At 64.8% G+C, this 56,150-nt stretch carries 57 protein-coding genes (2 of these 57 cut by a window edge); 26 read left to right on the forward strand and 31 right to left on the reverse strand.

Going from position 1 to position 56,150, the window contains the following annotated elements:
* A protein-coding gene (locus tag ACP153_RS01125) for a GNAT family N-acetyltransferase (RefSeq protein WP_424969124.1) crosses the window boundary here: on the forward strand, positions 1-205 show its 3' portion. It extends 86 nt beyond the left edge of the window; the window shows 205 of its 291 coding nt (coding positions 87-291); its start codon lies off the left edge, out of view; its stop codon occupies positions 203-205.
* Positions 206-211: 6 nt separating this feature from the next.
* Here the strand turns inward: ACP153_RS01125 and ACP153_RS01130 are convergent, their stop codons facing one another.
* The gene (locus tag ACP153_RS01130) at positions 212-982 is read right to left on the reverse strand and encodes a lytic transglycosylase domain-containing protein (protein ID WP_424969125.1); all 771 of its coding nucleotides are present in this window, start codon (positions 980-982) and stop codon (positions 212-214) included.
* Positions 983-1,412: 430 nt separating this feature from the next.
* Here ACP153_RS01130 and ACP153_RS01135 point away from each other — a divergent pair, with 430 nt between their 5' ends.
* From ACP153_RS01135 to ACP153_RS01210, 16 genes are all read left to right on the forward strand, one after another.
* The gene (locus ACP153_RS01135) at positions 1,413-1,628 is read left to right on the forward strand and encodes a Flp family type IVb pilin (RefSeq protein WP_424969126.1); all 216 of its coding nucleotides are present in this window, start codon (positions 1,413-1,415) and stop codon (positions 1,626-1,628) included.
* Between the two features lie 247 nt (positions 1,629-1,875).
* Complete coding sequence (locus ACP153_RS01140) at positions 1,876-2,091, forward strand: pilus assembly protein (protein ID WP_424969127.1); 216 nt, start codon at positions 1,876-1,878, stop codon at positions 2,089-2,091.
* A gap of 196 nt (positions 2,092-2,287) precedes the next feature.
* Positions 2,288-3,130: a Flp pilus assembly protein CpaB gene (gene cpaB, locus ACP153_RS01145; RefSeq protein WP_424969128.1), complete on the forward strand. Its 843-nt coding sequence runs from the start codon at positions 2,288-2,290 to the stop codon at positions 3,128-3,130.
* A 179-nt stretch (positions 3,131-3,309) separates the two neighbouring features.
* On the forward strand, positions 3,310-4,734 hold the full coding sequence (locus ACP153_RS01150; RefSeq protein WP_424969129.1) for a type II and III secretion system protein family protein: 1,425 nt from the start codon (positions 3,310-3,312) through the stop codon (positions 4,732-4,734).
* Positions 4,735-4,738: 4 nt separating this feature from the next.
* Positions 4,739-5,383, forward strand: coding sequence for an OmpA family protein (locus ACP153_RS01155; protein ID WP_424969130.1), 645 nt, complete (start codon positions 4,739-4,741; stop codon positions 5,381-5,383).
* Positions 5,384-5,639: 256 nt separating this feature from the next.
* Positions 5,640-6,884, forward strand: coding sequence for an AAA family ATPase (locus tag ACP153_RS01160; RefSeq protein WP_424969993.1), 1,245 nt, complete (start codon positions 5,640-5,642; stop codon positions 6,882-6,884).
* A 20-nt stretch (positions 6,885-6,904) separates the two neighbouring features.
* Entirely contained in the window at positions 6,905-8,356 is a 1,452-nt protein-coding gene (locus ACP153_RS01165; protein WP_424969131.1) for a CpaF family protein, read from the forward strand.
* Positions 8,357-8,358: 2 nt separating this feature from the next.
* A complete protein-coding gene (locus ACP153_RS01170; RefSeq protein ID WP_424969132.1) occupies positions 8,359-9,327 on the forward strand; it encodes a type II secretion system F family protein in 969 nt (322 codons plus the stop codon).
* A gap of 9 nt (positions 9,328-9,336) precedes the next feature.
* Positions 9,337-10,326 (forward strand): type II secretion system F family protein, encoded by a 990-nt coding sequence (locus ACP153_RS01175; protein ID WP_424969133.1) that lies wholly within the window; start codon positions 9,337-9,339, stop codon positions 10,324-10,326.
* 43 nt (positions 10,327-10,369) lie between these two features.
* The gene (locus ACP153_RS01180) at positions 10,370-10,897 is read left to right on the forward strand and encodes a tetratricopeptide repeat protein (RefSeq protein ID WP_424969134.1); all 528 of its coding nucleotides are present in this window, start codon (positions 10,370-10,372) and stop codon (positions 10,895-10,897) included.
* A gap of 46 nt (positions 10,898-10,943) precedes the next feature.
* Complete coding sequence (locus tag ACP153_RS01185) at positions 10,944-11,795, forward strand: tetratricopeptide repeat protein (protein WP_424969135.1); 852 nt, start codon at positions 10,944-10,946, stop codon at positions 11,793-11,795.
* Between the two features lie 7 nt (positions 11,796-11,802).
* Positions 11,803-12,312: an A24 family peptidase gene (locus ACP153_RS01190; protein ID WP_424969136.1), complete on the forward strand. Its 510-nt coding sequence runs from the start codon at positions 11,803-11,805 to the stop codon at positions 12,310-12,312.
* Between the two features lie 36 nt (positions 12,313-12,348).
* Positions 12,349-13,656, forward strand: coding sequence for an ATPase (locus ACP153_RS01195; protein WP_424969137.1), 1,308 nt, complete (start codon positions 12,349-12,351; stop codon positions 13,654-13,656).
* 45 nt (positions 13,657-13,701) lie between these two features.
* Positions 13,702-16,110: a ligase-associated DNA damage response DEXH box helicase gene (locus ACP153_RS01200; RefSeq protein WP_424969138.1), complete on the forward strand. Its 2,409-nt coding sequence runs from the start codon at positions 13,702-13,704 to the stop codon at positions 16,108-16,110.
* A gap of 43 nt (positions 16,111-16,153) precedes the next feature.
* Positions 16,154-16,828, forward strand: a complete 675-nt coding sequence (pdeM, locus tag ACP153_RS01205) for a ligase-associated DNA damage response endonuclease PdeM (RefSeq protein WP_424969139.1) — start codon at positions 16,154-16,156, stop codon at positions 16,826-16,828.
* Between the two features lie 60 nt (positions 16,829-16,888).
* Complete coding sequence (locus ACP153_RS01210; RefSeq protein WP_424969140.1) at positions 16,889-17,308, forward strand: PaaI family thioesterase; 420 nt, start codon at positions 16,889-16,891, stop codon at positions 17,306-17,308.
* A 3-nt stretch (positions 17,309-17,311) separates the two neighbouring features.
* Here the strand turns inward: ACP153_RS01210 and ACP153_RS01215 are convergent, their stop codons facing one another.
* From ACP153_RS01215 to ruvC, 14 genes are all read right to left on the reverse strand, one after another.
* Positions 17,312-17,977: a hypothetical protein gene (locus ACP153_RS01215; RefSeq protein WP_424969141.1), complete on the reverse strand. Its 666-nt coding sequence runs from the start codon at positions 17,975-17,977 to the stop codon at positions 17,312-17,314.
* Positions 17,978-18,121: 144 nt separating this feature from the next.
* Complete coding sequence (gene ftsH / locus ACP153_RS01220) at positions 18,122-20,038, reverse strand: ATP-dependent zinc metalloprotease FtsH (protein WP_424969142.1); 1,917 nt, start codon at positions 20,036-20,038, stop codon at positions 18,122-18,124.
* 81 nt (positions 20,039-20,119) lie between these two features.
* Positions 20,120-21,376 (reverse strand): tRNA lysidine(34) synthetase TilS, encoded by a 1,257-nt coding sequence (gene tilS, locus ACP153_RS01225; RefSeq protein WP_424969143.1) that lies wholly within the window; start codon positions 21,374-21,376, stop codon positions 20,120-20,122.
* Positions 21,373-22,200: a tol-pal system protein YbgF gene (gene ybgF, locus ACP153_RS01230; RefSeq protein WP_424969144.1), complete on the reverse strand. Its 828-nt coding sequence runs from the start codon at positions 22,198-22,200 to the stop codon at positions 21,373-21,375. Before ybgF ends, tilS begins: the two co-directional genes overlap by 4 nt.
* 14 nt (positions 22,201-22,214) lie before the next feature.
* Entirely contained in the window at positions 22,215-22,742 is a 528-nt protein-coding gene (pal, locus tag ACP153_RS01235; RefSeq protein WP_424969145.1) for a peptidoglycan-associated lipoprotein Pal, read from the reverse strand.
* A 73-nt stretch (positions 22,743-22,815) separates the two neighbouring features.
* Positions 22,816-24,156, reverse strand: a complete 1,341-nt coding sequence (gene tolB / locus ACP153_RS01240) for a Tol-Pal system beta propeller repeat protein TolB (RefSeq protein WP_424969146.1) — start codon at positions 24,154-24,156, stop codon at positions 22,816-22,818.
* Positions 24,153-25,229 carry a hypothetical protein gene (locus ACP153_RS01245; protein WP_424969147.1) on the reverse strand — a complete coding sequence of 359 codons (1,077 nt, stop codon included), beginning with the start codon at positions 25,227-25,229 and terminating at the stop codon, positions 24,153-24,155. Before ACP153_RS01245 ends, tolB begins: the two co-directional genes overlap by 4 nt.
* Before the next feature lie 6 nt (positions 25,230-25,235).
* Positions 25,236-25,730, reverse strand: a complete 495-nt coding sequence (tolR, locus tag ACP153_RS01250) for a protein TolR (protein ID WP_424969148.1) — start codon at positions 25,728-25,730, stop codon at positions 25,236-25,238.
* 3 nt (positions 25,731-25,733) lie between these two features.
* Positions 25,734-26,408: a protein TolQ gene (gene tolQ, locus ACP153_RS01255; RefSeq protein ID WP_424969149.1), complete on the reverse strand. Its 675-nt coding sequence runs from the start codon at positions 26,406-26,408 to the stop codon at positions 25,734-25,736.
* Between the two features lie 95 nt (positions 26,409-26,503).
* A complete protein-coding gene (gene ybgC, locus ACP153_RS01260; protein WP_424969150.1) occupies positions 26,504-26,914 on the reverse strand; it encodes a tol-pal system-associated acyl-CoA thioesterase in 411 nt (136 codons plus the stop codon).
* A complete protein-coding gene (locus ACP153_RS01265) occupies positions 26,911-27,537 on the reverse strand; it encodes a hypothetical protein (protein WP_424969152.1) in 627 nt (208 codons plus the stop codon). The genes ybgC and ACP153_RS01265 overlap by 4 nt, the downstream gene beginning before the upstream one ends.
* 57 nt (positions 27,538-27,594) lie before the next feature.
* Positions 27,595-28,665 carry a Holliday junction branch migration DNA helicase RuvB gene (gene ruvB, locus ACP153_RS01270; protein ID WP_424969153.1) on the reverse strand — a complete coding sequence of 357 codons (1,071 nt, stop codon included), beginning with the start codon at positions 28,663-28,665 and terminating at the stop codon, positions 27,595-27,597.
* 3 nt (positions 28,666-28,668) lie between these two features.
* A complete protein-coding gene (ruvA, locus tag ACP153_RS01275) occupies positions 28,669-29,334 on the reverse strand; it encodes a Holliday junction branch migration protein RuvA (RefSeq protein ID WP_424969154.1) in 666 nt (221 codons plus the stop codon).
* Positions 29,331-29,837, reverse strand: coding sequence for a crossover junction endodeoxyribonuclease RuvC (ruvC, locus tag ACP153_RS01280; RefSeq protein WP_424969994.1), 507 nt, complete (start codon positions 29,835-29,837; stop codon positions 29,331-29,333). Before ruvC ends, ruvA begins: the two co-directional genes overlap by 4 nt.
* A 332-nt stretch (positions 29,838-30,169) precedes the next feature.
* On the opposite strand from ruvC, the gene ACP153_RS01285 reads away from it, so the two are divergent.
* Complete coding sequence (locus tag ACP153_RS01285) at positions 30,170-30,370, forward strand: DUF1127 domain-containing protein (protein WP_424969155.1); 201 nt, start codon at positions 30,170-30,172, stop codon at positions 30,368-30,370.
* Between the two features lie 189 nt (positions 30,371-30,559).
* Here the strand turns inward: ACP153_RS01285 and ACP153_RS01290 are convergent, their stop codons facing one another.
* The 3 genes from ACP153_RS01290 to msrA form a co-directional block, all read right to left on the reverse strand.
* Positions 30,560-30,883: a hypothetical protein gene (locus ACP153_RS01290; RefSeq protein ID WP_424969156.1), complete on the reverse strand. Its 324-nt coding sequence runs from the start codon at positions 30,881-30,883 to the stop codon at positions 30,560-30,562.
* 108 nt (positions 30,884-30,991) lie between these two features.
* Positions 30,992-31,864 (reverse strand): 50S ribosomal protein L11 methyltransferase, encoded by an 873-nt coding sequence (locus ACP153_RS01295; protein ID WP_424969157.1) that lies wholly within the window; start codon positions 31,862-31,864, stop codon positions 30,992-30,994.
* A 166-nt stretch (positions 31,865-32,030) separates the two neighbouring features.
* The gene (gene msrA, locus ACP153_RS01300) at positions 32,031-32,693 is read right to left on the reverse strand and encodes a peptide-methionine (S)-S-oxide reductase MsrA (protein WP_424969158.1); all 663 of its coding nucleotides are present in this window, start codon (positions 32,691-32,693) and stop codon (positions 32,031-32,033) included.
* A gap of 177 nt (positions 32,694-32,870) precedes the next feature.
* Between msrA and ACP153_RS01305 the strand changes: the two genes are divergently transcribed.
* Complete coding sequence (locus tag ACP153_RS01305) at positions 32,871-33,308, forward strand: ABZJ_00895 family protein (protein ID WP_424969159.1); 438 nt, start codon at positions 32,871-32,873, stop codon at positions 33,306-33,308.
* 6 nt (positions 33,309-33,314) lie between these two features.
* Here ACP153_RS01305 and ACP153_RS01310 read toward each other — a convergent pair whose 3' ends face one another.
* Positions 33,315-34,544, reverse strand: a complete 1,230-nt coding sequence (locus ACP153_RS01310; protein ID WP_424969160.1) for an MFS transporter — start codon at positions 34,542-34,544, stop codon at positions 33,315-33,317.
* 127 nt (positions 34,545-34,671) lie between these two features.
* Between ACP153_RS01310 and ACP153_RS01315 the strand changes: the two genes are divergently transcribed.
* Together ACP153_RS01315 and ACP153_RS01320 are read left to right on the forward strand one after the other, a co-directional pair.
* The gene (locus tag ACP153_RS01315) at positions 34,672-35,739 is read left to right on the forward strand and encodes a YeeE/YedE family protein (protein WP_424969161.1); all 1,068 of its coding nucleotides are present in this window, start codon (positions 34,672-34,674) and stop codon (positions 35,737-35,739) included.
* 148 nt (positions 35,740-35,887) lie between these two features.
* Positions 35,888-36,502, forward strand: a complete 615-nt coding sequence (locus tag ACP153_RS01320; protein ID WP_424969162.1) for a hypothetical protein — start codon at positions 35,888-35,890, stop codon at positions 36,500-36,502.
* A gap of 21 nt (positions 36,503-36,523) precedes the next feature.
* Here the strand turns inward: ACP153_RS01320 and ACP153_RS01325 are convergent, their stop codons facing one another.
* The gene (locus tag ACP153_RS01325; protein ID WP_424969163.1) at positions 36,524-38,707 is read right to left on the reverse strand and encodes a primosomal protein N'; all 2,184 of its coding nucleotides are present in this window, start codon (positions 38,705-38,707) and stop codon (positions 36,524-36,526) included.
* Positions 38,708-38,784: 77 nt separating this feature from the next.
* Here ACP153_RS01325 and fsa point away from each other — a divergent pair, with 77 nt between their 5' ends.
* The 3 genes from fsa to ACP153_RS01340 are packed head-to-tail and all read left to right on the forward strand — an operon-like array spanning position 38,785 to position 41,127.
* The gene (gene fsa, locus ACP153_RS01330; RefSeq protein WP_424969164.1) at positions 38,785-39,438 is read left to right on the forward strand and encodes a fructose-6-phosphate aldolase; all 654 of its coding nucleotides are present in this window, start codon (positions 38,785-38,787) and stop codon (positions 39,436-39,438) included.
* A 56-nt stretch (positions 39,439-39,494) separates the two neighbouring features.
* Positions 39,495-40,196, forward strand: coding sequence for a DUF484 family protein (locus tag ACP153_RS01335; protein ID WP_424969165.1), 702 nt, complete (start codon positions 39,495-39,497; stop codon positions 40,194-40,196).
* A 4-nt stretch (positions 40,197-40,200) separates the two neighbouring features.
* Positions 40,201-41,127 (forward strand): tyrosine recombinase XerC, encoded by a 927-nt coding sequence (locus tag ACP153_RS01340; protein ID WP_424969166.1) that lies wholly within the window; start codon positions 40,201-40,203, stop codon positions 41,125-41,127.
* A 36-nt stretch (positions 41,128-41,163) separates the two neighbouring features.
* On the opposite strand, the gene ACP153_RS01345 is transcribed toward ACP153_RS01340, so the two are convergent.
* The 3 genes from ACP153_RS01345 to ileS form a co-directional block, all read right to left on the reverse strand.
* The gene (locus tag ACP153_RS01345; RefSeq protein WP_424969167.1) at positions 41,164-41,424 is read right to left on the reverse strand and encodes a DUF3253 domain-containing protein; all 261 of its coding nucleotides are present in this window, start codon (positions 41,422-41,424) and stop codon (positions 41,164-41,166) included.
* Entirely contained in the window at positions 41,421-42,290 is an 870-nt protein-coding gene (gene yghU / locus ACP153_RS01350; protein ID WP_424969168.1) for a glutathione-dependent disulfide-bond oxidoreductase, read from the reverse strand. The genes ACP153_RS01345 and yghU overlap by 4 nt, the downstream gene beginning before the upstream one ends.
* 220 nt (positions 42,291-42,510) lie before the next feature.
* Positions 42,511-45,498, reverse strand: a complete 2,988-nt coding sequence (gene ileS / locus ACP153_RS01355) for an isoleucine--tRNA ligase (RefSeq protein WP_424969169.1) — start codon at positions 45,496-45,498, stop codon at positions 42,511-42,513.
* 359 nt (positions 45,499-45,857) lie between these two features.
* On the opposite strand from ileS, the gene ACP153_RS01360 reads away from it, so the two are divergent.
* Positions 45,858-46,538, forward strand: coding sequence for a hypothetical protein (locus ACP153_RS01360; RefSeq protein WP_424969170.1), 681 nt, complete (start codon positions 45,858-45,860; stop codon positions 46,536-46,538).
* Between the two features lie 25 nt (positions 46,539-46,563).
* Here the strand turns inward: ACP153_RS01360 and ACP153_RS01365 are convergent, their stop codons facing one another.
* Genes ACP153_RS01365 through ACP153_RS01375 form a run of 3 tightly spaced genes read right to left on the reverse strand, consistent with a single transcriptional unit; the run spans position 46,564 to position 50,665 of the window.
* Positions 46,564-48,183 carry an FAD-dependent oxidoreductase gene (locus ACP153_RS01365; RefSeq protein WP_424969171.1) on the reverse strand — a complete coding sequence of 540 codons (1,620 nt, stop codon included), beginning with the start codon at positions 48,181-48,183 and terminating at the stop codon, positions 46,564-46,566.
* 18 nt (positions 48,184-48,201) lie between these two features.
* On the reverse strand, positions 48,202-49,224 hold the full coding sequence (locus tag ACP153_RS01370; RefSeq protein WP_424969172.1) for a YcjF family protein: 1,023 nt from the start codon (positions 49,222-49,224) through the stop codon (positions 48,202-48,204).
* A gap of 28 nt (positions 49,225-49,252) precedes the next feature.
* Positions 49,253-50,665: a YcjX family protein gene (locus tag ACP153_RS01375; protein ID WP_424969173.1), complete on the reverse strand. Its 1,413-nt coding sequence runs from the start codon at positions 50,663-50,665 to the stop codon at positions 49,253-49,255.
* Positions 50,666-50,783: 118 nt separating this feature from the next.
* Between ACP153_RS01375 and truA the strand changes: the two genes are divergently transcribed.
* On the forward strand, positions 50,784-51,557 hold the full coding sequence (truA, locus tag ACP153_RS01380; RefSeq protein WP_424969174.1) for a tRNA pseudouridine(38-40) synthase TruA: 774 nt from the start codon (positions 50,784-50,786) through the stop codon (positions 51,555-51,557).
* A gap of 143 nt (positions 51,558-51,700) precedes the next feature.
* On the opposite strand, the gene ACP153_RS01385 is transcribed toward truA, so the two are convergent.
* The 5 genes from ACP153_RS01385 to ACP153_RS01405 form a co-directional block, all read right to left on the reverse strand.
* A complete protein-coding gene (locus ACP153_RS01385) occupies positions 51,701-52,465 on the reverse strand; it encodes an ABC transporter permease (protein WP_424969175.1) in 765 nt (254 codons plus the stop codon).
* Positions 52,462-53,250, reverse strand: coding sequence for an ABC transporter ATP-binding protein (locus tag ACP153_RS01390; protein WP_424969176.1), 789 nt, complete (start codon positions 53,248-53,250; stop codon positions 52,462-52,464). The genes ACP153_RS01385 and ACP153_RS01390 overlap by 4 nt, the downstream gene beginning before the upstream one ends.
* 69 nt (positions 53,251-53,319) lie before the next feature.
* Positions 53,320-54,333 (reverse strand): ABC transporter substrate-binding protein, encoded by a 1,014-nt coding sequence (locus ACP153_RS01395; RefSeq protein WP_424969177.1) that lies wholly within the window; start codon positions 54,331-54,333, stop codon positions 53,320-53,322.
* Positions 54,334-54,505: 172 nt separating this feature from the next.
* The gene (locus ACP153_RS01400; protein WP_424969178.1) at positions 54,506-55,846 is read right to left on the reverse strand and encodes a GSCFA domain-containing protein; all 1,341 of its coding nucleotides are present in this window, start codon (positions 55,844-55,846) and stop codon (positions 54,506-54,508) included.
* Positions 55,847-56,012: 166 nt separating this feature from the next.
* A protein-coding gene (locus tag ACP153_RS01405; protein WP_424969179.1) for an amidohydrolase family protein crosses the window boundary here: on the reverse strand, positions 56,013-56,150 show its final stretch. It continues 1,131 nt past the right edge of the window; only the last 138 of its 1,269 coding nucleotides appear in the window; the start codon falls outside the window, past its right edge; it ends in the stop codon at positions 56,013-56,015.

Here is a 56,150-nt window from a genome sequence, read left to right on the forward strand (position 1 = left end):
GTTTTCCGTGGCATCGCCGCACACCATCATCGCCGACCATACGGGCGTGCCCGAGGCGATGCGCGGCACCGGGGCGGGCCATGCGCTTGTGGCCTTCATGGTCGAGGATGTCCGGGCGCAGGGGGTCAAGATCGTGCCGCTCTGCCCCTTCGTGAATGCCGAGCGACGCAAGCACCCGGAATGGGCCGACGCCTTTCAGGTCTGACGCGCGTCAGTTCGCGGCCATGGTCGTGAAAACACATCCATCCGAGGCCAGATCCGGCGGCGTGGCGCAGAGGCTCCGTGCCACCTGCCAGGCCGCGAGCACCTTGGGCACATAGGCGCGCGTCTCGGGATAGGCGGGCACGCCCCCGGCCCCTTTCACCGCATTCTCCCCCGCATTGTACCCGGCCAGCGCCAGGATCGCGTCGCCCTGAAACGTGCCCATGAGCCAGTCGAGATAGCGCACGCCCCCGGCGATGTTCTGGGCCGGATCGAACGGGTCCTCCACGTCAAAGCGGGCGGCGGTGGCGGGGATGAGCTGCATCAAGCCTTGCGCGCCCGCTGAGCTGACGGCTTCGCTGCGCCCCGAGGATTCCGTCACCATGACCGAGAGCACCAGCGCCGGGGACACCCGCGTGCCGATGGTCTCGGCAAGGATCGTGCGCCCATGCCGGGCGGCCAGCGCCTGAAGCGCGCCGAGGCTTGGCGCGGCGGGGCCAGCATTGTCGGGACGGGCCACAAACTCCGCCGCATCGAGAAACCGCGCGGGGCCCGCCCCGGCGAGATCCGTGCCCGTCGCCTCCCAGAAGGCCCGTTGAAAGGGCAACTCTTCGGGCAAGGCCCCGGACGGTGTTACTGCAGGCGGAGGCTGTGTTGCCGGATCCGGCCGTGGCGCGATCTGGATGGTGATCCGCCGCGTGGTCCCGGGCGGCGGCGGCGCGATCTTCTTGAAGGTAAAGCCGCCGGGCGGGGTCGGCTCCTCAGCGCTCAGCTCCGCCATCCGGACAGCCTCCGGCGTCGCGAAGGCAGGGCCGACGCCAAGCGCAGCCAGACAAACGCATGCAATACGCGCCTTGGTTTCGAAAAATCCTGGCATTTTCACCGCTCGTGTTTTTCCGAAGTGTTAACCTGCCCGCGCGATCCTTGGCGCTGGAAAATGGCACTCCAGCGGCATGTGAGGCGAGGCTTGTGGCGACAAACACACAGGAAACAAGGGTTTTAGGGTCGGATCGGGCACGATCCACGCAGCAACCCTGCCCTGTCCTTCCCGCAAAACGGTCCCGACATGGCCGAAGCGCGGACCAAATTTGGTCCCATTTTGAGAACAGAGTGTTTCCATACCGAGACGGAGCCCCGGTCGGCCCCATGGGCCATCCCGCCCCAAAAGGTTCGGTACTGAAGACACATGGATCCTTTGGAGGACTGAAAAGATGAAACTCTTCAAGCTCGCACATCGCTTTCGCACCGAAGAAGACGGTGCTGTCACCGTGGACTGGGTCGTTCTGACCGCGGCCATCGTGGGCCTGGGCATCGCCGTTTACGGTGTTGTCTCCGGTGGGATTTCCAATCTCTCGGGCGATATCGACACTCAGCTCGAGACGGATCAGATCAACACATCCTTCCCGGCTGCAGCCCCGGTCGACTAAGCGCGACCTGACAAGACTGGCGACCGCGCGATACGCGCGGTCTTTTGCCCTTTGCATGCCGGCGGTCCCGGCCCCGTGTTCCCTCAAACTCTGCGTAAATCATTTGCAATTGCTCAGAAACGTACCGGCAATCACCCGAAACAGACCACATTGCCGCCCTGTTTGAAACGGACACTGAGACCATCGAAACGAACACCACACAGGCGTCGTGACGGTTTGACATCAAAAGAACCTAAGGAACAAAACAATGAAACTGTTCAAGCTTGCCAAGACTTTCCGCACCGAAGAAGACGGTGCTGTTACGGTTGACTGGGTCGTGCTGACGGCGGCTATCGTGGGCCTCGGAATTGCCGTCTACGGCGTTGTTTCCGGTGGTATTGCCAACCTGTCCGGCGATATCGACACCCAGCTCGAAACCGACCAGATCAACACGTCCTTCCCGGCAGCGGCTCCGGTCGACTAAGAGCCCTCCGGGCGCCTGTAGAGGGCCGCGTCACGGGACGCGGCCTTTCCCACTCGCTCCGGCCCCGCCCTGCCCGCGCGGGCCGCTCTCTGGCCACAAAACGGCCGCAATTGAGCCATGCCGCGGTCCCAGGTCCAGCCTGAGGCACAAGAACATCTGGTTGGCCTATCCGGCCTGAGCAATGCGGAGGCGTATCATGCGATTGATTTTCGGACTCGTCCTGATCCTCGGGGTCGGTCTTGCCGGTTTTGCCGTGATGATGGCAAAGGACCGGTTCGATCAGTATCAGACCGTGGTCGCCAAACAGCAGCAGAAACTCGCCAAGGCTGTCGATGTTGTCGAGGTCTTCGTGATGGACAAGCCCATCCGCTATGGCGAGAAGATCACCAAGGAAGATGTGCGCAAGGTCAGCTGGCCCAAGGACGCTGTGCCCGAAGGCGCCTATCTGACCGAGACCGATCTCTTCCCCGACGAGAAGGGCCGCTTGCGCACCGCCACGCGCGCGATGGAGGCCAATGAGCCCGTCCTCGCGGTCAAGGTCACCGAACCTGGCGAAGATGCGGGCGTCTCTTCGCGGCTGAGCAAGGGCATGCGGGCCTTCGCCATCAGCGTGAACGTGACCTCTGGCGTCTCGGGCTTCCTGCGCCCCGGCGACCGCATTGATGTCTATTGGAGCGGCACGGCCAAAGGGCAGGAAGTCACCAAGCTCATCCAGTCCAGCATGCAGATCATCGGCATCGACCAGAATGCGGATATGGATCGCACCGCCCCCACCATCGCCCGCACGGTCACGGTCGAGGCTGACCCGAAACAGGTCGCTGGCCTCGCCCAGGCCCAGAGGACGGGCAGCCTGTCCCTCTCCCTCGTGGGAGCCGCGGATGAGGCCTATACCGGCTCGATCGAGATCGACCAGAACGAGCTTCTCGGCATCATCGAAGAGGAAAAGGTGGTTGAGCGCGCCGAGGTCGAAGAGGTCTGCACCATCCGCACCCGCCGCGGCTCGGAAGTGGTCGAGATCCCCATCCCCTGCACCAATTGACCTGTGCCTCAAAGGTTAACAGTTGCATAATAGTCACCACCGGAGCCTTGCGCTCCGGTCTTTGTCTCAGGACTGGCCTCTAACCGCATGATTCTTGCCAAAAAGCGCAAGATCCGTCATGGTGGCGGGATAAGGGGCGTCAGACCCCAGATATAGAGTGGTCATAGAGGCAGGATCACATGACGTTGAGAAACTGGGTCAGCGCGGGGCTTTTGGGCCTCTCTCTCGGCATTTCATTCGGCAGCGCTCCGGCGATGTCACAGGTCCTCCGCGTCCAGGAGGGGCAGGCAACCTCGACCTTGCAGGTGCCTCTGAACCGCGCCGTTGTGGTCGAAAGCGACATTCCCTTCGCGGAATTGTCCATCGCCAATCCTGGCATCGCGGATATCGCCACCCTCTCGGATCGCAGCATTTATGTCCTGGGCAAATCCGCCGGGCGCACGACCATGACGCTTCTTGGGGCCGATGGGCGCCTGATCACCAATGTGGATGTGCAGGTCACCCCGGATATCGCGGAATTCAAGGAACGCCTGCAGCAGATCCTGCCCAATGAAGCGATCGAAGTGCGCACGGCCAATGACGGCATCGTGCTCAGCGGCACGGCCTCCAGCCTGATCGCACTCGACCGCGCGCTGGATCTGGCGCAGCGCTATGCGCCGGACCGGGTCTCGAACCTGATGACCGTGGGCGGCACCCAGCAGGTCATGCTAAAGGTCCGCTTCGCTGAGATGCAGCGCTCGGTCAGCAAGCAGCTCTCCAACGGCATGACCGCCGTCTTCAACGGCAGCGATGGCGCCTTCTCCATCGGTCTGGGCTCTGGCGCAATCGCACCGGGCGAGCCGATCGGCGGCGGCGATTCCACGATCCTGAACCTCAACCCGGAAGCGGCAGGCAGCATCGGTCTGGGCTTCAACCTGGGCAATGTCAGCCTCGGCATTCTGCTCGAAGCGCTTGAAAGCAAAGGCGTCGTGCGCACTTTGGCCGAGCCGAACCTCACCGCGCTCTCCGGTCAGGGCGCGAGCTTTCTGGCCGGTGGCGAGTACCCGATCCCCGTCGCCGATGGCGATGGCGGGATCTCGGTGGATTACAAACCCTTCGGTGTGGAGCTCGACTTCATCCCGACGGTACTCGAAGACAAGGTCATCAATCTGGAGCTCGCCGCAGCGGTTTCGGCCCTGGATTCCTCGGCCTCGATCATCACCGACTCCCTGACGGTTCAAGGCTTCAGCCGCCGCGAAACGAACACGACCGTGCAGCTCCGCGATGGGGACAGTTTCGCAATCGCCGGTCTGCTCGAAGACGACTTCCGCGACTTCGCCGGACAGGTGCCGTGGCTGGGTGACATTCCCGTGCTCGGCGCCCTCTTCCGCAGCGCGGATTACGCCCGCAGCCAGTCCGAGCTGGTGATCATCGTCACTGCCCATCTCGTCAGCCCGACCCGGGGCGAGGCACTGGTGCTCCCCACGGACCGGATCCGCATCCCATCGGAGCGGGAGTTCTTCCTCAACGGCAAGCTTGTCAGCGACCGCACGCCCCGGCGCGGCGCCGCCGGCGAAGTGGCGCAACAGGACTTCTCGGGGTCCTATGGCTATGTGATGGAGTGATCCGATGAGCTCTCGCCCCACCCGCCTAGTCGCTGCAGCCGCCTGCCTCACCCTCGCTGCCTGCGCCAACCCGAACGCCGAGATCGGCAGTCAGATTGACGAGGGCGGCTTCGGCACCCCGACCCTGAACAACACGCTCGTGCAAACCGGTGAGATCTCGGCCACGGTCAGCCTCGCCCAGCGCTTTGCCCGCGAAGTGCCCAGCACGATCAATTTCGCCTTCAACCAATCCACGCTCAGCGCAGAGGCGAGGGCTGCCTTGGATGTTCAGGCACGTTTCATCAAGCAGTTCCCCGAGCTGCGCTTTTCGGTCTTTGGCCATACCGACCTGGTCGGAAGCGCCGCCTATAACCAGCGTCTGGGCCGGGCTCGGGCGAATCGCGCAGTGAACTACCTTGTGTCCCAAGGGGTTGACCGGCGGCAACTTCAGGCCCTCGTCTCACTGGGTGAGACGCAACCGCTGATCGTCACCGAGGGCCGCGAGATGCGCAACCGCCGCACTGTGACCGAGGTCAGCGGCTTTATCGAGACCGATCCGATCAAGCTCAACGGCAAATACGCAGCGGTGATCAACCGCGAGTTTGTCGAAGGGGCAAGCTATGAAATCCGCTTCGAAAAGACGGAGTCCGCTGGAGGCGACGGAGGCTAGCCCTTCACACATGTCATACCATCACAATCTTGCCCCGCACGCTATGTGCGGGGTTTTTTCGTAGAATTGTCTGTTCTTCTCTGGCCCAAATCGCGTCTGGCGCGGCGCCATTACTGCCCTGTTTACCTTCGATAACGATACTCGCTGTGACGAACTGTAGAGGTCGGTCGATGGAACGGACCCGACCGAGGTGGCAGGAATGACAGCGGCAGCGCAGCTGAATGGGAGCAATCCAGAGGGTGGAGCGGGCGATCCGATGCAAGGGGCGCCCATTCTCGCCTGTACGGTATCGCGCGACGTTCAGAATTTCGAAATCCTGATTGATGAGATGGAAGCCGAGTTCAAGGATGGCTGGGGCGATCTGCGGATCTCTGACACCCTGTCCTTTCTCGATCAGCCGGACGCCGCCCTGCTCAAGGTCATCGCGCTTGCGCTGGATATCGAGGATGAGCCGGATATCGAGACGATCCTCTCGATCGTCCACAAGGCGACGGATCTCTCCATCGCGGTGCTGCTGATCGCGGATGAGCTTGACCCTCTGATCCTGCACCAGGTGCTCCAGGCCGGGGCGCGGGAGTTTCTCCCCTACCCCATGCCCGAGGCGGGTCTGTCGGAAGCGGTTGAGCGTCTTTCCAAGGCCGATCGCCCGCCGCTCGCCGCTGCAAATGCCGTGGATACCACGCAAAATGCAGCGACCGAGGCCAGCCTGCCGTCGCGAACCACAACGGGCTGCACAATCTTTGCAATTCAGGGGCTTGCGGGCGGTGTCGGCGCCACGAACCTCGCGGTGAACCTCGCCTGGGAGCTTGCCACCCTGAAGGGGGAGACCCCGCGCGTGGGCCTTCTGGACATGGACCAGCAATTCGGCTCCGTGGCGACCTATCTCGACCTGCCGCGCAAGGATCTGATTTTCGAGCTGATGTCGGATATCGAGACCCTGGATGAGGATGTCTTCCGGCAAGCTCTGCAGACGGTGGATGGCAAGCTGAGCGTCTTCACCTCCCCGACGGAGATCCTGCCGCTCGACCTGCTGCCGCCCGAGGAAATGGAGAAGCTGATCAACACCGCCGCAGGCATGTTTGACTATCTCGTCATCGACATGCCCAGCGCGCTTGTGAACTGGACGGAAACGGCCCTGCGCATGTCGGATGTGTTCTTCCCGGTGATCGAACTGGATCTTCGCTCGGCCCAGAACGCCCTGCGTTTTGTCCGGACCCTTCGCTTCGAAGATCTGCCAGTGGAGAAACTGCGCTTTGTGCTGAACCGAGCCCCGAAAATGACCGATCTGTCGGGCAAGTCGCGGGTCAAGCGCATGGCTGAAAGCCTCGATATATCCTTTGGGGAAAAGCTGCCCGATGGGGGCAAGGCCGTCGCAGAGTCCAATGATCATGGGTCCCCGCTGGCTCTGCGGTCCTCCAAGAACCCACTGCGCAAAGAGATCGCCAAGCTTGCCAAGTCCCTGCACGAGATCAGCGCGGGCTCGGCCGTCGCAGGCGGCTAGGGTCGAGAAAGGGCGCAATCATGTTCGCAAAATATCGCAAAGACGCCCCGACCAAACCCGGCGCCCGCCCTCCGGTCCCCGCTGCGGCGCAGGCGGCCGCCGCCACGGCCGTCAAAACCGCGCCAAAACCCGCCGCACCGAAAGCGGCCCAACAACCTGTCAAAACCGCGCCAACGGAAGTTTCAGAGAAAGAAGCGCGGCGCGAGCAAAAACTCAATGAACTCAAGGTCTCGCTCCACAAGCAACTGCTTGAGGAGCTGAACCTCGCCGCGCTTGAGAGCGCCAGCGAGAAAGAGCTTCGCGCCGAGATCACGCAGATCGCAAACGAGTCCCTCGCCAGTATGAGCGTCGCGCTCAACAAGGATGAGCGGCGCGCGCTCTACGAGGAACTTTATGATGAGGTCCGCGGTCTCGGTCCCCTTGAGCCCTTGCTCAAGGATGATGACGTGAACGACATTCTCGTGAACGGCCCGCAGAGGGTCTTTGTGGAGCGCGCGGGCAAGCTGGAGCTTTCGGATGTGAAGTTCCGGGATGAAAAGCATCTCCTGCGGATCATCGACAAGATCGTCTCGGCAGTTGGCCGCCGCGTGGACGAACAGAACCCCTATGTGGACGCGCGTCTCGCCGATGGCTCTCGTTTCAATGCGATGGTCGGGCCCATCGCCTGTGACGGCAGCCTCGTCTCCATCCGGAAGTTCAAAAAAGACAAGCTCGGCATTGATGACCTCGTCAATTTCGGCGCATTTTCCGAAGAAATGGCCGTATACCTGCAAGCCGCTGTGGCCTGCCGCTTGAACGTGATCGTCTCCGGCGGGACCGGGTCTGGCAAGACCACGACGCTCAATGCGCTCAGCTCCTTCATCGACAATTCCGAACGCATTCTCACCATCGAGGATACGGCGGAACTGCAACTCCAGCAGGTTCATGTGGGCCGCATGGAAAGCCGCCCCGCCAATGTCGAGGGTAAGGGCGCGGTGACCCAGCGGGACTGCCTGCGCAACGCCCTGCGAATGCGCCCGGACCGCATCATCGTCGGGGAAACCCGTGGTGAGGAGGTGATCGATATGCTGCAGGCCATGAATACGGGCCATGACGGGTCGATGACCACGATCCACGCCAACTCCGCCCGCGACGGGGTGAGCCGTCTAGAGAACATGGTCGCCATGGCCGGGATCGAGATGCCCATCCGCGCGCTTCGCGCCCAGATCTCGTCGGCGGTCAACCTGATCGTCCAGGCCTCGCGTTTGCAGGATGGCTCCCGCCGCATGGTGTCGATCACCGAGATCACCGGGATGGAAGGCGACATCATCTCCATGCAGGAAGTGTTCCGCTACCAGCGCACGGGCCTCTTGCCCGATGGCAAGATCAAAGGGCATTTCACCGCGACCGGTGTGCGCTCCCACTACTCCGACCGCTTCAAGCAATGGGGCTATGACATCCCGGCTTCCATCTATGAACCCACGAAGGGCTGACCATGCAGCTGAGCATAGAACCCCTTATTTACATTGGTATTTTCGTCGGCGTCTTGTTTCTGGTCGAGGGAATCTATCTGGTTGCCTTCGGCAAATCGATCAGCCTGAACAGCAAGGTCAATCGCCGCCTCGACATGCTGGACAAGGGCGCCACGCGCGACGCGGTGCTCGAACAACTCCGCAAGGAGATGTCCCAACACAAGACCACATCGATCCTGCCCCTCTACGCCATGCTCGCGGACAAGGCCAAGAAGGGGAATGTCGCCTTCTCACCCGCCGCACTGATCATGATCATGGGCGTGCTGACCGTCGTCTCTTTTGTCGGCCTTTCAATCGGCACCCAGGCCTCCATGCCCGTGCGCTGCGTGGCGGCGGTCGCGATCGGGGTCGGCGCGGTCTACATGTGGGTGAACAAGAAGGCCAAGCAACGTCTCGCCATGATCGAGGAGCAGTTGCCCGACGCGGTGGAGCTCATGGTCCGCTCCCTGCGCGTCGGCCACCCTTTTTCCTCCGCCATCAATATCGTCGCCAAGGAGGTCGCCGACCCGCTTGGGACCGAGTTCGGAATGATCGCGGATGAGGCTGCCTATGGGCGCGATGTGACCGAAGCACTGAAAGAACTGGCGGAGCGCATGGATATGCAGGATCTGCGGTTCCTTGCGGTCGCCGTCTCGATCCAGTCGCAATCCGGCGGCAATCTGGCGGAGATCCTCGATGGTCTCGCCAAGGTGATCCGCGCTCGTTTCAAACTCTTCCGCCGGGTGAAGGCAATCACAGCCGAGGCGAAATGGTCTGGGATGTTCCTCTCAGGCTTTCCGTTCCTTGCGCTTGTCGGGATCAACCTGATGGAGCCGGACTACTACGCCGATGTAAAAGACACCCCCGCCTTCATACCGGCCTGCGTGATCGTGGCCGTGTTCCTGACCATCAACATCATCTTCATGAAGATGATGGTGAACATCAAAGTCTAGGGGTCGGTCATGCTGGAGAGCGTCAACGGAATTCTGGTTCAGTACCTAGGCCCCCTCGGCCCCGTACTCGCTGTGGGCTTTCTCGGGGCGATACTTGTTCTCGTCACACTGCCGGTCCTTTTGCGGAAGGAGCAGGATCCGCTTCTCAAGCTGAAGGAAGAGCGGCTCGGTCGGAAATCCGCAGATGGCGAGGACGGGCGCGCGACAGCCCTGCGCCAGGATGATCCCGGCAAGAAGCTCGAGCGCTTTTCGCAATATCTCGAACCGCAGGATAATGCGGAGCTGTCCGCGATCCGCCTGAAACTGATCCAGGCTGGTTACCGTCAGAAGTCTTCGGTCAAGATCTTCCACTTCGCCCAATTCGCCCTCGGCTTGGGCCTTCTCTTTGTCGGGGTCTTCTACACCTTTCTCTTCGGCGGCGGCGAAGAGCCGGACGTCACCAAGGCCGCCCTGACCACGCTCGTCCCCGGACTGTGCGGCTACTACCTGCCAAAATATTGGGTCGATAAGCGGATCGAGAAACGCCAGGAAGAAATCACCAACGGATTCCCGGACAGTCTCGACCTGATGTTGGTCTGTGTAGAGGCGGGCCAAGGCCTGGACCAAGCCATCATCCGCGTCGCTCATGAGATCCGCGCAGGCTTCCCCGCCCTTGCGGATGAGTTTGAAATGGTCGCGTTCGAGATCAAGGCCGGCAAGGACAAGATCACCGTGCTGAAAGACATGTCCGAACGCTGCGGCGTCGGGGATGTCACCTCCTTCGTCACAGTTCTGATCCAGTCGCAATCCTTCGGCACATCCATCGCCGACGCCTTGCGCGTCTATGCCAGCGAGATGCGTGACAAACGGGTCATGCGCGCCGAAGAAAAGGCCAATGTTCTGCCGACAAAGCTGACACTGGGAACAATGATGTTTACCGTTCCACCACTCCTGATCATCCTGATCGGGCCGTCCATGTGGAGCATCTATGAAAGCTTGTCCCAACGCGGTGGCCCGTAGCGCTGCAGCCCGCCTCGCCTTTGCCGGGATCGCAACAAGCCTTGTGATCGGATGCACGCCAGACACCCCAACGCTCGAGGATCTCGGGGACAACCCCTTCCCCCCCAGCGCACTCGCTCTAGACGAAGAGGCGGTGGATGGCCTCATCGTCGGCAACCGGCTGATGGAGGCCGGGGAGTACGATCTCGCGCTCCGGGCCTTTTTCCGCGCAGGCGCGGAACAGGGCATGACCGCAGATGTGCTCAGCGGGATCGGTTCCGCCAACCTGAAACTCGGGCGGCTTGAACAGTCCGAAACCCTATTGCGGCAGGCGGTGGAAGAAGACCCTGATTTCGTTCCTGCCTGGAACAACCTCGGTGCGGTGCTCATGGAACGCGGCGAATATGGCGAAGCCTCCCGCGTCTTTCAGCAGGCCTTTGCCCTCGACAGTGGCAATTCGGACGACATTCGCAACAACCTCCGCCTCGCTATCGCAAAACGCGACCAGGTGAGCTACGTTGGGCCTAGCGAAAACAACGAGTTCGACCTGGTTTGGCAAGGCAATGGCAGCTACCTGCTGATTTCGCCCTGACCTGATCGGGATCGCGCCGCATCGAGCAGAAAAAAGGACGCGACCCATGCGTTACGCGCAGGCTTGGGCCCCAACGGCCCTGGCGTTGCTGGTTCTTGGAGCCTGCACGCCCTCGGAGGAAATCGATGTCACCCGCGAGTTGGATGCGGTTAACGTCATCGATGAAAGCAATCTCAATACGCTGATGCTGAACTCGGCTGACCCCGAAGAGGCCGTGGCCTACTTCCAGCGCGCCTCGAAGGAGATGCCAGAACGCGTTGATTTGCAACGCGGTTTGGCGAAGTCCATGGTGCGCAGCGGCAATGCCAGCTCGGCGGTTTCCGCCTGGCAAAAGGTCGTCGAAAGCGATGAGGTCACGGATGAGGACCGCGTGGACTTTGCCGACGCCCTGATCCGTGCCGGCGAGTGGGAGCGCGCGCAGCAACAGCTCGACAGCGTACCGCCGACCTTCGAGACCTTCAAACGCTACCGTCTGGAGGCCATGGTTGCCGATAGCGAAAAGGACTGGCGCGCCGCCGACAGTTTCTATGAGATTGCCGTTGGGCTCACCACACGCCCGTCGGGCGTGCTCAACAATTGGGGCTATTCCAAGCTCACCCGGGGCGATTTCCGCGGCGCCGAAAAGCTCTTTAACGAGGCGATCGGCTATGATCCGGACCTCTTCATTGCCAAGAACAACCTGGTTCTGGCCCGGGGCGCCCAGCGGAACTACGCCCTGCCCCCCGTACCCGTGACCCAGGTCGAACGGGCGCAATTGTTGCACACTCTTGCCCTATCGGCGATCAAACAGGGAGATATTGCGACCGGGCGCGGCTTGCTGCGCGAAGCGATCGACACCCATCCCCAGCATTTTGAGGCCGCCGTACGCGCGCTGAGGACGCTGGACAGCGAAGCCTGAGGACCAGATGACAGACCCGGCGACCGGCACCATCTTCTTTCTGCTGCTTGTGTCGCCGATCTGCGTTTATGTCGCTTGGAGCGACATGAAATTCATGCGCATCCCCAACTGGACGGTGCTGGCGCTTCTTGCGGTCTTCGCCCTGGTCGGGCCCTTCGTGCTGCCCTTGACGGAATATGGTTGGCGCTGGATCCATGTCCTCGTGATCCTTGGCATCGGCTTTGTGGTCTCCGCACTGCGCCTCGTGGGCGCCGGAGACGCTAAATTCGCCGCCGCCATGGCCCCGTACGTGGCCCTGCATCACGCAACGCTCGTGTTGGTCCTGTTTGCAGCGGTTCTACTTGCCGCCTTTGCAACCCATCGCGCGGCGCGCCGTGTGCCTGCCCTACGCGGGCTCACGCCCGATTGGGAAAGCTGGACGCGAGACCGCGATTTTCCCATGGGCCTCGCGCTCAGCGGCACCCTGCTGTTGTACCTCGCGCTGCCTCTGATCCTGCCTGCGGTAACACTCCGTTAGGAGCCTCGCGCCTAGACTGGGCGCGGGAGTTCCGGGATGACACAACATAGCACGCTGTCCATTGCCCCTGCCAATCCACGCAGCGTGGCCGATCTCGGTCTACCTGCCACGATGCTGCAGGATCTGTTGCTGAAGACCATGTTTCGGCGGTCCCTGACGCGCGCGACCGAGATGTCCGAGGCCATGTCGATCCCCGTCCCTCTTGTGCAGGACCTGATTGACACGGCAAGACAGTTGAAGATGGTCGAGGCGCTTGGCTCCCTGACCTCCGAAGGCGCGGAAGAGATGCGCTTTGCCCTGTCCGATCAGGGAAAGGCCCGCGCGCTCGATGCCCTCACGCAATCCGAGTATTACGGTGCCATTCCCGTCCCGATGGAGCATTTTGCCGAACAGGCTGAGCGCCAATCGATCAAGAACGTGGTGCTCACCCCGGAAAAACTGGCCCAATCCATGGGCCATCTGGTCCTGCCCAAGGGTCTGCTGCAGCAGCTTGGTCCTGCGGTGACCTCCGGTCGGTCGGTGCTGCTCTATGGTCCGCCGGGCAACGGGAAGTCCTCGATCTCCAACGGCATTCGCGACGCCATGGGCGACCATGTCTATGTGCCGCGCGCGATCTGCTATGGCGGCCAGATCATCACGGTCTTTGACCCGGTGGTGCATACGCCTGTCGCCCCGCCGACACAGCAGACCTCCAGCCTGCGCCGCAGCATCGGCCATGACCAGCGCTATGTCTGCTGCAAGCGCCCGGCGGTGATCACCGGCGGGGAGCTGGAGCTGGCCATGCTCGATCTCAACTACAACCCCGTAGCGCGGACTTACACGGCGCCCCTGCAGATGAAGGCGACCGGCGGGATCTTCATCGTCGACGATCTGGGGCGACAGGCCGAACCACCTCAGGCGCTAATCAACCGCTGGATTGTCCCGATGGAGGCGGGCTATGACATCCTCGCGCTGCAATCGGGCGAGAAATTCATCGTGCCTTTCGACACGCTCGTGGTCTTTTCCACCAATTTCCACCCGAACGAGATCTTCGACAACGCGGCTCTGCGAAGGGTCTTCTTCAAGCTGAAGATCGACGGCCCCACCAAAGAGGAATTCCTCAAGATCTTCGGGCTGGTGGCAAAGGCCAAAAAGGTGCCGTTGGATGAGGCGAGCCTCGTCCATCTGATGACCCGGAAATACCCCGAAGTGGACCATGTCTACGCCAACTTCCACGCGAATTTCCTTCTGGATCAAATGATTGCTGTTTGCCGCTATGAAGGCGTACCAAACCATATGTCGCCCGAACTGATCGACCGAGCCTGGTCGAACCTCTATGTGGATGAGGGCGAGATCGCCCATTGAGCGCGGCACCTTGGCCCCTAGCCCGGGCTGCTCTATCTGAAGGGCATGACGCCCGACCTGCCCCCGAGCCTGACCCGCTGGATCTCCGACCAGGGATGGGCGCTCCACCCCCATCAACGCGACATGCTCGCCCGGGCCGCCGATCCGGCGCTGCTCCTGATCGCGCCAACCGGTGGCGGCAAAACCCTTGCGGGCTTCTTGCCGACCCTGGCCGAACTGGGCCCCGAACCAGCCGACGGGTTGCACACGCTCTACATCTCGCCCCTCAAGGCGCTGGCCGCAGATATCAAACGCAACCTGCGCCGCCCGGTTGAGGAGGCCGGGCTCGCCATCCGGATCGAAGATCGCACGGGCGACACCTCCCAGAGCCAGCGCAAACGCCAGCGCGCCGACCCGCCTCATATCTTGCTGACGACGCCCGAAAGCCTCGCCCTGATGCTCAGCTACGAAGATGCGGCGCGCACCTTTGCCGGGGTGCAGCGGGTCATCGTCGATGAGATCCACGCGCTCGCGGAATCCAAACGCGGGGATCAGCTCATGCTCTGCCTCGCGCGGTTGCAAACCCTCGTCCCCGAGCTGCGGCGGGTCGGGCTATCGGCGACGGTAGAGGACCCCGAGGCCATCGCCCGCTTTCTCGCGCGCCATCCCGACCCTTGCGCCATTCTCCATGCGGATCCCGGCCCGGCCCCGGATATAACCATGCTCGAAACCGACGCGCCGCCCCCCTGGACGGGCGGCGGTGGGCGCTATGCGATCCCGGCGATCCTGAACGCGGTGCGCGCCCATAAGACCACGCTCATCTTTCACAACACCCGCGCCCAGGCGGAGCTGTTTTTTCACGCGCTCTGGCTCGCCAATGAAGAGGCGCTGCCGATCGGGATCCATCACGGCTCCCTCTCGCGGGAGCAGCGCCAAAAGGTCGAGACCGCCATGGCCGAGGGCGCGTTGCGCGCCATCGTCTGCACTGGCTCGCTCGATCTCGGCATCGACTGGGGCGATGTGGATCTGGTGATTCAGGTCGGCGCGCCAAAGAACGTCAAACGTCTGGTGCAACGGATCGGCCGCGCGAACCACCGCTACAACGCGCCTTCGAAAGCGCTGCTTGTACCCGCCAACCGCTTCGAGGTCGTGGAATGCCACGCTGCGCTCAAGACCATGGCGGCGGGTCAGCTTGATGGCGAGACCCGCGCCGAGGGGCCCCGCGATGTGCTCTGCCAGCATATCCTGAACGTGGCGGCCTCCGGCCCTTTCGACGCCGAGGATCTCTATCGCGAAATCACCAGTGCCGGGGCCTATCAAACCCTCGACCGCGCGGGGTTCGACGATTGTCTGAGTTTCTGTGCGACCGGTGGCTATGCCCTGCGCGCCTATGACCGCTGGCAGCGCCTGCTTCAGCGCCCGGATGGCCGGTGGCAGCTCCGCGATCCGCGCAGCGGGCGGGCCATCCGCATGAATATCGGCACGATCATCGACACCGAAACCCTCAAGGTCCGGCTGAAGAACCGGCGCGGCGGCACCCCGCTGGGCGAAATTGAGGAGGGGTTTGCGGCCACCCTCACCCCCGGCGACACCTTTCTGATCGGGGGCCAGATCGTCCGCTACGAGGGGTTGAACGAGCTGACCGTCGAAGTGACCCGCCGCGCGGACAAGCAGCCCAAGATCGCCACCTTCATGGGGACGAAATTTGCCACCTCCACCCAACTCAGCCAGACGATCCTCGAGATGTTCCGCCAGCCGGACTGGCCCGAGCTGCCGGAGGCGACCCGCGACTGGCTCCACCTCCAACGGCGGGTCTCGAAACTGCCCGAGGCCGAGCGGATGCTGATCGAAACCTTCCCCTTCGAAGACCGCAACTACCTCGTCTGCTACGGTTTTGCCGGGCGCAATGCACAGCAGACGCTGGGCCTGTTGCTGAGCCAACGGATGGAGGCCGCCGGGCTCGACCCGGTTGGCTTTGTCGCCACGGACTACGCCACGATGCTCTGGGGGCTGGAAGAGGTGACCGACCCCGCCGCCCTTGTCCGACCGGACGGGCTGCGCGACGGGTTTGACCACTGGCTCTCGGGCAACGCGGTGATGAAACGGACCTTTCGCGCCTCGGCGATCATTGCCGGGCTGATCGAGCGCAACACGCCCGGGCGGCGCAAGGCCGGGCGGCAGGCCACCTTCTCATCCGACATCCTCTATGACACGCTGCTGAAATACGATCCCGACCATGTCCTCATGCAGATCACCCGCGAAGAGGCGCGCCGCGGCCTCGTGGATTTCTCACGGATCGAAGAGCTTCTGGCGCGCACCACGGGGCGCATCGACCATTACCGGCTCGACCGGCTCAGCCCCCTCGCCGCGCCAATGATGCTGGAACGGGGCCGCGTGCCCATTGCCGGGGCCGCCGAGGACCGGATGGTCGCCGAGGCGGCAGCGGCCTTGATGACCGAAGCCGGGCTCGACTGAAATCCTGCTTGCGCCGCGCTGGGAAATGGTGTTGGACCAAAGCATGAACACGCAGGATTTCACCTTTGCCGGGGCCGACCTGTCCGCTTTGCCGAGCGGCGCGCTCTGGTGGGCGGCGGAGCGGTTGCTCGTGGTGTCCGACCTGCATCTGGGCAAATCCGAACGCATCGCCCGGCGCCACGGCGCGCTTTTACCACCCTATGAGAGCGCCGAGACCCTGTCCCGGCTGGAGGCGGATCTGGCGGCCACGGATCCGGCGCAAGTGGTCTGCCTCGGCGACAGTTTCGACGATCTGGCGGCCAGCCTGGCCCTGCCCGCGGCGATCCGCACCCGGATCGAGGCGGCGCAATCCGGGCGGCACTGGGTCTGGGTCGAGGGCAATCACGATCCCGGCCCCCTCGGGCTGGCGGGCGCCCATGAGATCGAATGGCGCTGCGGACCCCTGCGGTTTCGGCATATTGCCGAAGACGGAGCGACCACGCCGGGAGAGGTGTCTGGCCATTATCACCCGAAATGCCGCCTGAACCTGCGCAGCGGGCAGAGGATCTCCCGCGCCTGTTTCCTGCTGGATGCCACGCGCCTGATCCTGCCCGCCTATGGCGCCTATACCGGGGGGCTGCATTGCCATTCCGCCCCCCTGACCAGCCTGATGGCCGCGGATGCGCGCGCGATCCTCACGGGGCCGCAGCCCTGCATGGTGCCCATGCCCCGCGCCTAAACCGGTTTACCCGGCCCGCCATCCACCGCAGACTGCGGCGGGACAGGCATCGGGGGGCTTATGGCGGATATTGACGACAAGATCGCACGCAGTTTCGCGCGGCAAGGGATGATGGCGACCCTTGGGGCGGAGCTCGTCTCGGTCGCGCCCGGCAAGGTCGTGATCCGAGCACCTGTGACGCCGGAGACAGGTCAGCAGCACGGGGTCGCCCATGCCGGTCTCACCTTCGCCATCGGGGATTCCGCCGCCGGCTATGCCGCGCTCACCCTGATGCCCAAAGAGTCCGAAGTTGTGACCGCCGAGATCAAGATCAACCTGCTCGCCCCAGGCAGTGGTTCGGCACTGATCGCCACCGGGCGCGTGGTCAAGCCGGGCAAGCGTTTGGTCGTGGTCACGGCCGAAGTCACGCGGGAGGATGGGACCTGCGTCGCGCTCTTGCAGGGCACGATGGTGCCCGTGCCGAAAGCCCCCATGGGCTAGGGCCTATGGCCGCGCGTGATGCTGCTGCGCCCAGCTGCAGACCGCCATGATGACCATCATCGGGAAGATCCATTCGAGCCCCTCTTCGATGAAGCTCGCCCACCAATCGGTTTCGGGGGAGACGGCAATGCCAAAGGGCTCCAGCTTGCGGGCCAGACCATCGAGGCTCTTGGCAATGACCACGAGCACCATCGACCCCGCCAGCCACCAGGCCCAGGCCACGCCACCGCGCAAACCGCGCAGGAAGGGCCCCGCCCCGTGGCGGACGAAGCGGTAAAGGGTCACGAGGATCAGGACCAGCACGCAGATCCCGACCACCTTGTGCAGAAACGGGTAGTCCCCGGAATAGAGCCGCAGCTGCAGCACGCCCTTCTCGGTGAAACGCTTGTCGAAATCGAGCTCCCGCATCATCAGAAGCGCCATCAACACCGCCACATGCCAACCGGGCCCGAAGACGACCCGAGGCGCCAGGGCGATAAACCCGATCAGCGCGCAGCCCATGGCCACGAAAGCCCCGATCTCGAACGGACCGGCTTCGGTCTTGTAGTAGTCGAGCCCATGGCCCTGCAGCGTGGCCTGCACCACCAACGCCACAAAGATCGCCAGAGCCAGATAAAACGGCCAAAGCACCCGCTTTGCCGCCGACGGGCTGTCGTCGAAATGTGCCATCGCTGCCTCCAAAGGGTCTCGTGAGGCACGTTGAGTAGCGGAGGCGCCCCCGGACCCGCAACCCAAATGTCAAACGCCGCCCCGAGGGGCGGCGCTGTGTCACTGAATTAATACAGGGAGGGCCGGTTGCCTCAGCCGGTCCGCCTAGGCGGTGGGCTCCGGCTCCATCCCGCCATCCCGCGGCTTGGAGCGCGACTTGGCCTTCGGGATCGCCGTCAGGGACGGTGTGCCCGAGGTCGGTGTGTCGTCCTCATCGTCGCCCCGATTGAGCGGCTCGCCATTGATCACCTTCTGAATCTCGGCCCCGGTCAGGGTCTCGTATTCAAGCAGGCCCTGGGCCAGACGCTCCCAACCCTCATTTTGCTCGGTCAGGATCCGCTTGGCGGTCTCATACCCCTCGTCGATGATCTCCTTGACCTTCTGGTCGATGATCTTCTGGGTCTCCTGGCTGTGGTTGGTGCCACCGCCATAGCTGCCGAGATAGGATTGCTGCTCATTGGCGTAATCCACATGCCCCAGCTCTTCGGAGAAGCCGAACTGCGTCACCATCGCACGTGCGATCTTGGAGACCTGCTGGATGTCCGAGGTTGCGCCAGAGGTCACATTCTCCGGCCCGAACTTCAGCTCCTCAGCCACCTTGCCGCCCATCGCCATGGCGATCTTCGAGGTGTATTTGGTGCGCGTCACGCTGAGCTGATCCCGCTCCGGCAGGGACATCACCAGACCGAGGGCGCGGCCCCGCGGGATGATCGTCGCCTTGTGGATCGGATCATGCTGCGGCACGTTCAGGCCCACGATGGCGTGGCCCGCCTCGTGATAGGCCGTGAGCATCTTCTCTTCCTCGGACATCACCATGGAGCGGCGCTCGGCCCCCATCATGACCTTGTCCTTGGCGCTCTCGAAATCTTCCATGGTCACGAAACGGCGTCCGACGCGGGCGGCCATCAGCGCGCTCTCGTTCACGAGGTTCGCCAGATCCGCGCCAGAGAAACCGGGCGTGCCCCGCGCGATGATGCGCAGATCCACATCGGGACCCAGAGGCACCTTGCGGGCATGGACGCCCAGAATGCGCTCGCGGCCCTTGATGTCCGGGTTCGGCACCTGAACCTGACGGTCGAAGCGGCCCGGGCGCAGCAGCGCGGGGTCGAGCACGTCGGGGCGGTTCGTGGCCGCCACGATGATGATGCCTTCATTGGCTTCAAACCCGTCCATCTCCACCAGGAGCTGGTTCAGCGTCTGCTCGCGCTCATCATTGCCGCCGCCATAGCCGACACCACGGGACCGGCCCACGGCGTCGATCTCGTCGATGAAGACGATACAGGGCGCGTTTTTCTTGGCCTGCTCGAACATGTCGCGGACACGGCTTGCACCGACCCCCACGAACATCTCGACGAAATCGGAACCCGAAATAGTGAAGAAGGGCACGCCCGCCTCGCCCGCAATCGCGCGCGCCAGCAGGGTTTTACCGGTGCCCGGAGGGCCAACGAGCAGCGCACCTTTGGGGATCTTGCCGCCGAGGCGCGAGAATTTTTGCGGGTTGCGGAGGAACTCGACGATTTCCTCGAGTTCTTCCTTCGCCTCATCGATACCCGCCACGTCGTCAAAGGTCACGCGGCCATGCTTCTCGGTCAGCAGTTTCGCCTTGGACTTGCCGAAGCCCATGGCCCCGCCGCGTCCGCCGCCCTGCATGCGGTTCATGAAGAAGATCCAGATGCCGATCAGGATCAGGAAGGGCAGGAGAGTGCCGATATAGGACAGGATCCCGCTCTGTTCCTGAGCGCGGGCCTCAATCTGCACATTCTCGTCCAGCAGCAGCTGCGTGACATCCACGCCCTCGGGCTTGACGGTGGTATATTGCTGGCCGTCGCCGGTGCGGATCATCACCTGCTCGCCGTCAAGGACCACGCTGGCAACATCGCCCTGCTCCACGCGCTCGACAAAGTCGGAATAGGTGATCGACCGTGCGTTTACCGTCGATTGCCCCCCGCTGAACAGGTTGAAAAGGGCCAGGATGAGCAGGAACAGCACAACCCAGAACGCGACATTTCGCAAATTGCCCACGGACATTTCTCCTCAAGGTGGCAGGCGCGTTCGGACACGCTCTGCGGACTTGACCTTAAAATAGCTACGGAACGGCGCAGTTCAATGTGGAATCAGGCTTGAGATGAATGAAGACGGGTCAGGTTGAGTGTCAATTCGCGTTGACAGCCCCCATTTCAGGCGCGGAACGGCCAAAACCCGGTCGTCCTGCCAGATCGCAGGCGTTGCGCAGAGGGACGCAAAGGGCGGTCCGTCAGGCGGACGTCCCACCTGTTTCAAACCCTCTGCGCCCAGCGAGCGGACCTCTGCGGCGGGTCTCGGCGCGCTGTTCTCGGGCCATGCGAATTGCCAGCGCCCATCCCAAGGCTCTGCGATCGGCCCGCGAAGATCGGCGACCGCGGACACTTCGCGACTGATCCGCAGATCCGCGCGTTCGGGCGTAAACAGGCAGCCCTGCAAGGTCGCGGGCCCCTCCGCGAGCCGCGCCCAGGTGGTTTCGAGCGAGGAAAGCCGCGGGCGGTACGCGGTGCCGGAGACCCAGCGCACGGCCTCGGCCAGAAGGCGCAAGCGCGTTTCCGCGTCCAGCGCTGCGAGCCGCGCGTGGTCCATCAGCACCTCGCCCCAGTCGAACCGGACATGGCCTGCCGTCACCACCTCTGCGGCGCGCTGACCGAGAGCGTCCTGCGCGCGGCGCATGGCATCGGCGGTCTGCGCAAGACGCGCCGTGTCCAGATCGAGCATGTCAATCGCGCGGCGCACCCGGACCCGATCAAAGCGCTCGTCGGTGTTGCTGGGGTCCTCGCACCACGCGACCCGCTCGGCCCGCAAGTAGTCCCGCAAGGTCTCGCGCTGTTGATCCAGCAGGGGGCGCAGCCAGAGCACCCCTGCCCGCTGTCGCCGGGCGGACATGGCCGCGAGCCCGTCCACCCCCGAGCCGCGCATCAACCGCAGAAGGAGCGTTTCCGCCTGATCATCCTGAGTATGCCCGAGGCAGACCGCATCAAGCGCCTCGGCGCGCGCCCAATCGGCGAGCAAGGCAATCCGAGCCTCCCGGGCGGATGCCTGCAGATTGCCCTGCCCGTCCCAACCCGTCCAACGCAGCGGCCGGTGGGGAAGATCAAGCGCGGCGCAGCTGGCCGCGACATGGGCCTGTTCCGCCGCTGCCTCGGCGCGCAGACCGTGGTCCACCGTGGCCGCATGGATCGACACGCCTCGCGCCGCGCCCCAGCCACTGGCCAGATGCAACAGCGCCATGGAATCCCCGCCACCGGAAACCGCGATCCCGATCCGCCGGGCCTCCGGGACCAGTTGCGCCATCTGATCCGCAAAGGCGCGGGTCAGAGCGGCGGGCGCGGTCACGGGCAGGTCAGTTCCCCGCGCGCGGTATTGGCATCCACCGCCGCCGTGCCGCCGGGATAGCGCAGGCTCACCTCGCGCAGGGTCAGGCAGGCCTCGTCACGCTGCCCGAGCTCCGCCAGGCTGATGCCCAAACGGTAAAGCGCGAGCGGCGCCAACGAGCCATCGGGCGCACCGGAAAAGGCATCCAGATAGGCCCGCGCGGCCTGGGTCCAGGACCCGTCCGAAGCCCGCGCTTCGCCACGCAGATAATGCGCTTCCTGGACCAGCGGGCTACCGGGATAGGTGGTCGCATAGGCCGCGAAAGCCTCCGCGGCCGCGCTGGACTGCCCCCCTTCAAGCAGGGCCTTGGCGGCGTCGAAATCCTCTTGCTCGGCGACGGCCAACTCGGGCGCACCCTCCGCCGGCGGGACCACTGGCGCGACGGGCGTCTTGGGCTGCGCCGCCGTCCCGCCAAGGGTCGAGGTCTCGCCCAGGGTCGAGAGATCGCCCCCCTCCAGCTCCACCAGACGGAATTCCAGATCCCCGATCCGGTTCGTGCCATCCTTGACGATGCTGTCGATGCGAAATTCGAGTTCTTCGGTCTTCGCCGTCAGCCGCGCCAACTCGCTCTCAAGCGTGTTGAGGCGATCCAGCGCGCTGGCGGGCAGAGAGACCTGCGGCGCGCCCGTTGTCGACTGCTCCCGCTTGAGGTTTTGCAGCTCCACATAGAGCATAGAGAGCTCCTGCCGGATATCGGCGAGGGTCTGAGCGCGGTCCTGCGCGGTCAGCGGGCTCGCCAGCGCGAAGAGGCCCATGGCCGCGAGAACTAGGACAGATCGTGTCATGGCAGGCCCCGCGATCAGGAGGTCGGCCCCGCCGACAGGACCGTCACGGCGCGGCGGTTCTGGGCGTAGCAGCTCTCATTCGAGCAGATCTCGATCGGGCGTTCCTTGCCGAACGTCACGGTGCTCAGACGGCTGTCGGCCACCCCTTGGGCGACCATGAAATCCCGCACGGCACTGGCGCGGCGCGCCCCGAGGGCGAGGTTGTATTCCCGCGTGCCCTGCTCATCCGCGTGCCCCTCGATCACCGCCGTGTAGGCGCCGTTGCTCATGAGCCAGGCAGCCTGCTGCGAGACGAGCTGCTGTGCCTCGGGCGAGAGCGTGCTCTGATCCACTGCGAAAAGCACCCGGTCACCGATGGCCTGCTGGAAATACTGCGGTGAGCTCGGATCACCGAAATCGCCCGCCGTGGTCGGCCCGCTGCCGCCGCCTGCCCCTCCGGCACTGCCGAAGAGCCCGCCAGATCCGGCGCAGCCCGACACGGCCAGGGCCGCGACCAGCGCCAGGCTCAGCCTCGCGCGCGAAGATGTCTTTGCAAATTCCATGGCCCGTTCCTCATCTGCTCTGTATTCTTAACGACTGTTTAACATGGTTCTGCGCGGCCCGCACCGACCGATCTCAGGGCAGGAGCGGCGACCAGGCCGGGTCCGACGCGGCGCCGGGGGTCGGCACGCGCCGCAGGTTCCGGCCCGAGATATCCACCGAGTAGAGCGCCGGTGCCCCGCGCGCGCCCGAGGTCTCCCGGGTGAACATGATCACGCGGCCATTGGGCGACCAGGTCGGGCTCTCGTCGAGGAAGGAGGAGGTCAGCAGGCGCTCCTCGGAGCCATCGACCCGCATGACGCCGATATGGAACCGGCCCTGGTTCTGCTTGGTGAAGGCGATCAGATCACCGCGCGGCGACCAGACCGGCGTGCCGTAGCGCCCGGCGCCAAAGCTGATCCGCCGCGCCTCACCGCCATTGGCGGACATGACATAGAGCTGTTGCGACCCGCTCCGGTCGCTTTCAAAGACGATCTGGCGGCCATCGGGGGAGAAGCTCGGCGCGGTCTCGATCGCGGGGGTCGCCGTCAGCCGGGATTGCGACCCGCTGGACAGGTCGCGGCGATAGATGTCGCTATTGCCGCCATTGGTCAGGGAAAAGACCACCGAACGGCCATCAGGGGCAAAGCGCGGGGCAAAGCTCATCTGCCCGCCCGTGGCCGAGCCGATGGACTGGCTGCGCACCTGCGCCACATCGAGCAGCGTGATCTGCGGCCGCCCCGTGGCATAGGACGTGTAGAGCACCCGATCGCCCGTGGGCGAGAAGCGCGGCGCGAGCACAATCGCGCTGCTATCGGTCAGGAACTGCACATTCGCGCCGTCATAATCCATGATCGCAAGGCGCTTCTCGCGCGCGTTCTTGGGGCCTTGCTCCGAGACAAAGACCACGCGGCTGTCGAAATACCCGCCCTCGCCGGTGATCCGGCTATAAACCGCATCCGCCACCTTGTGGCCCATGCGGCGCCAGCTCGACTGGCTGGCCACGAATTGCAGCCCCTTGCCGAGGGCTGCGTCGGAGAAGACATCAAAGAGGCGGAACTTCACCACGAGCCGCCCGTCCCCGGCGACGGACACCGAGCCGGTGACCAGCGCCTGGGCATTGATCGCCTTCCAATCGGCATATTGCACGGGGGAGGAGAAACTGGTGATCGGGCTGATATAGGCGCTTTCGGGGATCACCCGGAACAGGCCCGAGCCTTCGAGATCCGCGGCCACAACCTCGGCGATCTGACGGGCGAGCTCGGTCGCTTGCGGGGTTTCAGCCACAAAAGGCGGCACGGCCACGGGCAAAGGCTCGATCACGCCCTCGGTAATCTCGATACGCAGCGGTCCGGGGTTGGACTGGGCCTGGACGGGTCCGCTCAATACCGCGGTGGCCAAACCTGCAATCAGGGCACTCAAAAAGGCTCGTCTCATCGGATCCGCATCCTTTCGGGATTAAATGTCATTTCGATATCGCGCCACTGGCCGTATTTCTCAACCGGCAGATCAAATCCGGCGCTGCCGCAGCGGATGATTGCCCGCCGCGCGGCCTCAAAAGCCTGGCGGGCGGCGGCTTCCGAGCCGCCTTCGGAGCCGATCATCCGGATCGAGCCGATGATCGGACGGCCCGATTGCTCCATCTCCACGGCGACGACGACGGTTGTGCGCAAGGCCTCCGACGACAGGGAGCCCACATTCCAGCATTGCTGCACGGCGACCCGCAGCCCGTCACGTTCGCCCGAGGTCAGGGGCGGACCCACGGGGATCTCGGGGCGGGCCGGGGTGCTGGGAGCGGGATCTGGAGCGGTTTCAGCGGCCTCGGCCACGGCGGCGGCCACCGCATCCGCCACCGGATCGGAGGCGGGCTCGGGCGGTGTCTCGGCAACCACCGGCGCGGGTCGGGGTCGCGACGGGCGCGCGGCGGGGCGCGGGCTTGCGGTCAGTTCGGGCGTCGGATCCGCAGCCTGACTGTCCGGGTCGGTTTCCGTCGCCTCGGTGATGATCCGGGTGGTCGCAGCTTCGGGCGCGGTTTCACGCTCGGCTTCTGTGGCGGTCTCGCCCTCGGCCTCGGTGGTCACGGCCTCGTTCCGCTCGGGCGCGATCTCCGCCTCCGGCGCAGGCAGCGGCACAGGCTCGGGCGCCACGCGGGGCGCGGGCGGCGGCGGGGCCGGTGCAGCCGGGGCCGGGGGCGGCGCGGGAACAGGCTCCGGTTCGGGCTCTGGCGGTGGCGCCGATACGACAGGGGCCGGCGCAGGTTGCACCGGTGCGGGCGCGGGCGGCGTCTCGGGCGCCGGGGGCTGTGGCAGCTCGACCACCTCGGGCACCTCCGGCGCACTGGTCAGCGCCGCGAACTCAGCTTCGGATAGAAGGGTCACATCGGTCGCCGATGGCAGCGGCAGTTCCGGCGCGGAATAGAACAGCCCCCCGAGCGCGAGCCAGGCCAAGAGGCCCAGATGACCCGCCCCCGAGATCGCGGTCCCGGTGTCGATATGGGGCAGACGCAGCACGCGCCCTTAGCCCTCGGACCCGGCATCCGCTCCGCCCAGCGACGGCCCTCCGGTCTCGGTGACAAGGCCGATATTGTTGAAGCCCGCCGCGTTGAGCGCGCCCATCACCTGCATCACCTCCGCATAGCTTATGGCCCCATCAGCCCGCAGGAAGATCTTGTCGCCCTCCCGCTCTGCCGCCACGGCCCGCAAACGCGGGATCAGCGTGTCGCGCGCCACTTCGGTGGTCTGGATCAGCACCCGACCATCGGCGGCGACCGTAACGGTCAGGGGTTCCTCCTCGCTGCCCGGCAGGGCATTGGCCGAGGTTTCCGGCAGCTCCACGGGCACGCCCACGGTCAAAAGCGGTGCCGCCACCATGAAGATGATGAGCAGCACCAGCATCACATCCACGAAGGGCGTGACATTGATCTCGGACATGGGCTTGGCACCGCCGCGCCCACTGCGCCGACCGCGCCTGCGACCGCTGCCCCCTGCCCCGGATGAGACCCCGGCCTTCATGGCTCAGGCGTCCAACTGCCGCGACAGGAGCGTGGCGAACTCATCGGCAAAGGCCTCATAGCCGCCCACGATGCGATCCGCATCCGCCGAGAGCTTGTTATAGGCCACCACCGCCGGGATCGCCGCCAGCAGGCCCAGCCCCGTCGCCAGAAGCGCCTCGGCGATACCGGGCGCCACCACGGCGAGGTTGGTATTCTGCTGGATCGCGATCTGCTCAAAGCTGTGCTTGATGCCCCAGACCGTGCCAAAGAGGCCGATAAAGGGCGCGGTCGCCCCGGTCGTGGCCAGAAAGCTCAGCCCGTTCTGCAACCGCTCACTCGCCTTGGCGATGGCCACATCCATCGACCGGTCAATCCGCTGCTGCGCGCCCGGGATCAGATCGCCGGTCTCGCGGTGCGAGCGGCGCCATTCTGTCATGCCCGAGGCAAAAACCTTCTGCGCGGCCCCATCCGGCGCCGGCCCGATCTGATCAAAAAGGTCATCGAGCGGCTCGCCAGACCAGAAGGCCGCGTCGAACGCGTCTGCCTCGGACCGGGCACGGCGGAACGTGATCCATTTCTGAATGATGATCGACCAGGACCAGAAGGACATCCCGATCAACAGGATCATCACAAGCTGCACGGTCAGGGTGGCGCGCGCGAAAAGCGCGAGAAACGAGAAGTCTATCTCGGGTGTCATGGCCTGCTCAATCCTGCTCTCCGGCCTTCTTGGGCCGTGTGTTATCCTTCCAAGATACGCGCAAAGCGGCGTCTTTGGAAGGCGTCGCAGGAGCTCTAGCGTGTTTTTGCCGTGGCCTCGAAGGCCGCGCGCACTTCCGCCGGCACCCGGGCGGGGCGTCCGGTCTCCGACAGGCAAACGATTGTCACGGTTGCGGAAAAGAGCGTCTCCGCCCCCCGCAGAACCGCCTGATCGAGCGTGATCCGCGCGCCCGACACCTCGGCCAGTTGCGTGGTCACGGACAGGTGATCGTCGAACTTCGCGGGGATCAGGTAGTCCGCCTCGACCCGGCGCACGGCAAAGACGATCCCGGTTTCGACCTTCAGCGCCCCCTGATCCACGCCCAGATCACGCAGGTACTCGCTACGCCCGCGTTCGATGAATTTCAGGTAATTGGCGTAATAGACGATGCCCGCGAGATCCGTGTCCTCGTAATAGACCCGCAAATCGAAGCGATGCGCGCTCATTGCAGGGCCCCGATCCGCGCCGAGAGGCGCAGGGCATGGCTGGCATCGGTGGCCGCCACGGGCAGGACCGGATCATAGGCCGCGCGGATCACCTGTGCGATCTCGGGCTTCAGGAGGGTCGTGCCCTCTGCGGTCTTGGCGAGCGGCGATTGGCCGAGAAACGCCGTGTCCGACCAGAGCAGGATCGTCTGCACGGCCTGGCTCAGGGCCAGGGTTTCGGCGGGCACATCCCGCAGATGGGCATCCATGCGCACAAAAACGAAGGCCGCCTTGATGCCGCCATCGGGATCGAAGCGGAAGAACCGGTACTGATTGGCGTCCTGCGCCTCGAGCCTCGCCACGAGCGGGCCGAGATCAGGCACCAGCCGGTCCATATTCGGCGTCTCTGTCAGTTCGGACCAGTCCTCAAAGAAGAAGACCATGATATTGGCGCCGAGCTCCGGATCGGTCTCCGCAATCTCCACCCCGGCAAGCTGGGCCACAGCCTCGAACGCGCCCTTGACCACGCTCAGGGTCGCATCATCCACACCGAAGACGACCGGGGCCTGGGGCCGTCCCCAGCGCGCGCAAAGATAGGTGTCGTCACTGCGGGTGAACAGCGCTTCGATCTCGTCTGGGTGCACCGGGTCGTCCTCGTCTGGTCTCGCTCGCGCGGGACATAGCTGCTTTCGCTCGCGGGCTCAAACGGGCGGATCGTCCGGGGTGCCCGGATCGGGGAAGAGGTCGGTCTGGGCAGGCGCATCCGCCGGGCGTGGCATGGGCAGGCCCAGATGGTCCCAGGCCTTGCGCGCGAGCATGCGGCCGCGCGGCGTGCGCTGGATGAAGCCCTGCTGCAAGAGGTAAGGCTCGATCACCTCCTCCACCGCATCGCGCGCCTCCGACAGCGCCGCCGAGATCGTCTCGATCCCCACCGGCCCGCCGCCATAGTTCTCAGCCACCAGGGACAGATAGCGCCGGTCGCCCCCATCGAGCCCCGCGCGATCCACGCCCAGCCGAGTAAGCGCGCCATCAGCCACCTCTCGGGTGATCCGTCCGTCTCCTTCGACCAGTGCGAAATCCACCACGCGGCGCAGGAGCCGCCCGGCGATCCGAGGCGTCCCGCGCGCCCGGCGGGCAATCTCGGCGATCCCGTCCGGCTCCGCGGGAACCTCCAGCAGCCGCGCCCCCCGGGCGACGATCTGCTCCAGCTCGGGCGCAGTGTAGAACTGCAACCGGACCGGGATCCCGAAACGGTCCCGCAAGGGCGTCGTCAAAAGACCCAGACGCGTGGTCGCCCCGACCAGCGTGAAAGGCTGCAGCTCGATCCGCACCGTGCGCGCCGCAGGCCCCTCGCCGATCACCAGATCCAGTTCGAAATCCTCCATCGCCGGGTAGAGCACCTCCTCCACCACCGGGTTGAGGCGGTGGATCTCATCGATGAAGAGAACATCCCGCGCCTCGAGATTGGTCAGAAGCGCCGCGAGATCCCCCGCCTTGGCCAGAACGGGGCCAGAAGTCATGCGGAAGTTCACCCCCAACTCGCGCGCCATGATCTGCGCCAGGGTGGTCTTGCCGAGGCCGGGCGGGCCGTGGAAGAGCACATGGTCCATGGCCTCGCCGCGCCGCCGGGCGCTTTCGACAAAGACCCGCAGATTGGCGCGCGCCTCCGCCTGCCCGATAAACGCCTCGAGCGATTGCGGGCGCAGGGCGCGATCCGCCCCATCCCGCTCATCGGGCAAGGGTTCGGGGCGCAGATTTGGATCCGTGGCCATCGCTTACCCTTTCGGCGCCAGAAGGCGCAGGGCCGCGCGGATCAGCGCCGCCTCACCCTCTGCCCCTTCGCCCGACGCGGTGGCGACCGCACTGGCCGCATCGCCCTGCCCGTAGCCCAGATTGACCAGGGCCGAGAGCGCTGCCGCCTGATCCGACGCGGCGGATGGCGCAGCCTTCCGCGCCGGCGCCGGGGGCTCGATGCCCCCGGGGTCGGCCACCGCGACCGGGGCCTCCACGGCCTCCAGAACCGCGCCCATGGCCATCACATCCGGCCCCTTATCCTTCAACTCATTCACCACGCGCTGCGCGATCTTGGGCCCAACCCCTTGCGCCTTTTGCACGGCGGACCAATCCCCGAGCGCAATCGCCCGCCCGACCCCCTCTGCCCCCAAAGCAGACAGGATCGACATGGAGGCCTTCGCCCCAATACCCTGCACCGACATCAGCAACCGATGCCACTCCTTGTCCAGAAGCGTGGGAAACCCGAAAAGCTGCAACAGATCTTCCCGCACCAGCAGCTCGGTAAAGAGCGTCACCGCCTCCCCGGGCGCCGGCAAACCCGCCAGCGTGCGGTCCGAGCAATAAACCACATACCCCACGCCGCGCACATCCAGCAGGATGTGATCCTTCGCGCGATAGACCAGAACCCCCGAAAGCCGCCCGATCATGAGGCCGACACCGCCGTGACCCGGGCCAGACTGCGCTGGGATTGCAGGTGATGGGCGTGGCAGATCGCAACCGCGAGCGCATCCGCCGCATCCGGCCCCGCAAGGGTGACGCCCGGCAATTGCAGTTTCACCATATGCTGGATCTGCTCCTTGCCCGCATGCCCCACTCCGACCACGGATTTCTTCACATGGTTGGGCGCATACTCAGCCACCTTCAACCCGGCCGCCGCCGGCACCACAAGCGCAATCCCCCGGGCCTGCCCGAGCTTCAGGGTCCCGGTCGCGTCCTTATTCACAAATGTATGCTCCACAGCCGCCGCATCGGGCACAAGCCGCGCCACCACTTCGGTCAATTGCTGATGCAGGCTGAGCAACCGCTCCGCGAGATCCGAGCCGTCCGAGCGAATCTGCCCGTTCTCGATATGGCGCAATCGGCTTCCCTCGGACGAGATCACCCCCCATCCAAGGTTTCGCAAGCCGGGATCAATCCCCAGAACGCGCATCATTGTCTCTTTTTCTGCTCGTTTTTCTTCAACTAGCACGAAACGCGAACATCTGCCAAGATCCTTGATCCCGCCGGAAACGGAGCAATCCCGACCTCGACGTGTCGAAAACGGCCCGCTGCGACGAAAAAGCAGTCTGAAAGCGACACTGGAGAGGTCGAATTTGCGCCGCTTTTCAGAGGTCTATGCTCGCTTTTGAGGCATTCCGAAAACGCATGCGCGCCATGCAGTTTTTGCCCGTTGTAGAGGCAACGCGCCGGATCTAAGTGCAGATCACAACGAAACACACGATCACTCTAACCGGCCGCGCGCCACAGATAAGGTTTCGCCCAATGGCAGCTTTTGACACCTCCCGCCCCTATGTCGTCCTCCCCCGTTTCGAGGCAGGTCTGGCTCGTTTTTTCGGTTCCATCATCGCTTGGAATGACGCCCGCGTCACCCGCAACGAGCTGAGCCGCCTGTCGGAGCGTGAACTGCTGGATGTGGGTCTGATCCCGGGCGATATCGACGCCGTCTCGCGCCGTCGCCACTGATCTGGCAACCGGGGCGCGCCCTGCTGGCATCCGCGCCGCAGGGCCACCCGGCCGGATCCAGAGGTCCGGACAGGACCAAAGACCCGAACGTCAAAAAGCGCGCCCCGAGAGGCGCGCTTTTTGCTGTCGTCCTGTATCAGTGCATCCAAGGGCGCGCAGGGCACTAAACCTGCTGCACCCGATCCCCGATCACAGCGACAGGCGTCGGGCCAGCTCAAGCGAGAGGCGGTCAGGCGCGAGCGCGGCCCCGACGAAACGTTCGGTCATGGTCCCGGTCTCGAGATACATGACATGGGTGCGATAGGTCCCTTCGGACATCACCGCAATCGCGAGCCCCTTGAGCGCGATATAAAGCACGCAAGCCAGAAGGATCTTGCCCAGAGGCAGCATGGAGCCTTCGCCGCGATAGCCCCGGTTCACCCGGTCGCGGGCAGGTTTTCGATCGGCCGCATGGGCCGCGGTGATCTTTTCCACCCGGTCTCCGAACAGAGCCAGATTGTCATCCTGTGACATCGGGTATCTCCGAAATTCAATTTGAATTTGAAGATACTTTTCTAAAACCCCCTCGGGATAGAGTAACCTTTCGTTAAGGTTAAACCCCGCCAGAAGTGGTCGGCCCGGTCAGGGCCGCGACAGGGTCAGGGTCGTCCACTCGCCAATCGCCCATTGCGCCTGCAGATCGAGCCCCGCCGCGCCATAGGCGTCGATCACATCCTGCGCCTGCTCGTTCAACAGTCCCGACAGGATCACATGCCCGCCAGAGGCCATCGCTCCGGCGATGGACGGGGCCAGATCGATCAGCGGCCCTTTCAGGATATTGGCAAAGACCAGCATATAGGGGCCCTGGCCCGCGATCTGCGGATGGTCGAGACCCGTCGCTTCCAGGCACTGGACCTGCCCGGCCATCCCGTTGGCGGCCAGATTGGCTTCGGCGACCTCCACGGCCACGGGGTCGATATCGCTGGCCACGATAGGCACATCGTCAAGCACCCGCGCCGCGGCCATGGCCAGCACCGCCGTCCCGCAGCCCACATCGAGCACCGGGCCCATGGGCGCTCCTTGGGTCAGAAGATCGTCAAAAGCGCGCAGGCAGCCCTGGGTCGTGCCGTGATGCCCGGTGCCAAAGGCCATGGCGGCCTCGATCAGCAAGGGCACCGCGTCCGCCGGAACCGCGTCCGCATCATGGCTGCCATAAAGGAAAAAGCGCCCCGCGGTGACCGGCGACAGCTCCCGTTTGACCTTGGCCACCCAATCAGTCTCCGGCAGCTCCGAAACGGAGAAGGGCTTGGCCTCAAAGGCCGCCGCCAACAGCGCGAGCCCGGCCACATCCGGCGCCTCGATGAAATAGGCCCCTACTTCCCAGAGCCCCGACCCATCCTCGATCTCGAACACACCGACCCCGGTGGGTTCGGGCGTCATGGTCTCAAGCGCTTCGCCAAGACGTTCGGCAGCCGCCTTGCCGGGCAAGGTGGTGAGGGCAGTGAAGGTGGGCATGATCAGGGCTCCGGGACGTGGGCCCGGTGAGGGTCGGGCGCAGGATTGAGCCGTTGGTATTCCATGCACCGTGTCGCGGGGCAAGGGTTGGCCCCTGCCCCGGTCTGTTGCGATGGGGACCGTCAGGCCGCCCGTCCTGCGCTCTCAGCGACTGAAACGGCCCCGGTCAGCCCGCCTGGGCGACACCCGTGCCGATCGGGCAGGTCACGCCCGTCCCGCCAATCCCGCAATACCCATTGGGGTTCTTCGAGAGGTATTGCTGGTGGTAATCCTCGGCAAAGTAGAACTCCGGCGCGGGCAGAATCTCAGTCGTGATTGCCCCGTAGCCCGCCGACAGCAGACGCGGCGCGAAGGCCGCCTTGCTCGCCTGGGCCATCTCGGCCTGCGCGTCGGAGCTCGTATAGATCCCGGAGCGGTACTGGGTGCCCATATCATTGCCCTGGCGCATGCCCTGGGTCGGGTCATGCCCCTCCCAGAAGACCTGCAGCAGCGCGTCATAGGAAATCACCGCCGGATCAAACACCACGCGGACCACTTCATTATGGGCGGTCTGACCCGAGCAGACCTCCTGATAGGTGGGGTTATGGGTGAAGCCGCCCGCATAGCCCACCATGGTCAGGTAGACCCCGTCGAGCTTCCAGAACATCCGCTCCACACCCCAGAAACAGCCCATGCCGAACATCGCCACATCGAGACCCTCCGGCACATCCAGCGTCAGGGGACGCCCCGAGATGTGATGGGTCTCTGCCGTCGGGATCGCATTCGCGCGCCCGGGCAGGGCATCGGCGGCGCTGATCATTTCGGCTTTCTTGCGGCTCATGAAGAACATTGGCGGTCTCCTGTTTTTGGGGGGTGAGAAGGATATAGGGATCCGCAGGTCCAGATTCCACTCCGCCCGAGGTCACGGAACGGTCACCGCCCTGCCCTGACCCTGCCCCGCCCGCGCCCTGCTTGGCCGACAAACTTGTCTCAGACAGGGATCGCACGGCGCAGCAAGGAGGACCCGATGACGCAAACCGGCCTGCTACAGATCATCTTCTTCGTGGCGAGCGCCTTCCTCAGCTATGGGCTCGCGGTTGGGGCGGATCTGGTGGGGGTCGCGCCCAGCGCTGGTCTGCCCTTTGTCGGGGCCATGCTCGCCGCCGTGCTGGTCAGCGCCCTCTTTGCCCGTCTCAACGGGCGCAACCCGACCACATGCGAACGGCGGCACTTTGCCATGGTCGCGACCGTGGTCATGGGCCTCGCCAGCCTCGCCTTTCTCTGGCTCTATATGCATGCGGGTGGACCCAACGAGTTCAGCGTCATTGCCGCCGAAACGAGCCTCGGGACCGTCACCTGGCTGACAACTCTGATTTTCATGGTCGCACTGGTGGCCCAGTATATCTCGATCCGCATCGGGCTGCGGATTGGGCTCCGGCAAGTCTCGTCAGCGCCAGCCAACTGATCGGGTTTACTCCGCAGGCGCCGCCATTCGCGCCTGGAAGATCGTCTCGCGCCCCGGCTCCGGATGGCGCGGGATCAGCAGCGCCAGACACAGGGACGTGGCCGCCATGCCCGCCGCGAGCCAGAACACCCCGCCCGGGGACACAACCCAGAGATAGCCCAGCGAAGCAGGCAGAAACACCGCCGCGATATGGTTGATCGTGAAGGCCACTGCAGCCGTGGGCGCGATATCGGCCGGATCGGCGATCTTCTGGAAATAGGTCTTCAGCGCAAAGGCCAGCGCGAAGAACAGATGATCCAGCACATAGAGCGCTGCGGCCACCATCATTCCCCAGCCCAGCCAGTAGATCCCGCCATAGGCCAGGAACACGCAGATCAGTCCGACATATTCAAAGGCCAGCGCATTGCGCTCGCCGAACCGGGCGACAGCTTTGCCCATGAGCGGCGCGCAGAGCATGTTGGCCACGAAGTTGATCAGGAAGAGCGCCGTGACCTCATGGACCTCGAAGCCGAAGCGCTCGACCATCATGAAGGCCGCGAAGACCACGAAGATCTGTCGCCGGGCGCCGGACATGAACTGCAGTGCGTAATAGAGCCAGTAGCGCCGCCGCAGCACCATGCGCTTGTTTTGCGGGTTGGGGGATTCAAACTGCGGATAGGCGATCATGCAAATGATCGCGATGGCCGCCGTGATCCCGCCCGACGTCATGTAGACAAAGCTGTAGCTGAGATCGAAGGCTTTCCAGCTCACCACCAGCGTGCCGTAGCTCAGAAGCGAGGCCGCTGAACCCGCCGCCACGATCCAGCCGAGGGTCTGGGGCGCGCGCTCCTTGGCGATCCATTGCAACTGGAGCGACTGGTTGACCGTCTCGTAATAGTGAAAGCCGATCGAGCTGAGCAGGGTGAGGGCAAGAATGCCGTAATAGCTCGGGAAAAACCCGGTCAGGGCCGTGCCGATCCCCAGCAGACAGAGGGAGGCGAGGCCCAGAACCTGTTCCCGGACGATCAGGATCAGCGCGATCACCCCCACGGCGAGGAAGCCGGGGATCTCGCGCACGGTATGCAGCCAGCCGATATTGACCCCATCGAACCCCGCCATTTCGATGACGAAATTGTTCAGAAGTGCGCTCCAGGTGGCGAAGGCGATGGGCATCGCAAAGGCCATCAGGAAGAGCAGCGTCACCGGCTGCCGCCAACGGGGCAGATCCGGGGCTTGCGCGAGGGGCACGAGTCGCATGAGCGCGGTCTACGCCCTTGGTCGCGCTCTGGCGAGGAAAATCTGATCTGGGTCAAAGCCGGATCGTCGCGGTCATGGCAAACATATTCCAATTTTCGAATGCCAGATGCTGGAGGGGGCGCGGGCTATGGATATTCTGCCACTGGTGGAGCGGATCGGCGAAGGGCCCAGTGCGGCGCTCTTTGGCCTGGTCACTGGCATGGTCTTCGGGATCGCGGCCCAACGCTCCTCCTTTTGCCTGCGGGCAGCTTGCGTGGAGTTTGCGCGGGGCCAGTTCGGACATCGCATGGCCGTCTGGCTTTTGTGTTTCTCCACCGCCCTTGTCTGGGTGCAGGGCGCATCGCTCATGGGCCTGATGCGTGTCGAGGATGCGCGGATGATGGCCGTGACCGGGTCCTGGTCCGGGGCGATTGTCGGCGGGCTCCTGTTCGGGGTGGGCATGGTGCTCGCGCGGGGCTGTTCCGGGCGTCTTCTGGTACTGGCGGCGACGGGCAATCTGCGCTCGGTGGTGTCGGGTCTGATCTTCGCCGTCGTCGCCATCATGGCGCTGCAAGGGGTGCTGGCCCCGGCGCGCAACTGGATCGCCGGGCTGTGGATGACCAGCGGAGGGCGCAATGTGAACCTGCTCGACGCTGCCCACCTGCCGCGCGAGAGCGGCTTGGTCCTGGGCCTCGTTCTGGCCCTCCTCGCGCTGGAGATAGCGCGGCGCAACAGGATCGGCGCGCGGGTGCTGGTGATGGCCTCGGGCGTGGGGTTCGCGGTCGCACTTGGCTGGGTCCTGACCTTTGCCTTGAGCGAGGTCGCCTTTGACCCGGTTCAGATCGAAAGCGCAACCTTTACAGGGCCTTCGGCGAATATGCTCATGTTCTTTCTGATCCCGGATCCGGTGCTCGAGTTTGATATCGGCCTCGTCCCGGGTGTCTTCCTGGGCGCGTTCCTCGCCGCCTGGATCCGCAAGGATCTGCGCTTGCAAGGCTTTGAGGGGGCGGGTCCCATGGGGCGATCCATGATCGGCGCGGCCCTGATGGGGTTTGGCGGCATGCTGGCCGGGGGCTGCGCCATTGGTGCGGGCGTCACGGGCGGGTCGATCTTTGCCGGCACGGCCTGGCTCGCGCTCACCTGCATGTGGCTGGGCGCCGTGATCGCCGATCTGCTGGTGGATCAGCGTGGGTCGCGCGGCGTTCCGGCCGAGTAACCGGCCTCGTTTCCCTGCACAGCAAGGGGCGCGAGACGCGCCGCGGCGCAGCAAGCCCAAGACGTTAACCAAGGGCGTTATGTCTCAGTAAACACGCATTAATCTGTGTTAAGAAAGTCTTAATTGATCTTCTGAGACCGGATTCATTATGCGCATTTTCCTGATATCGACCTTCCTCCTCCTGCTCACAGCGTTCAGCGCCGCAGCCGCGACGATCCAGATCTCCGGCACCGGTGAGGTGGAGACCGCCCAACACGGCGTCGGTGTGAACGCCAAGGACAAGCTGAGTTTCACAGCCCAGGTCACGGGGCCGGAAATCATGTCCAGCAGCTATGCCCATTTCGCCCAGAAAGTGTACCAGGTCGAAGCCTTCCAGGCCCAGATCGGCGATGATTTCGTGGATCAAAGGCAGCCTGACGCGCTGATCTATCTCGTCGTGGCGAATTACAAGGACGGGCTGAACTCGGTGAAGATCTATCTCAACCCGGGCAATTTCGTCAGCTCCGCCGCCTTCAGCAGCTTCACGCTGGAATGGAAATTCGACTCCGATGATCTGGATGCCAGCCTGGAGACTGTGGCCGCGCTCGACTTCTCCAGCGCGGTGGAAACGACTTTCTTTGCCGTCGATTCCCGTGCGCCCAACGATATCGCGGTGACCGGTCAGTTGATGGTGACCAATGTGGCGCCCGTCCCCCTGCCCGCCGCCTTGTGGCTCGGGCTGGCCGGGCTCGGAGCACTGGGGCTGACGCGCCGCCGCGCCTGATCCCTCGGGCCGGAAGGCTTCTCAGAAGAAGCTCTGCGGGTCGATATCAATCGACAGACGCAGATTGGGACCGGGCTTGATCTGCGCGGTCCATTTGGCCAGCGCGTCCTGCAAGGCCACGCCCTTGGGCGCGGTCACCAGAAGCCGCACCCGGTGCCGCCCCCGGATCCGCGCGATGGGCGCGGGCGCCGGGCCATAGACTGTCGCCCCCGCCGCAGTCATCGGCCCATTCAACCGCGCCAGGGCATTGCCCGTGTCGAACACCTCCTGCAGGTCAGGTGAGCTGAGGATGATCCCCGCCATGCGACCATAGGGCGGCATCCCCGCCGCTTGGCGTTCCGCCGCTTCAGCCCGCCAGAACGCCTCCTCATCGCCAGTCAGGATCGCGCGGATCACCGGGTGTTCGGGCTGGTAGGTCTGCAAAAGGGCCTCGCCCCGCCGCTCTGCCCGCCCGGCCCGGCCCGCCACCTGCCGCATGAGTTGGAACGTACGCTCGGCTGCGCGCAGATCCGACCCCTGCAGCCCGAGATCCGCATCGATCACCCCGACCAGCGTCAGAAGCGGGAAGTTATGCCCTTTGGCCACAAGCTGCGTGCCGATGATGATATCCGCGGCCCCCTCGGCGATCTCGGCGATTTGCGCCTTGAGCGCCCGGGCCGAGCCAAAGAGGTCGGAGGACAGCACCGCGATCCGCGCCTCGGGAAAGGCCTCGGTCGCTTCTTCGGCCAGCCGCTCCACCCCGGGACCGACGGCGGCCATCTTGCCCTCGGCCTCGCAGGACGGACAGGCCTCGGGGACCGCTTGGGTCGCACCGCATTGGTGACACATGAGCCGTTTCTGAAACCGATGCTCAACCATGCGGGCATCGCACATCTCGCAGCCGATCTGGTGCCCGCAGGCCCGGCAGAGCGTGATCGGCGCATAGCCACGCCTGTTGATGAACAAAAGCGCCTGCTCCCCGGCCTCGATCCGTGCGGTGATCGCGCGCTTGAGGCTGGGCGAGACCCAGCGGCCAAAGGGCACCTCTTCAGCGCGCATGTCGATGGCGCGCATCTCGGGCAGTTCCGCATCCCCGAAGCGCGCATCCAGATCCACGCGCTGATACTTTCCGGCCTCCGCATTGGCCCAGCTCTCAAGGCTCGGCGTGGCCGAGGCGAGCACCACCTGCGCGGTTGCGAACGAAGCACGCAGCACGGCCATGTCGCGGGCATTGTAGAGCACGCCCTCCTCCTGCTTGTAGGAAGTGTCATGCTCTTCATCGACGACAATCAGGCCCAGATCCTGAAACGGCAGGAACAGCGACGAGCGCGCGCCGACCACCAGCTTGGCGCCGCCCTCGGCCACCATCCGCCAGCAGCGCCGCCGCTCGGTCATGGTCACGCCCGAATGCCATTCCGCCGGGCGCGCGCCAAACCGTGCCTCGACCCGGGTCAGGAACTCGGAGGTCAGCGCAATCTCGGGCAAGAGCACCAGCGCCTGCCGCCCCTTGGCCAGACAGGCCGCCACCGCTTCGAGATAGACCTCGGTTTTGCCCGAGCCGGTGACCCCTTTGAGCAAGGTCGTGCCGTACTCTCCGCGCTCGATCCCGTGCTGGAGCTGGCCTGCCGCGCGCTCCTGCGCTTCGGTCAGGGGTTTGCCCGGACGCGCCACGTCGAGCGGCGGATAGGGCAGATCCCGGGGCGTGTCCTGCTCATAGATCGCGCCAGCCGCCACAAGCCCCTTGACCACCGAGGCACTGACACCGGCTGCTGCGACCAGTTCGGCCTGGGTGACCGGTGCGCCGCCATACTCGGCCAGCGCATCCATCACGCGGGTCCGGGCATCGGTCATGCGCGACGGCTCGCCCTGCCCCGGGACCAGCACCTTGCGCATGGACATGGCATCCCCGAGCCCCGGGGCCCGCGTCGCCAGACGCAGCATCGCGGGCAGCGGGGTCAGGGTGTAGCGGGCCGCGCGGGTCAGAAAGGCGCGCATCTCATCGCGCATGGGCGGCGTGTCGAGCACCCGGAACGCGGCGCGGATCTTGGCCGGATCCCAACCACCCTGCCCCGGCCCCCAGACCACGCCCAGAACCTTGCGCGGTCCGAGCGGCACTTCGAGGAAATCGCCGATCTCGCAGCCGCCTTCCGGGGCCTTGTAGTCCAGCGTCCGATCCAGAGGCTGAGTGGTCAGGACCGCGATCAGATCTCCTGTCTCAAACCGCACCCTGCGCCCCTTTCCCCGTCCTGCCGCCTGCGTTATGAGAGCGGTAACAGTGCTGCAACCCCGAGGGAACCGAGCCCATGAAGTTTTTTGTAGATAGCGCCGATGTCGCCGCGATCGCCGAGTTGAACGACCTTGGCATGGTGGATGGGGTGACCACAAACCCGTCGATCATCCTGAAATCCGGCCGTGACATCACCGAGGTCACCAAAGAGATCTGCGAGCTGGTCGACGGCCCTGTGAGCGCCGAGGTTGTGGCCACCGAAGCCGACGCCATGATCGCCGAGGGCCGCAAGCTCGCCGAGATCGCCGACAACATCACCATCAAGCTGCCCCTGACCTGGGACGGGCTCAAGGCCTGCAAGACCCTCACCGACGAAGGCCGCATGGTGAATGTCACCCTGTGCTTCTCCGCCAATCAGGCCCTGCTGGCGGCCAAGGCGGGCGCGACCTTCATCTCCCCCTTCATCGGGCGGCTCGACGATATCAATCTCGACGGCATGGAACTGATCGAGGATATCCGCACGGTCTATGACAATTACGGGTTCGAGACCCAGATCCTCGCCGCCTCCATCCGCAGTGCGAACCACATGAAAGAGGCCGCCCTGATCGGTGCGGACGTGGCCACGGCCCCGCCCAATGTGATCAAGGCCATGGCGAACCATGTCCTCACGGATAAGGGATTGGCGGCTTTCCTCTCAGACTGGGAAAAAACTGGCCAGACGATTCTGTGATGGTGTAAGCTCGTCGCAAAATAAGACGAGCAGACACATAACAGAACGGCAGGCCCATGAGTGATCCAGCCCTGATGCCCCATGATCTGAAGACAAAGATCATCGAGGCCCCTGACGCGATTCTGGAGGATCGCGACGTGATGCGTGCCCTGATGGCTGCGAATGAGCGGCGTCTTGGCGGCAATATCATCGACCTGCGTGGTGTTGCGATGGAACGGCTCGAGGCCCGGCTGGACCGGCTCGAGGACACCCATCGCAGCGTGATTGCAGCCGCCTATGACAATCTGGCGGGGACGAACCAGATCCATCGGGCCGTGCTCAGCGTGCTGGAGCCGGTGGATTTCACGGCGTTCCTGTCCAATCTCGGCGGCGATGTGGCGGCGATGCTCAAGGTCGATGCGGTGCAGCTCGTCCTGGAGAGCCATGAGCAGGCGCCGGACCCGGCCCTCGATGCCCTGCGCGACATTTTGCAGGTCGTGCCCGCGGGCGAGATCGATCGCATGATCGGTACGCCCGAGGGGCTGCCCGCCCGCAAGGTGACCCTGCGCGAGGCGGTCGACCCCAGCCTCTACGGCCCGCAAGGGGCGGAGATCCGGTCCGAGGCGCTCCTGCGGTTGGAGTTCGGCGAGAGCCGCCTGCCCGGCCTTCTGGCCCTCGGGGCGCAGGATGCAGAGCTCTTCCATCCCAACCAGGGTACGGATCTGCTGGCCTTCTTCGCCCATGTGGTCGAGCGCGCGATCCTGCGCTGGATCGCCTGATCCCATGAACACCATCACGCTGCAGCCCGGAACCTCCGCGCTGCTGGAGGCGTGGCTGACCCATTTGCGCGGGCTCGAGGATGCGCCGGACACCACACTGACCGCCTATCGCCGGGATGTGGCCGGATTTCTCGGCTTTCTCGCGGGTCATGATGGCGGGGCGGCCGGGGCCGCGCGCCTGCGTGAGGTCTCACAATCGGACATGCGCGCCTGGATGGCGGCGGAACGGCGACGCGGGCTCGCAGCGCGGTCTCTGGCCCGAGCGCTCTCGGCGGTGAAGTCCTTCTTCCGCTGGCTGGGGGAGCGGGACGGGTTCGAACCCACTGCCGTGCTCGCCGCCCGCAGCCCGAAGTATAAGCGCAAGCTGCCGCGCCCGCTGGCCGAGGATGCCGCGCTGCAGATGATCTCGCAGGTGGAGTTGCAGGCCGAGGAAGGCTGGGTTGCCGCACGGGATGTGGCTGTGGTCACCCTTCTCTATGGCTGCGGGCTGCGGATCTCGGAGGCGCTTGGGCTGACAGGTGCCGATGCGCCCCTTCCGGAGGTTCTGCGTATTCGGGGCAAAGGTGACAAGGAGCGGATTGTGCCGGTTCTGCCCGCCGCCCGGAACGCCGTGGACGCCTATCTCGCCCTCAGCCCCTATCCCTGCGAGCCGGAGGATCCCCTCTTTCGCGGGGTGCGCGGCGGGCGGCTGAACCCGCGGCTTGTGGCCAAGGTGATGGAGCAGGCAAGGATGCAGCTCGGTCTGCCGGCTACGGCCACGCCCCACGCCCTGCGCCATTCCTTTGCCACCCATTTGCTGGCGGCGGGTGGTGACCTGCGCGCGATTCAGGAGCTTTTGGGCCATGCCTCCCTCTCGACGACCCAGGCCTATACGGCGGTGGATGCGACCCGGCTCCTGGAAGTGTATAACGCCGCGCATCCGAAAGCCTGAGCCAACGGGGGCCAGCCCCCGCACCCCCGGAGTATTTCAGGAACAATGAGAGGGGCGGAGCGCGAGGCGGATCGGACCTTTTGCGGTTTCCGGATCGACTGGGTGACCTTTCTGGGTCGCGATTAGGTGGCCTTCGCGAATGAGCTCGCTTGCCGCCTTGCGGACCGGCGCCATCAGGGGGCGCCAGTCCGTGGCCAGCGCGCGCGCCGCCTCGGACGGGCAGAAGCTTTTGCCCGTACCGCGCCGATGGGCCAGATCCAGGAGCGCGGCGCGGAGGTCATCGGAGCCGGGCGTCACTCGGCCGCGACGCGTTTATCCTCGGTCTTTGTGTCGAAATCCGAGGCGTCATGGCGCTCATGGAGCTGCATGGACGGCTCGCCGAAGAGGCGATTGACCATGCGCCCACGCTGCACCGCGGGGCGCGCATCGATCCGCTGCGCCCAGTCCATGACATGGGTGTAGCTGGCCACATCCAGGAACTCCGCCGCATCATAAAGACGCCCGAGCACCAGCTGGCCATACCAGGCCCAGATCGCCATATCGGCGATCGTATAAGTCTCGCCAGCCATCCAGTCGCGCGTTGCCAGATGCCGGTCGAGCACATCGAGCTGGCGCTTGGTCTCCATGGCGAAGCGGTTGATCGGGTATTCCCATTTTTCCGGGGCATAGGCGTAGAAATGCCCGAACCCGCCGCCGAGATAGGGGGCGCTGCCCATTTGCCAGAAGAGCCAGGAGAGCATCTCGGCCCGGTCCTCGGGGCCGGTCAGAAAGGCGTCGAATTTCTCGGCCAGATGCAGCAGGATCGCGCCGGATTCGAAGATCCGGATCGGGGTCTCGCCCGTCTCGTCGAGCAGTGCGGGGATCTTGGAGTTCGGGTTCACCTCGACAAAGCCGGAGCCGAACTGGTCGCCATCGCCGATGCGGATGGGCCAGGCATCGTATTCCGCGCCCGCATGGCCTGCCGCGAGCAGCTCCTCGAGCAGTATCGTCACCTTCACGCCGTTGGGCGTCGCCAAGGAATAGAGCCGCAGCGGGTGCGCGCCCTTTGGCAGCTCCGCATCATGGGTGGGCCCGGCGATGGGGCGGTTGGTGGAAGCAAATTTGCCTCCGGAGGGACCATCCCAGGTCCAGACCTTGGGCGGGGTATAGGATGTTTCAGTCATGCTGGAGCCTTTTGCGCGCGATCACTCGGGATCTAGAGCTTGGCAGGCCCCTGCCCAGCGATGGAAGCCCAGAATGAGACCAGAGGTCTCAGATCGCGCAGCTGTGAACGCAAGTCCGCCCGATCCGTCTCCAAAACCAAACGCGCGCCACGGGGCGGGTCCGCCCGGTTGACATGTCAACCGGGCCATGGCCGGGCGTGTCAGCGCCCGGCACCCGGGATCACTCGGCGTCCAATGCGCTCAGCGCATCATCGCAGCGTGCACAGACGCCCGGATGCGCGTAGGAGCCCACATCGGGCAGGATCTTCCAGCAGCGCTGGCATTTCTGCCCCTCGGCCTTGGCAAACACCATGCCCACGCCGGGCACATCCGGGAGGGTGAAGGCGCCTTCCGGCACGGGCTTCGACGAGATCTTGAGCTGCGAGACGATGCAGGTATCGGCGAAGAGCTCCGGCTTGATCATCCCCGCCACATGGGCCGGGACATGGACCGTGGGCGCAGCCTCCAGAGATGCGCCAATGGTCTTGGCCTGTCGCTCCAGCTCCAACCCGCCGGTCACGACCCGGCGCACGCCGCGCAAGGTGTCCCAACGCCCCACGGCCTCCGGGTGGTGCCACTCCTTAGGCGTCTCGGGGAAGTCCTGCAGATGGACCGAGTTTTCCTCGCCCGGGAACCGCTCCAGCCAGACCTCTTCCATGGTGAAGACGAGGATCGGAGCAAGCCATGTGGTCAGGCGGTGGAACATCGCATCCATCACCGTCAGGGCCGCGCGGCGTCGCAGACTGTCGGCCCGATCACAATAGAGCGCGTCCTTGCGGATGTCGAAATACTGCGCCGAGAGCGCCACGGTCGCGAACTGGAAGACCGTCTGGAACACGCCCTGGAAGTCGTATTTCTCGTAGCCGACCCGCACCTGCTCATCGAGGTTGCTCATCATGTGGAGGAAGGCGCGCTCCATCTCCGGCATCTCCGCCGGGTCGACGCGCATGTCCTCGGTGAAGCCCTCCAGCGCGCCGAGCAGGTAACGCATGGTGTTGCGCAACCGGCGATAGCTGTCTGCGACATTCTTGAGGATCTCATCCCCGATCCGCAGGTCGACCGTGTAGTCGGACTGCGCCACCCAGAGCCGCAGGATATCGGCGCCGTATTGCTGCACGACCTTCTCGGGCGCCACGGTGTTGCCGATGGATTTGGACATCTTGTTGCCCTTGGCATCCAGCGTGAAGCCATGGGTCAGCACGCCGCGATAGGGCGCCCGCCCGATTGTTCCGCAAGCCTGCAGCATCGAGGAGTGGAACCAGCCGCGATGCTGATCCGTCCCTTCGAGGTAGAGATCGGCGAGCCCATCGCTCGACCCGTCCTCGCGATCCCGCAGCACAAAGGCATGGGTGGAGCCGGAATCGAACCACACATCGAGGATGTCAAAGACCTGCTCATAGGCCTCCGGGTCATGCTCATTGCCGAGGAACCGGGCCTTGGCGCCCTCGGCATACCAGGCATCCGCGCCTTCGTTTTCAAAGGCGTCCACGATGCGTGCATTCACAGCCGGATCCCGCAAAAGGTAATCCGGATCAGTATATTGCGCGCCTTTCTTCACAAAACAGGTGAGCGGCACACCCCAGGCGCGCTGACGGCTCAGAACCCAGTCGGGCCGCGCTTCGATCATCGAATAGAGCCGGTTGCGCCCGGTCTGAGGCGTCCATTGCACCAGCTGGTCGATGGAGGTCAGCGCCCGCTCGCGGATCGTCTCGCCATAGGTGTCATTGCCGTCGCCCACGGGCTTGTCGATGGCGGCAAACCATTGCGGACGGTTGAGACGGATCACCGGCGCCTTGGAGCGCCAGGAATGGGCATCCGAGATCGTGATCCGCTGGCGCGCGAGCAGCCCGCCGATCTCGACCAGTTTGGCGATCACCGCCTTGTTCGCCCCGCCCGGCTTGCCATTGGGCTTGAGGATGCACTCCCCGCCGAAGAAGGGCAGATCCGCGCGGTACGAACTGTCATCGAGGACATTGTAGGTCATGGGCAGGCCATGCTTGACCCCGATGGCGTAGTCGTCATCGCCGTGGCTCGGCGCCGTGTGGACAAAGCCTGTGCCCGCATCATCGGTCACGTGATCCCCGGGCAGGAGCGGCACATCGAAATCCCACTCGCCCTCAGCCCCATCGGCCTTGGCAAAAGGGTGCGCGCAGGTCAGGCGCCCAAGCTCGGCGGCCGACACGTCGCGGCGCCGGGTGAACCCCGCGACACGGGCCTGGTTCAACGCGCCTTCGGCCAGCGCATCGGCCATGACATAGGTGTCGCCCACGGCGGCCCAGCATTCCTCCGGCGTCTCCGTGACTTCATAGAGCCCATAGGAGATCCCCGGCCCGAAGCAGATCGCCCGGTTCTGCGGGATGGTCCAGGGGGTGGTGGTCCAGATGATGACCGCCGCCTCTTCGAGTTGTTCGGCCAGCAGATCGCCATCGCCGCCCATGGTGTCATGGGCGCCCTCAAACGAGGACACCACCGCGCGGGCCGAGGTCACCGGGAATTTCACCCAGATCGCATCGGTCTGGCGGTCGTGATACTCGACCTCGGCCTCGGCCAGAGCGGTCTTCTCGACCGGCGACCACATGACGGGCTTGGAGCCCTGATAGAGCGTCCCGGTCATGAGGAATTTCATGAACTCCTCGGCGATGACGCGCTCGGCATGGAAGTTCATGGTCAGATAGGGGTCGCCCCAATTGCCCGTGATTCCCAGACGTTTGAATTCCTCGCGCTGGATACCGACCCAGCCCTCGGCAAAGGCCCGGCATTCCTGCCGGAAATCGATCACCGGGATCTCGTCCTTGTCTCGCCCCTTGGCGCGGTATTTCTCCTCGATCTTCCATTCGATCGGCAGGCCATGGCAGTCCCAGCCAGGGATATAGCGTGCATCCTTGCCCATCATCTGCTGGGAGCGGACGACCATATCCTTGAGGATCTTGTTCAGCGCATGGCCGATATGGAGGTTCCCGTTGGCATAGGGCGGGCCATCATGGAGCGTGAAGCTCGGCCGTGTCTCGGTCTTGGCCTTCTCGCGGAGGCGCTCATAGACCCCGATCTTCTCCCAACGGGCCAGCCACTCCGGCTCGCGCTTGGGCAGGCCTGCGCGCATGGGAAAGGAGGTTTTCGGGAGGTTCAGAGTGTCTTTGTACTGGTTCGCACTGGGCGTGTCGGCGCACATGTCCGGTCATCCTGTATCGTCATATCGGTCAAAAAAGGAGGGCGGCGCGGAAACCCATACGCCTTGGCCCGGCGGCTCGGATCAAGCGAGCGCCGGGTTGCTAATTCGGGGAATGATCACCGCGAACCATGTCATGGGGGGCTTATAGGCCCCTATTCCCATGGGGACAATCGCAACCTTTCGACGCTGTCCTGCCGGGAATACCGATGCCTTCCATGCGATTTTTCGATGGGTCTCGGCAACAAAGCCGCAATTTTTCGATTATTTTGACACAACTCGCTCTTTCTGGCGCCGGACGCTTGTCATGCCTCACGGGGCTGTTACCGATAAGGTCTGTGTAACCAGTTGGGAGGAAGTTCATGCGTATCGCACCCACCATGCTCACCTGTGCCTTTGTTGCCGGCCTCGCGGCCAGCGCATCGGCCAGCACCCTCGACATTCCGTTCAGCATCGGCAGCGGCAATTCGAACGAGCAATTCACCATCGACCGCAACAATGACGCGGGCAACGATATCGAGATCGGTATCAAGGCCAAGGACCGTTTTGTGGGCGACATCGTGCCCGTGGGCAATGTCTATAACGCCGTCGCCGGAGAGAGCGATCCCGGCCTCGCCTTATGGAATGTCGACTGGTCCGTGGATCTCGGCGCGGGCAAGACCATTGACGATTACGACGTCTATCTGACCGTCGATTTCAACACCGCCGTCGGAAACGCGGATGTCAGCACCTTCCTGATCGACGGCTCTGCCTTCCTGCTGCCAGGGCAAAGCATCAATCAGCAATCGCAGAATCTCGGCTTCGGGTTCTGGGCTCTGGCTCCGAACTATCAGGCGTTCGATCCCTTCGCCCCGGGCGAGTACGAGATCGGCCTGACGGTCTTTGACGACGGCGCCGACATCTCCAGTGCTGCGGCTCTGGCCAGCGTGCAGGCCTTCGTCAATGTTGCGCCGATCCCGCTGCCGCCCAGCCTTGCGCTCGGGGGTCTGGGCCTCGGTGCCCTCGCCTTTGCCAGCCGCCGCGCGCGTCGCAAAACGCGCTGAGCCCTGAGATCGAACGCGCCCGGGTTCAGGGCGCGTTCACATGCTCCCAGACCTTCGAAATCACGACCGAGCCTTCGCCTACGCCGGAGGCCACCCGTTTGACCGAGCCTGCGCGCACATCGCCCACCGCAAAGATCCCCGGACAGGAGGTCTCGAAGGTGGAGCGTCCGCCCACTTCCGGCCCGGTGCGCACAAAGCCCTTCTCATCGAGCTCCACATGGCCGTCGAGCCAGCCGGTATTGGGCGCGGCCCCCACCATCACGAAGACCGCCCCCGTCTTGAGCGTCCAATCCTGCCCCATCTGCCCATCGCGGATCGTCACCCCTTCGAGCGTTTCCGCCCCGTGGAGCGCCGTGACCTGCGTGCGCCGATGCAGCGTGATCGACGGGTCGCGATCAAGCCGCTCGGAGAGGTAGGAGGACATGGAGGAGGCGAGGCTGTCGCCCCGGATCAGCACATGGACATGATGGGCCGTGCGCGACAGGAACATCGCCGCCTGCCCCGCCGAGTTGCCGCCGCCGATCACCACCACATCGGTGTTCCGGCAATAGCGGGCCTCCACATCCGTGGCGGCGTAATAGACGCCCGCGCTCTCGAACTCTTCGAGCCGGGGGATCGGCAGTTTGCGGTATTGGACCCCCGTGGCGATGACAATGGACTTGGCGCAGACCTCCTCCCCATCGTCGAGGGTCACGCAGAAGATCCCGTCCTCCAGCGGTGTGACATGGGCCGCCCGCCGCGGCATGGCAAAGCGGGTGCCGAATTTCATCGCCTGCACCTCGCCGCGCCAGCAGAGATCCGCGCCGGAGATCCCCGTGGGAAAGCCCATGTAGTTCTCGATCCGGCTGGAGGTGCCCGCCTGCCCGCCAATGGTCAGATCCTCCACCACCAGCGCGCTGAGCCCTTCGGCCCCGGCATACACCGCCGCCGCGATCCCCGCCGGCCCACCACCCACGATCAGCACGTCATAGACATGGGTGCCCCCGAGCGGCATGTCGATGCCCAAGAGCCGGGCGATCTTGCGCGGATTCGGCTCTTCGATCACCGTGTTCTTGCCAAAGATCACGCAAGGATGCCGGGGCAGGATCGCGCATTGCTCGGCGATATCCTCGGCCTCGTGATCCTCCAGATCGAGGGAGCGATAAGGGATCCGGTTGCGGCTGGCAAAGGCCGCGATGCGCCGGATCTGCCGATCCTGATTGGCGCCCAGCAGGGTAAGTGCTGCCTGCTGGCTTTCAAGCAGGCGGCGGCGGCGCCCGGCAAAGACGGTGACGATGATATCGCTCATCTCCGGCACTTCGGACATCAGCTGCAGCATCTCGGCGCGCGGCACCTGCAGCAGGCGCGTGTCCTGCACCGCCCGATTGGCCAGCATGATCCGGCCATCATTGAGAAAGCTGATCTCGCCTGTGAACTGGGTCGGCCCCAGCGTGGCATTCCCATAGCGGCCCCCGGTGACCGGATCGATCGCCTCCAGCTCCCCCTCCAACACGTAGTGGAAATGGGTCTGCTTGTCCCCGAGCTTGGTGATCTTGTCCCCGGCGGCGTACTGGACCTCCGTCCCGATCCGCCGCATCGCCGCCACATGGGCCGGATCGAGCGGCGTGCGCACCATGGTGTCGAGATTGGGGGCGAGGGTGTCCATCGGGCGCTCCGTCTTGGGTCAGGTCCCGTTAGAGAATAGTCCGCCCAGCGCTTGTTTCACCAACCCGGTGACAGAAGGTTTGCGCGTTTCGCCAAAGGGAAGCGGGCGGCAGACTTCGAGGGCGGCGACCCCGACCCGCGCCGTCAGCGCGCCGTTCACGACACCTTCGCCAAAGCGGCGCGATACCTTCGACAGCACGCTGCCCCCCGCGACGGATCCGATCAGGTCATCGCCGACAGCCACGGCGCCGGTCGCGACCAGATGGGTCAGGACCGAGCGGGTCAGACGCCAGCTCCCGAGTGTGCCTGCGCGGCCGCCATAGATCTCGGCGATCCGGCGGATCATCCGCAGGTTCGAGGTGAGCGCCGCGATCACATCCGCCAGAGCCAAGGGGACGAGCGCGGTCACGGTGGCCACCTGACGCGCCGCCGCCGCGATCTCGGCCTCGGCGCGGCGATCCAGAGGCTCGAGCAGCTGCGCCTCCAGCAACTCATAGACCGCCGCAACCTCGAACTGGTCCTTCACCGAGCGGTCGATATCCTGCCGCGCCCCGCGCAGCTCCGGCCGATCCGCATAGAGCGTCGAGATCCGGGTCGCGACGCTTTTGGCCTCAGAAAGGGTGCCTGCGGCCAGCGCTGCATCCGCCGCCGCGCGGATCCCGTCGAGCCGCGCCAACCGGCGATAGCCCAGCCATTCGCGTCCGGCGATCATCAGCGCCGTGAGGCACACGAGCCCGAAGAGCCCTGCCCCCACCGCGCCGAGGATCGGCGAGCTGGCTAGCAGCCCGGTCACGAAATTCGTTGCCGCCACCCCGGCCATGAAAAGCACAAGCGCCAGAAGCGCCGAGAGGAATATCCGGAGCAGACGCGAGGGCGGGCGCGCCGCCAGCCGCGCCACGGTCTGCAGCGCCTGCCCCTGGGGTGCCGCCCCGGGCAGATCCGGCACGGGCGGGGCCGAGGCCGGTGTCTCGCGGTCGGGGGCCTCCGCGCTGGTGGCCTCCTCCTCCAGATCGATCAGAACAGCGCCTTTCTTGGCGGTCATGGCAGGACCCTCCGGTCTTGAATTGCGCTCATCTCAGGCGATCTCCGAGCAGGAACTCCGCCGCACGGTCAAGACGGATATGGGGCGGCCCTTCGCCCGGGGCGAGGGCCACGCGCGCGGGCGCAAAGCGCATGGCGGAATAGTCACCATCGAGCCAGGTCTCCGCCCCCTCCCGCGCCGGGGCGAGGATCGCGTTCGGGTCCTTCGGGAGCTCGCCCGCAAAGAAGGCCGCCTCCTTGCCGGTTTCCAGCAGCGTGCCCCGCACCAGATCGAGCGGCTGGCCCTTGTGGGTGCGGGTTTCCTCCACGGTCGTCCGCAGGGCCGCGATGGCCATGGCGCCGGTTTCGGCCCCTGCGAAATCCGCGCGGCGGCGGGCATCGCGCACGAGCGCCTCCATGATCGCAGTCATCTGGGCATGCTGCGTATGGTGCAGATGGTCGGCCTTGGTGGCCGCAAAAAGGATCCGCTCCACCCGTTTGCCCAGCATCGACGTCAGCCAGGAATTGCTGCCGGGGCGAAAGGCCTTGAGGATATCCTCCATCGTCCCGCGCAGATCCTCGACCGCGCGCGGCCCTGCATGAAGCGCGCCCAGCGCATCCACCAGCACGATCTGCCGGTCGATCCGCGCGAAATGATCACGAAAGAAGGGCTTGGCGACCTGCGCCTTATAGGCCTCGAACCGACGGGCAAATTCGCGGCCCAGCGAGCCCCGGCCATAAGCCCCTGCGGGCAAGGGCGCAAAGGTCAGAACCGGCGAGCCCTCAAGCTCCCCGGGCAGGATGAAGCGCCCGGGCGTGCAGTCGGAAAACCCGGCCTCCCGCGCCGTATGGAGCGCCTGCGTGTAGCTTGCGGCAAGGTGCTGCGCGTCGGGTTCCGACAGCTTCGCGCTCGGATCGGCCTCGGAGAGCGCCGCCAGAAACGCCTCCGCCCCGGGGCGCTGGGGCAGACGTTTGAGCATCTCGGCCGACCACGCCTCAAAGCTTTTGTCCAGCAGTGCCAGATCCAGCAGCCATTCGCCCGGGTAATCCACGATATCGAGATGCACGGTTTTCGGCCCGGAAAGCGCGCCCAAGAGCCCTTGCGGCTGCACCCGAAGCGAGACCCGCAGCTCGGAGATCGTGCGCGTGCTCTCGGGCCAGCGCGGCGTGGTGCCGGTCATCTGGCCCAGCGCGTTTTCAAACTCAAAGCGCGGGATCGTGTCATCGGGCTGCGGCTTGAGATAGGCGCTCTGGATCGCGCCGCTGGCCGCGGCCTGAAACTGCGGCATGCGCCCGCGCTCCAGCAGATTGGCCACCAGCGAGGTGATGAACACCGTTTTGCCCGAACGGCTGAGGCCGGTCACGCCAAGGCGAATGACCGGTTCGAAAAAAGTCTCGGAGACAGCGTCTGTAAAGCCGGTCACCCCGCGCTCGATGCTGTCAGTTACTGTGGAGAATACCAAAATCGCGTCCTTCGTGCTCGGGGAATAACATAAGGATGCGCAGGACGGGGTTCAAAGGCCTTCGACCGGGGGAATTGCGGAATTGTCTTGGGCGCGCCGCCGCGTTATGCGACGCGCCATGCCCAGATTTGCCCTCAAGATCGAGTATCACGGCGCGCCGTTTTCCGGCTGGCAGCGCCAGAAAGAGCATCCCTCCGTGCAGGAGGCGGTGGAGGGTGCCCTGCGCAAGCTGCAGCCTGACCATGCCGGGATCGCGGCGGCGGGGCGGACCGATGCGGGGGTGCATGCGACGGGGCAAGTCGCCCATGTGGATCTGGCAAAGGACTGGGATCCTTTTCGGCTGTCGGAAGCTTTGAACCATCACCTGCGCCCGCAACCCGTGGCGGTGGTTGCGGCCGCGCGGGTTGCCGAGGACTTCCACGCGCGGTTCTCAGCGGTGGAGCGGCGCTATCTGTTCCGGTTGCTCGCCCGTCGCGCACCGGCCACCCATGATGCGGGTCTGGTCTGGCGCGTGCAGCGCCCACTCGATGTGGCGGCGATGCAGGACGGAGCGGCCTGTCTGATCGGCAACCACGACTTCACGACCTTTCGGTCGGTGATGTGCCAGGCGGCCTCGCCTGTGAAGACGCTCGATGAGATCACCATCGACGAAATCCCCTTGCCCCATGGCACGGAGATCCGGTTTCACCTGCGCGCGCGGTCCTTCCTGCACAATCAGGTGCGCAGCATCGTGGGCACGCTGGAACGGGTGGGCGCAGGCAGCTGGGCGCCGCAGGATGTCCGAACTGCACTCGAAGCGCGGGATCGCGCCGCCTGCGGACCAGTTTGCCCACCGGAGGGGCTCTACCTGCAAGAGGTGATCTACCCGGACGACCCGTTCGTCCCGGATTGACCCGGCGCTCCCTTCAGGAGCGCGGACCCGCTGGCCCAAACCGCCGTCTCAACCCCTTGCTTCGCGCACATCGCGCGCGCGTCCGCGCGCTCCACATGTGGAGCGCGCCCGGGCCAAGTGCTTTGCACTTGGCAGGCCCGGTCTCAGGTCTCGGCGCGCTCGGCCCAGCCCGCGAAGATCTTTTCCAGCGCCACGACGATGTAGTAGAGGACGATCCCCAAAAACGCCAAAGCGATCAGCACAGCGAACATCAGCGGGTAGTCCGCGCTGATCTTGCCACTGTCAAAGAGATGGCCGAGCCCCTTGCCATGGGGCTCCACAATCTCCATCAGGTTTGTCCCGATGAACGCCAGGGTCACGGCGACCTTCAGCGCGCCAAAAAACTCCGGCAAGGTCTTGGGCAGGGCGATCTTCCAGAAGATCGTCGTCTTGGACGCGCCCAGGGATTGCAGGATATCGCGATACTCCGGCTCCAGCGTGCTGAGCCCGATCGAGACCGACACGGCGATGGGAAAGAACGAGATCAGGAACGCGATCAGGATCGTGTTCATGTCATGCTGACCCACGAACATCAGCGCGATCACCGGCACCACCGTCGCCTTGGGGATCGCGTTGAACCCCACCAGCAGAGGATAGAGCGCATCGCGCATGGTCCGACTGAACCCCATGATCATGCCGAGTGCGACGCCAAACACCACCGCCAGCAAGAGCCCCGCGACGGTCCGCCAGAGCGTCTGCCAGCCGTACTCAAAGAACAGCCCCCGGAACTTCCAGAAGGCAGGCCAAAGGTCGCTGGGCGAGGCCATCTTGTAATTCGGCCAGTCATTGACCCAGACCAGCCATTCCCAGAACACCAGAAACGCCAGAATGGCCGCCAGCGGGATCGCGATCTTCTGAAAGGTTCTCATTCCGCGGCCTCCGCTGTCTCGGCCCTTCCCTGGGCGACCTGGATCTCGTGGCGCAGGATCGCGAGCATATCCGTCGCCTTCTGGGTGTAGAGGTCGTCGAGCACCCGCGCCCCTTCGAAACTCACATCGAGGATATGCTGGGTCGTCGCCGGGCGCCCGGACAGAACCACCACCTGATCGGCCAGAAAGATGCTCTCGCGGAGGTCATGGGTGATCAGAAGCGAGGTAAAGGGCTCCTCCGCGCGCAAGGTATGCATGAGCTGCCACAGATCTTCGCGCGTGAAGGCGTCGAGCGCGCCAAAGGGCTCATCGAGGATCAAAACCTCGGGCTTGTGGACGAGCGCGCGGCAGAGCGAGGCGCGCTGACGCATCCCGCCCGAAAGCTCAGAGGGGCGCTTGTCCTCGAACCCGGCGAGCCCGACGAGCCCCAGCAGATGCTCGGCACGCGCGACGCGATCCTTGCGCGGCATGCGCGGGGCGACGATCTCCAATGGCAGGATGACATTGTCGAGGATCGTCCGCCATTCCAGCAGCACCGGGTTCTGAAAGGCCATCCCCACGGTGGATTTCGGGCCCTTCACCTTCTCTCCATGGAGGCGGACATCGCCCGTATCGGGCTTCATGAGCCCCGCGATCAGGCGCGTCAGGGTGGATTTCCCGCAGCCCGAGGGCCCGACCACGGCGGCAAACCCGTTCTCGGGCACCGAGAGACTGAGGTCGCGTAGCACCGGCAGCGGCCCGCTCTCCGTGCGGTAGGCATGGGTGACGCCGGCGATTTCGATCATGGCTGCGGACATCGCCGGCCCCCTTGCGTTGGGCCAGGGCGGCAGCCGCCCCGGCGCGTGGTCACGTGGTTACTTGAGCATCCGCAAAGCGGCATCTGGCAGATACGCATCCGTGAAATAGAGGCTCATATCCGGCGTGGACTGGAACGCATAATTCTCGGCCAGCTGCGCGATGGCTTTCTCCATCCGGGCCGTGTCGATCCCGCCCATGCCATTGGCCTCGGTGTAGTCGGTGACCACATTGGCCTCGATGGCGAGCTCCAGGCGGCGCTGCTCCAGCGCCACATCGGCGGCCGGGTTGCGGTCCTGAACCATGGCGGCACCGGCTGCGGGATCGGCAATCACGTCCTTCCAGCCCTTGGCCACGGCGCCGAGAAAGCCAGTCACCAGCTCGGGATTGGCCGCCGCGAACTCGGTATTGGCGATAATCGCATTACCATAGAGCTCAAGGCCATAGTCAGCCATCAGGATGGTCGAGATATCGTCTTCCGGCACGCCGAGCCGCACGAGGTTCAGGTAAGACGAGAAGCTGAAACCGGTGACCGCGTCCACCTTGCCCTCGGCCAGCATCGGCTCGCGGGTCGGAAAGCCCACAGGCTCCACGGTGATCGCATCCACATCGAGCCCGTTGGCCGTGGCAAAGGCCGGGAACTGCGCCCAGGCCCCATCGGGGGGCGGCGCGCCCAGCACGCGTCCTTCGAGGTCCTTGGGCGCCATGACCCCCTGGCTCTTGCGGCCCACAACGGCGAAGGGCGGCTTGTCATAGACCATCATCACTGCGATCACCGGCGCGCCCGGGTTCTGGTCGAGGAACTTGATCAGGCTGTTGATATCGGCAAAGCCCATGGGGAAGGCCCCGGTGGCCACTTTCGGGATCGCGTCGAGCGAGCCCTGGCCTGCCGAGATCTCCACATCGAGGCCCGCCTCCCCGAAATGGCCGTTATCCACGGCGGCGAAATAGGCCGCGGAGGGGCCTTCGAATTTCCAGTCCAAGGCGAAGGGCAGTTTGGTCTCGGCCCCGGCCGTCGAGGCAGCGGCGAGCACAGCCCCCGCCGCGCAAATCTGTGCAAAGCGTTGAAACACGCGTCGTCTCCCTGTGTTGCGGCCCCATTGCGGGCCTGATTGGGTCAGGCCCCAGGGGCCCGATCAGCGGGCAGGTTCCGAAAGGGGCGCAGGAAGGTCAAGCGCTGCGCAGGATTTTTTGCTGCATGGAACAGCATCTGCCCAAGAAACCGGCAGGGGTGGACCGCTCCGTCTAGCGCTTCCGGGCAGCTTTACGGGCCTTGCGCCCCCGGCGGAACTTGCGGCGTTTGGGAAAGCGCGTGGCGTGGAGGTCGAGATAGTCGCGCGCCAGAGGCATCCGGTCGAGCTGTTCAAGCCAGCGGATCAACCGCTCCAGCGCGCGGTGATCCTCGGTCGCCGCTTCGACCACGTCAGAGATGGCCGCGACCGCCTCGGCAATCCGGTTGTTGCGGCGGAGCGCCACCGCATAGGCCTGCTGCAAGTCCGGGCTCCCGGCTCGCTCCGGCGCGTCCTGCAACAGATCACAGAGCTCGCCATATCGCTCCATGCGGGTCAGAAGCCGGGCATTGGTGAGAAGGGCGTCGCGGCGCAGGCCGGTCTCTTCGCCCGGCATGTAGCGCGCCCGCACCTCGGCCATGATCCGCGCGACCAGATCCGGGGCCACGTGGCGAAAATCCCCTTCGGTCCAGGCCGCTGCCGGATCGCTGAGCGTCACGCATTCATAGGAGGGGAAGTAATCCACGCCCTTGGTCTCAGCCACAAAGGTCTCGACCGCCGCGCGCTGCACGGATTTCGAATAGCTGTTGGCCAAGAGGACATCCATATCCCGGAACGTGGCGCGCAAGGGCACCGGCGACACGGTCAGCAGCATGCGCAGGGGTTTCCTGCGCACCCGGAGGAGCAGGTCGTGGATCCCGCGCAGACCGGCGAGGATGTCCTCATAGCTCAACACTTCGAGCGCGAAGCGGCCCGGGAACCGCGCGCAGAGCGCAGGGGGCGGCGCGATGTTGAGCGGAATGTCGAGCGCTGTGTCGCGCCAGCTCTCCACATGGCCGAGGGTCAGGACCAGCAGGTCCGCCTCCGCCACCTGCGCGGTCACGTCGAGGACGCGCTGGCGGAAGGCGAGGATATCGGCCCGGGGGAAGGCAAGCTTGGCGGATCCCAACGTCAGGTCGCGATAGGCGCTGTCATCCTCGCGAAGCGGATAAAACAGCGCGGCACCCGGAAAGCTGTCGCGCTCCAGGGCCCAGCGCAGCTCGGCGGCCATGGAGGGCACCGTGTAGGCGTTGAAGAAATTCGCCGGATCCTCCAGCGAGGCGCCAATGGGCCCGAGCTCGAGATCCCGGCTGAGGACCCTCATGCCCGAGTTCGCCAGCGCCGTCTCGATCTCGCGGGCAAAGCAGGAGCCCATGGCAAAGATCGTGTCCTCTGGCGAGATCTGGAAACTGGGCGTGCTGGCGGGCATGGCGAGGGGATAGAGCCGTTCCGCCCCGGCCTCGGGCGCAGGGTAGCGGCGAAACGGGTTCCGTCCGGCGCGGCGGAGTACCTCCTCGGCTGTTTCGGGCACGCTCATTGGCCGCTCGCGGATCTGAGCACAGCGTGGCGCGGTCCCTGCAGGACCGCGCGGACCCGCGCGCTGGCGCAGCAGAAGCCATCGAGATCGAATGCCGGGCTCTTAAGCGCGTCCGCGCGGTGCACATGTGCACCGCGCCCCCGCCCCCAGGCGCACCAAAAGCAGCTCAATGGCGGCGGCGCACGCTGTCCGGGCGCGCGGGCAGGGTCAAACGGCTGTCATTGCGCGCCTTTTGCGCCACGAGCTTGCCCTTGGAGATCACCGCGAGCCGATCCGGGCGCAATCGCACGGCCTCAATCGGATT

This window comes from Dinoroseobacter sp. S76 (assembly GCF_049801095.1).
GTDB lineage: Bacteria > Pseudomonadota > Alphaproteobacteria > Rhodobacterales > Rhodobacteraceae > Dinoroseobacter.

Coding starts and splice junctions, on each gene's coding strand:
- ACP153_RS01195 (WP_424969137.1), top strand. CDS start 12,349: ATGACACAACATAGCACGCTGTCCATTGCCCCTGCCAATCCACGCAGC.
- cpaB (WP_424969128.1), top strand. CDS start 2,288: ATGCGATTGATTTTCGGACTCGTCCTGATCCTCGGGGTCGGTCTTGCC.
- ACP153_RS01170 (WP_424969132.1), top strand. CDS start 8,359: ATGCAGCTGAGCATAGAACCCCTTATTTACATTGGTATTTTCGTCGGC.
- ACP153_RS01370 (WP_424969172.1), bottom strand. CDS start 49,224: ATGACCGCCAAGAAAGGCGCTGTTCTGATCGATCTGGAGGAGGAGGCC.
- ruvA (WP_424969154.1), bottom strand. CDS start 29,334: ATGATCGGGCGGCTTTCGGGGGTTCTGGTCTATCGCGCGAAGGATCAC.
- ACP153_RS01285 (WP_424969155.1), top strand. CDS start 30,170: ATGGCAGCTTTTGACACCTCCCGCCCCTATGTCGTCCTCCCCCGTTTC.
- ACP153_RS01135 (WP_424969126.1), top strand. CDS start 1,413: ATGAAACTCTTCAAGCTCGCACATCGCTTTCGCACCGAAGAAGACGGT.
- ACP153_RS01210 (WP_424969140.1), top strand. CDS start 16,889: ATGGCGGATATTGACGACAAGATCGCACGCAGTTTCGCGCGGCAAGGG.
- truA (WP_424969174.1), top strand. CDS start 50,784: ATGCCCAGATTTGCCCTCAAGATCGAGTATCACGGCGCGCCGTTTTCC.
- pdeM (WP_424969139.1), top strand. CDS start 16,154: ATGAACACGCAGGATTTCACCTTTGCCGGGGCCGACCTGTCCGCTTTG.
- ACP153_RS01340 (WP_424969166.1), top strand. CDS start 40,201: ATGAACACCATCACGCTGCAGCCCGGAACCTCCGCGCTGCTGGAGGCG.
- tolB (WP_424969146.1), bottom strand. CDS start 24,156: ATGAGACGAGCCTTTTTGAGTGCCCTGATTGCAGGTTTGGCCACCGCG.
- ACP153_RS01185 (WP_424969135.1), top strand. CDS start 10,944: ATGCGTTACGCGCAGGCTTGGGCCCCAACGGCCCTGGCGTTGCTGGTT.
- pal (WP_424969145.1), bottom strand. CDS start 22,742: ATGGAATTTGCAAAGACATCTTCGCGCGCGAGGCTGAGCCTGGCGCTG.
- ACP153_RS01305 (WP_424969159.1), top strand. CDS start 32,871: ATGACGCAAACCGGCCTGCTACAGATCATCTTCTTCGTGGCGAGCGCC.
- ybgC (WP_424969150.1), bottom strand. CDS start 26,914: ATGAGCGCGCATCGCTTCGATTTGCGGGTCTATTACGAGGACACGGAT.
- ACP153_RS01165 (WP_424969131.1), top strand. CDS start 6,905: ATGTTCGCAAAATATCGCAAAGACGCCCCGACCAAACCCGGCGCCCGC.
- ACP153_RS01215 (WP_424969141.1), bottom strand. CDS start 17,977: ATGGCACATTTCGACGACAGCCCGTCGGCGGCAAAGCGGGTGCTTTGG.
- ACP153_RS01190 (WP_424969136.1), top strand. CDS start 11,803: ATGACAGACCCGGCGACCGGCACCATCTTCTTTCTGCTGCTTGTGTCG.
- ruvC (WP_424969994.1), bottom strand. CDS start 29,837: ATGCGCGTTCTGGGGATTGATCCCGGCTTGCGAAACCTTGGATGGGGG.
- ACP153_RS01335 (WP_424969165.1), top strand. CDS start 39,495: ATGAGTGATCCAGCCCTGATGCCCCATGATCTGAAGACAAAGATCATC.
- ACP153_RS01155 (WP_424969130.1), top strand. CDS start 4,739: ATGAGCTCTCGCCCCACCCGCCTAGTCGCTGCAGCCGCCTGCCTCACC.
- ACP153_RS01130 (WP_424969125.1), bottom strand. CDS start 982: ATGGCGGAGCTGAGCGCTGAGGAGCCGACCCCGCCCGGCGGCTTTACC.
- ileS (WP_424969169.1), bottom strand. CDS start 45,498: ATGTGCGCCGACACGCCCAGTGCGAACCAGTACAAAGACACTCTGAAC.
- ACP153_RS01175 (WP_424969133.1), top strand. CDS start 9,337: ATGCTGGAGAGCGTCAACGGAATTCTGGTTCAGTACCTAGGCCCCCTC.
- tolR (WP_424969148.1), bottom strand. CDS start 25,730: ATGAAGGCCGGGGTCTCATCCGGGGCAGGGGGCAGCGGTCGCAGGCGC.
- ACP153_RS01320 (WP_424969162.1), top strand. CDS start 35,888: ATGCGCATTTTCCTGATATCGACCTTCCTCCTCCTGCTCACAGCGTTC.
- tolQ (WP_424969149.1), bottom strand. CDS start 26,408: ATGACACCCGAGATAGACTTCTCGTTTCTCGCGCTTTTCGCGCGCGCC.
- ACP153_RS01200 (WP_424969138.1), top strand. CDS start 13,702: ATGACGCCCGACCTGCCCCCGAGCCTGACCCGCTGGATCTCCGACCAG.
- ACP153_RS01160 (WP_424969993.1), top strand. CDS start 5,640: ATGCAAGGGGCGCCCATTCTCGCCTGTACGGTATCGCGCGACGTTCAG.
- fsa (WP_424969164.1), top strand. CDS start 38,785: ATGAAGTTTTTTGTAGATAGCGCCGATGTCGCCGCGATCGCCGAGTTG.
- ACP153_RS01385 (WP_424969175.1), bottom strand. CDS start 52,465: ATGAGAACCTTTCAGAAGATCGCGATCCCGCTGGCGGCCATTCTGGCG.
- ACP153_RS01150 (WP_424969129.1), top strand. CDS start 3,310: ATGACGTTGAGAAACTGGGTCAGCGCGGGGCTTTTGGGCCTCTCTCTC.
- ACP153_RS01390 (WP_424969176.1), bottom strand. CDS start 53,250: ATGATCGAAATCGCCGGCGTCACCCATGCCTACCGCACGGAGAGCGGG.
- ruvB (WP_424969153.1), bottom strand. CDS start 28,665: ATGGCCACGGATCCAAATCTGCGCCCCGAACCCTTGCCCGATGAGCGG.
- ACP153_RS01310 (WP_424969160.1), bottom strand. CDS start 34,544: ATGCGACTCGTGCCCCTCGCGCAAGCCCCGGATCTGCCCCGTTGGCGG.
- msrA (WP_424969158.1), bottom strand. CDS start 32,693: ATGTTCTTCATGAGCCGCAAGAAAGCCGAAATGATCAGCGCCGCCGAT.
- ACP153_RS01400 (WP_424969178.1), bottom strand. CDS start 55,846: ATGAGCGTGCCCGAAACAGCCGAGGAGGTACTCCGCCGCGCCGGACGG.
- ACP153_RS01140 (WP_424969127.1), top strand. CDS start 1,876: ATGAAACTGTTCAAGCTTGCCAAGACTTTCCGCACCGAAGAAGACGGT.
- ACP153_RS01365 (WP_424969171.1), bottom strand. CDS start 48,183: ATGGACACCCTCGCCCCCAATCTCGACACCATGGTGCGCACGCCGCTC.
- ybgF (WP_424969144.1), bottom strand. CDS start 22,200: ATGACACGATCTGTCCTAGTTCTCGCGGCCATGGGCCTCTTCGCGCTG.
- ACP153_RS01290 (WP_424969156.1), bottom strand. CDS start 30,883: ATGTCACAGGATGACAATCTGGCTCTGTTCGGAGACCGGGTGGAAAAG.
- ACP153_RS01295 (WP_424969157.1), bottom strand. CDS start 31,864: ATGCCCACCTTCACTGCCCTCACCACCTTGCCCGGCAAGGCGGCTGCC.
- ACP153_RS01360 (WP_424969170.1), top strand. CDS start 45,858: ATGCGTATCGCACCCACCATGCTCACCTGTGCCTTTGTTGCCGGCCTC.
- ACP153_RS01315 (WP_424969161.1), top strand. CDS start 34,672: ATGGATATTCTGCCACTGGTGGAGCGGATCGGCGAAGGGCCCAGTGCG.
- yghU (WP_424969168.1), bottom strand. CDS start 42,290: ATGACTGAAACATCCTATACCCCGCCCAAGGTCTGGACCTGGGATGGT.